Raw genomic sequence first — 57,363 nt, forward strand, 5'->3', positions numbered from 1 at the left:
GGGGGGGTGGCGGCGGGGGGGGCGCCATCGCGCGGCGATCCAGTCGGCTTGCGGTGACGGCAATCTCCTCAGCCGCATATCGGTCCATCTCGTCGGACGCGATGACCGGCGGCAGTTCCCAAAGCGGATGGGTGCTGGTGATGTCCATTGGCCAGCATTTGAGTACCAACGCGCCCGGCGCGCTGCGCGGCAGCGGCGGACTGTAAACCTTGTTCAACCGGCCCGCGATGACGTTGAGCTGCGCGCCGGGAAAGCTGGTCACGCCGCCATTGGCCACGGTGATCCAGCCGGTCAGCGCCAGCGTCTTGCCGTCGCTGCCACGGTCGGCGACATAGTTCGCCGCCCAGTCGAAACCCTCGGCCAGATAGAGCAACTGGATCTTGACGGCGCGCGCCGTACGGCTTTCGACCAGCAGCGACAGCGTGGGCCTGGCCGACAGATCTTTCGGCACCCTGGGGTACAGCATCCGTTCGGGAAGCCCCGAACAGCCGAGCGCCTCGAAGCCGCCTGCCGCGTTCTGCAACACGACCCCGCCATTGGGCCCCGCCTGAATGACCGCCTGCTGTTCGACGACCTGCCCCGTCCGCAGGTTGGTCCGGCGCAGCGTGACGCTGCGTTTCAAAAACGCATCGACCAGGCCGGCGGGGGACAGCAACCGGGCGTCGCGATTCTTTTCGGCCACCCCGTCGGGCAGTCCGCTGACCACTGCGGTTTCAGGCAACAGCCCCTCGGCCACGCCTTCGAGCCGCAGCACGCTCGTCCCGGCGGGCAGCGTGACGGTGCGCGTCTCGGTGATGAAGGCAAAGCCTTGCGGCCAGTTCGGGTTGATCGCCCCGCCACCGCGATTCGGTGCGCGATAGACGGTGACCGCGGCATCGTCGATTTTCGTCGACACCACCACCGGTGTCGGCGGCTGCGCCGGCGCCGTGCCGGATACCAGCGCGCCTATCGCCGCCAGAACCGCGATCAGGGGACGTGCCCGCACCCGCCGCGACTCAATAGCGGGTGTCGAACGTAACGGTCAGATCGACCTTGCCATTGGCGGGAACCGGCACCCGCCATTCGACGCGGTCGGCCGATTGTCTTTCGCCCTTCAGGCTTTCGTCGCTGATCCGCACGTCGCCATAGAGACCGTCCTGCGCCAGCAGCACCGTGACCGGCGACGGTCGCGCGTTGCTCACCGTATATTTCATCTTGGTCACCCAGCGCGAATCGCCCTTGCGCGTCCGCGACACGACGGTCGGCTGCACCTTCACGTCAAAGGCATCGCCGGTGCGCAGCGACATCGCCGACCCCATCGGCGTATGGTCGATCCGGTTTTCGCCGATGAACTGGGGGTCGCCGCGCGCATCGCGCATGTAAACGCGGATGGTCCCCGCCGGCAGCTGGTCGCCCAGCCCGCCCTGACGCGAGGTCGAAAAGCGCAGCACGCTCGACGTGCTGACCGGATCGTTTGTCGCCCCCAGCCAGCGATTGACATATTCATAGGTCGACTGGGCGGGCGCACCCTTGATGTCAAGAAAGCTCACCTGTTTCTGCTGGGCATTGGCGATCGTCGTGCGCTCGGCCAGCGGATAGAGATAATAATCGCCGAGGCGCTCGCGGTCGTTGCTTTCGGTCCCGGCGCTGTCGAGCGAACCCGTCATCCGGCGCAGCCCGCCGCCGCCCGCAGGATTGCCGGCCACGAGCAGCGTCCGCGCATTGGTGAAGGTCGTCCCGGTGCTGTTGGTCAGCGTTACCCAGCCCTGAATATCCATCGCCCCCTTTGCTGCATCGAACAGCGCCACATAGTCGGCGGTCCAGCCAAGGTTCGGGGTCAGGTACGACAACCGCGCGGGAACGGTCCCGGCATTTGCGGCGTCGACGGTGACCGACAGGGTGGGCCGGGCGCGCAAATTGGGGGGCAGGCGGTCGAACACCGCGCGCACCGGCAGGCCGTCGTCGCGCAGCACCTCGATCCGTTCGCCGATCTGCAGCACGATGCCGCCGTTCGCTGCCAACACCTTGGCACGCTCGCTGCGCTCCGCGCCGGTCGCGGGGTTGGTCCGCACCAGCGTGATCGACTGGCCGACGGCCTTGTCCATCAGCTTGTCGGGGGTCAGCAGGTCGAAATCGAAATTCTGCTCGACGATCGCGATGCCGGGCCCCGACAGCGTCACCGTTTCAGGACGGATGCGCGCCGACACGTCGGCAAACTCGATCCGGCTGCGTCCGGCGGCAACGCTGAGGCGGCGCTCGTCCTGCACCAGCGACTGGCCGTTATTATAGATGGTGACCGCGACGTCGCCCTGGGCGCTGCCCGGCGCGCCATCCTGCGCGGCGGCGGCGCATGCCGCGATGCCGGCCACGGCAATCGCCCCGCAAGTCTTTGCCAAAGCGCGCATAAAAAAGCCTCCCCGCCGATGATCGTGCAGGGAGGCTAAGCGATGTGCCGGTCAATGACCAGCGGGAAGATGTACCGTTATTCGGCGGCTTCGACGTCGGTCGCGCTGCGGGCCGCCAGCGTGCGGCGGGTGCGGCGCGGCTTGGCCGCGGGCGCTTCGTCACCGTTTTCGCTGTCGGCATCGGCGTTGCGGTCGGGACGGCCGATCGCCGGCGGCAGCGCCGCGGTGTCGATGCCAGTGCTGCCGTCGTCGCCCGATTCGGCGGCGCGCGGCCGGCGCGGGCCGCGGCGGCTGGCGCGCGGGGCGGGCGCGGCGTCCTCGGCGGTGTCGCCCTCATTGTCACCATCGTCATCGGGTTCGGCTTCGCGGCGCGGCCGGTCGCGATTGCGTTCGTTGCGGTCGCCGCGGCCCTGCTGCTGGCGGTTGCCGCGATTATCGTCGTCGCGGCGGTCGCGAGTGCCGCGCGCTTCGCCGTCGCCGCGGCGTTCGTCGCCCTCGCCCTCACCATCGCCGCGATCGGCTTCGGATTCAAAACCGCTGTCGTCATGGCCGTCGAAATCCTCGACGCCGCGGATTTCGCGGCCGCGGTCCTGGCCGCGATCCTGGCCGTTTGCCGCCGCCTTTTCTTCCTGGCGGGTGCGGAAATCGCTGACGACCCGGAAATAATGGTCGGCGAACTGCAAATAATATTCGGTCTGGACACGATCACCCGCCAGCTGCGCATCGCGCGCCAGATTGCGGTATTTTTCGATCATCTGGGCGCCGTTGCCGCGGGCGCGGCTGTCGATACGGTTCGCCTGGTCAACCCCGCCACGGCCGCCCGATTGGGGCCGGTTGTTGTTGCTGTTATTGTTGCGGCCGCGACGGCGACCGCTTTGCCGGTTGTTCATGTTCAAACTGAAACATCCTGTCGAAAAGCTGATAAGCTATGCCAACCCCTTTTGGCCGACCGCGCGGTTTGCGCGCCGTGCCCGCGCGCCGTGCGCGGTTCTTGCCCTTTACCGCTCGCCTGGACCGGGGTCCGGTACGAACATCGTAAGTGGGAAGCAGATCCGCCGGACCAGTATCGATGCCGTGCATCGCCAAAGGTGTCCCAGCCGGGTCTGTAACCGGCCCCTACCGTGCTTTGCGGCGAAAACCAAGCGAATTTTGCCGCGCTCACTTCCGCGTCAGGATCAGCGCGCGGTCGCGCCCGCCCAGGTCGCGGCGGCAGGCCACGGCAAATCCGGCTGCTTCGGCCAGCGCCGTGACCGCCGCCCGCTGGCGGGCGCCGATTTCCAGCACCGCGGCACCGCCCGGCGCCAGCAACCGCGGCAGGTCGGGGATAATCCGCCGGTAATCGTCCAGCCCGTCAGCGCCTGCGAACAGCGCCTCGCGCGGCTCGTGATCGGCCACGTCGGGCATCAACGGTTCGGCATCGGCGATATAGGGCGGGTTGCACAGGATCAGGTCGAACGGGCCGTCGACCCCGTTGCCCCAGTCGCCCGATCGAAAGGTCGCGCGCTCCGCCATCCCCGACGCCGCGGCATTGTCGCGCGCATAGGCCAGCGCAAATTCGGACGCATCGATCCCGAGCCCGGTTGCGGCAGGAAATTCGCTCAGCACCGCGAGCAACAAAGTCCCCGGCCCCGTCCCGAGATCGAGCACCCGCGACGGCCACCCCGCCCCGCGTTCGCGCGCGCGTTCGAGACACGCCTCGACCAGGGTTTCGCTGTCGGGGCGCGGGATGAGCACCCCCGGCCCCACTTCGATCCGCAGCGTCCAGAAATCGCGATAGCCGAGGATATAGGCCATTGGCTCATGCGCCATTCGCCGCGCGATCAGATGCGTGTAATGTTCGGGAACAACGAACCGCGCCGGATCGAGCAGCACATCCTGCCGCGCGACCCCCAGCGCGTGCGCCATCAACAGTTCGGCATCGAGCCGCGGGGTGTCGCTGATCGCGGTGAGCAGGTTGGTGGCGGTGCGCAGCGATTCGGCCACCCCCGCATAAGTCGGCCGTTCAGTCACCCAGCCCCGCCAGCCGCTGCGCCTGATCTTCGGCGATCAGCGCGTCGATCAGCTCGTCCATCGCCCCCTCGATGATTTCGGGCAGCCGGTGGAGGGTCAGGTTGATGCGGTGGTCGGTCACGCGGCCTTGCGGGAAATTATAGGTGCGGATGCGTTCGGAACGGTCGCCCGACCCGACCATCGACTTGCGCGCCGACGCCTCGGCATCGTGGATCTTGGCGCGCTCCAGATCATAGAGCCGCGCGCGCAGCACCTGCATCGCCTTCGCGCGGTTCTTGTGCTGGCTACGCTGGTCCTGCTGGATCACGACAAGGCCGCTAGGGATATGGGTGATGCGGATTGCGCTGTCGGTGGTGTTGACGTGCTGCCCTCCGGCCCCCGATGCGCGATAGATGTCGATCTTCAGGTCGCTGTCGTTGATCGCGACGTCGACCTCCTCGGCCTCGGGCAGCACCGCGACGGTCGCGGCGCTGGTATGGATGCGTCCCTGGCTTTCGGTCGCGGGAACGCGCTGGACGCGGTGGACGCCGCTTTCGAACTTCAGCTTGGCGAACACGCCCTGCCCGCTCACCGACGCGACGACTTCCTTGTAGCCGCCGACCTCGGCCTCGTTCGCCGAGATAATCTCGACCTTCCACCCCTGCCCGTCGGCATAGCGGCTGTACATGCGCAACAGGTCGCCCGCGAACAGCGCCGCCTCGTCGCCGCCGGTGCCGGCGCGGATTTCGAGCATCGCCGCGCGCGCGTCGGCAACGTCCTTGGGCAAGAGCTTGATCGCGAGGTCATGTTCGGCGGCGGGCAGCGCCGCCTCGACCGCCGCGATTTCCTCGGCCGCCATCGCCTTCATCTCGGGATCGGCGAGCATTTCGGTGAGCGAGGTGAGTTCGCCGCGCAATCGCACCACTTCGCGCGCCGCGGTCGCGACGGGTTCGAGCTCGGCAAACTCCTTCGACGCTGCAACAAAATCGGCAGGCGCCATATCGCCAGTCGCCATGCGCGCTTGCAGCGCGGCATGGCGTTCGATGATGGCGTCGATCTGGCGTTCGGATACGGAGGTCATTCAAATCCTCCCCGGAACGGGGAGGGGGACCGCCGCGAAGCGGTGGTGGAGGGGGTGCGCGGCCTCACGCGACATCAGAGACCGAAAGCCCCCTCCGTCAGCGCCACGCGCTGCCACCTCCCCGCAAGCGGGGAGGATCGTTGTCTGATTGGCGGAAACGGACGTCATCAGAGCGTGCGGATGATCTTGTTGATCGCCAATGTAAGGCCCTCGTCGCCACGGATATTTGTGTACGATTGGCCATCACGCGTTCCGATCGCAACCAAAGCGCGCGCTGGAATCTTCCCCGCCTTGTCGAAGCGCTTTCGCGGCGACCCAGTAGCAACGATCTCAGTTGCCAGCCCTTCGCTACGCATCGCGGCGAGCGTTTTCATGGCGTATGCGAGCAGGCCATCGTCCTCGACCGCAATCACTGCATCAAGCCTCGTGTCGATCACATCGTCCGCAACCAACATCGCCAACCGCTCGATCCCCGCCGCCCAGCCGACCGCCGCGGTCGGTGGCCCGCCGAGCGCTTCGATCAGTCCGTCATAACGACCACCGCCGAGCACGGTGCCCTGCGCCCCCAGCCGGTCGGTGACGAACTCGAATGCAGTATGCCGATAATAGTCGAGCCCGCGCACCAGTCGCGCATTGCGTTCCCACGCCACGCCCGCCGCGTCCAAACCCGCCGTCACCGCGCCGAAGAAGTCCTGCGCCTCGCTGGTCAGAAACGCATCGATGTCGGGCGCGCTGTCAGCGATCGGGCGGTCTTTGGGATCCTTGCTGTCCAGAATCCGCAGCGGATTCTTGTCGAGCCGCGCCAAGCTGTCCTCGGACAGGTCGCCGCGGTGCGCCTCGAAATGCTCGACCAGCGCCGTGCGCCACGCATCACGGCTCGCCGCATCGCCGAGCGTGTTGAGGGTCAAAGTCACGCCATCGCCGATCCCCAATTCCTTGAGCAACTGGTCGGCAAACACCAGCAGTTCGGCGTCGGCGAGCGGGCTTTCGCTGCCCAGCACTTCGGCGTCCAATTGGTGGAACTGGCGATAGCGCCCCTTTTGCGGGCGTTCGTAGCGGAACAAAGGCCCATGCGTCGCGACCTTCAGCGGCGCATACTGCTGCCAGCCGTTGGTGATATACGCCCGCGCGATCCCCGCGGTAAATTCGGGGCGCAAGGTGATCGATTCGCCGCCGCGATCCTCGAACGAATACATTTCCTTTGATACCACGTCGGTCGTCTCGCCCAGCGAGCGCGCGAACACTGCGGTCGGCTCGATCACCGGTACCTCGATCCGCTTGTAGCCATAGAGGCGACGAACGTGCTCGAACGTCTCGACGACATGCGCAAAACGGTCGGCGAAATCGCCCAGCATGTCCTGGGTGCCACGCACGGCCTGCGGGGTCGGGATTTTGGCGGATTTGTCCTTGCTCATGGGCGCGGCGTCTAGTCGATTTTCAGAAGAGCGCAAAGTCCCCTCTCCCCTTGTGGGAGAGGGATGCGCAGACTTGGCAGCTTGCCGCCTAGTCGAAGCTGGGTGAGGGGTCGCGAGCCAATGGCTCGCGCGCTCGCTTGGCGAGCGCAACCCCTCATCCCACTACGCCTCGTCGCTTCGCGACAAGGCTTCATATCCTTCTCCCGCAAGGGGAGAAGGAGTTGTGATTGCCGCCATTTCACGCCACAATCCGTCCATGAAAAAACAACTGCTCGTCGCAATCGCCCTCGCCGCCCTCACCCCCGCCGCCTTAGCCCAGACCGGCAACAGCCGTCCGCAGCCGGTGGTCCAGCCGCTCACCATCCCGTTGCCCGCCGACAAGCCCTATCCGGGCACGATGCAGCTCAAGGTCGACGCCACCGACGTCGCACGCGGCATTTTCCGCGTCCGCCAGACAATCCCGGTCGCCAAAGCCGGCAAGCTGACCCTGCTCTATCCCGAATGGCTGCCCGGCAAGCACGCCCCGCGCGGCGCGATTGCCGAAATGGCGGGGCTCAAACCAACCGCGGGTGGCAAGCCGCTGAGCTGGACGCGGCAACCGACCGATGTCTATGCCTTCGACGTCGATGTCCCCGCCGGCGTCAAAAGCATCGACGTGACCTTCGAATTCCTCTCGCCGACGCGCAGCAGCGAGGGCCGCGTCGTCGTCACCCCGGCGATGATGAACCTGCAATGGGAACAGGTCAGCCTGTACCCCGCGGGCTATTTCACGCGGCAGATCCCGGTGCAGCTGGAGGTCACGCTGCCCGACGGATGGACCGGCGTCGCCGCGCTCGACGGGCTGAAAATGTCGGGCAACCGCTACAGCTATGCGCCGACCAATTATGAAGTGCTGGTCGACAGCCCGATGTTCGCCGGACGCCATTTCCGCAAATGGGATCTGGGGCACAATGTCACGCTGAACGTCGTCGCCGACGAGGCGCAATATCTCGACGCGCGTCCCGATCATATCGCGCGCCACGCGGCGCTGGTGTCCGAAACCGTCGCGCTGTTCGGGTCGCGCCCCTTCGACCGGTACGAATTCCTCCTCGCGCTGACCGACGAGCTGGGCGGCATCGGGCTGGAACATCATCGCAGCAGCGAAAACAGTCGCAAGCCCGATTATTTCACCAAATGGGACGATAATGACAGCATCCGCGGGCTGCTGCCGCACGAGCTGGTCCACAGCTGGAACGGCAAATATCGCCGCCCCGACAAATTATGGACCCCCGATTTCCGCACCCCGATGCAGGGCAATCTGCTGTGGGTTTACGAAGGACAGACCAGCTATTGGGACCTGGTCCTCGCCGGCCGGTCGGGGATGCAGTCGAAAGAGATGATCCTGGGCGAATGGGCGACGCACGCGGGTTTCTACAGCGTCCAGCCCGCCCGCGAATGGCGCGCGGTCGAGGATACGACGCTCGACCCCGTCATCGCGGCGCGCAAGCCCAAACCCTTTGCCAGCTGGTCGCGCGGCGAGGATTATTACAACGAAGGATCGCTGGTCTGGCTGGAGGCCGACATGCTGATCCGCGCCGCAACCAATCACACGCGCAGCCTCGACGATTTCGCCCGCGCCTTTTTCGGCGGGCGCGACGGCGACTGGGGGCAGAACAGCTATAATTTCGACGATGTCGTCGCCGCCCTGAACGCGGTGCATCCCTATGACTGGGCGGGGTTCTTGCGCGACCGGTTCCAGAAGCCGGAACGCCCCGCCCCGCTTGGCGGCATCGAAGGTGCGGGATACCGGCTGGTGTGGCGCGACGCGCCCAATATATTCGACCGCGACCGCATGGCGCAGGCACGCAATCTCGACCTCACCCATTCGCTGGGGATGACGATCGACAAGGATGGCATCGCCAGCACCATCCTGTGGAATGGTCCGGCGTTCAGGGCCGACATTGTGAACGGCAGCAAGATCGTCGCGGTCGACGGTACCAGCTACAGCCGCGAACGGCTGGAGGCCGCGATCCGCGCCGCAACCGACGGCAAGACGCCGGTCCGCCTGCTCGTCGAACGCGGCGGGCGCTATCGCAACGTCGACATCGCCTATCACGGCGGGCTGCGCTGGCCGCATCTGGAGAAGGTCCGGACCGGCCCCGACTGGTTCGACCGGCTGCTGGCGCCGAAACGGCAACTTTAGAGCAGGGCGACGTCAACCAGGGTCGTCATTGCGAGGAGCGAAGCGACGCGGCAATCCAGAGTGTGCGTAAACCGCCCTGGATTGCTTCGCTTCGCTCGCAATGACGCGTTGGATTAACCCAAAGTCATCAATCTCTAGCGCCCTCCCTTGAACGGGAAGGGCTTAAAGCCTCGACTTTCCCCGCCACCCGGCGCTAAAGGCGCCCGCGATTCAAAAAAGCCAAAAGGACTCCACTCTCCCATGCGCATCGACCTGATCCCCGCCGGCGACAATCCGCCCGACAGCCTCAACGTCCTGATCGAAGTGCCGATCGGCGGCGAGCCGGTGAAATATGAATTCGACAAGGCGTCGGGCGCGCTGTTCGTCGACCGTTTCCTGCACACCCCGATGCGCTACCCCGCCAATTACGGCTTTATTCCGCACACGCTGGGCGACGATGGCGATCCATTGGACGCCCTCGTCGTCGCGCGCTCGCCGATCGTCGCGGGCGCGGTCGTCAAATGCCGTCCGATCGGCGTGCTGCTGATGGAAGACGACGCCGGCGGTGACGAAAAATTGCTGTGCGTCCCGGTCAACAAGACCTTCCCCTATTATTCGGACGTCGCGAGCTACAAGGATATGCCGCCGATCGTGCTGCAACAGATCGAGCATTTCTTCACCCATTACAAAGACCTCGAGCCCGGCAAATGGGCCAAGCTCAACGGCTGGGGCGACGTCGACGAAGCCAAGCGTATCATCGTCGAGGCGGTCGAGCGCGCGAAGAAGGTGGGGTTCTGACGTCGATCGCCGCTCCTGCATCGGCAGGGCGGCGGTTCAGCCCTTGGGCTTGACGGGCTTGGCTGCCTCCTCCGGCCAGTCGCGAACACGCAGGTCGCGCTGCGGATAGGGGATCTCGATCCCCGCCGCGTGAAACTTGTCCCATATCCGCAGGAACACGTCGCCCTTGATGTTGCCGATCCCGCCTTCGGGGTCGGTGATCCAGAAACGCACCTCATGGTCGACGCTGCTGTCGCCGAAACCGGTGATCCAGCATACCGGCGCGGGTTCCGCCAGCACGCGCTTCGATTCCTTCGCCGCTTCGATCATCAGCTTGTGCGCCAGCCGCAGGTCGGTGTCATAGGCGACGCCGACCGCAATCTTCACCCGCACCGTACGGCTCGAATAGCTCCAGTTCTCGACCTCCTGCGTCATCAGGATTTCGTTGGGGATCAGATGTTCCTTGCCCTCGCGGGTGATCACCGACACCGCGCGCACGCCGATCTTGTTCACCCAGCCGAAACTGTCGCCGACGACGATCACGTCGCCGGGCTTGATCGACCGGTCCATCAACAGGATGATCCCCGCGATCAGGTTGCCGACCGTCTTTTGCAGCCCGAACCCGATGGCGAGGCCCGCCGCGCCGGAAAAAACCGCCAGTGTCGTGAGATCAATACCCAGCAGGTCGATGCCGAGCAGCAAGGCAAAGGAAAACAGCGCGATCGCGAGCAGTTTTTCGGTCAGCAGCCGCTGCGCATCGTCGATCTGGCGGTTGCGGCGCAGCAGCCATTTGATCGAGCGCAGCGACAGCTTGACTGCCACATAAAGGATCAACGCGACCAGAATCGCCGAAAACAGCCCGTAAAGCGACAGGCGATAGTCGCCGACGTCGAGCCCGATCGCCTTCATCCACGCCACGGCTTCGTCGAGGCTGGCGCGCAGGCTCATAACGCCGCGAACCCGCGCTCGAGGTCGGCGATCAGGTCGGCGGGATCCTCCAGCCCGATCGACAGCCGGATCAGCGGGTCGGGGTCGGCCCTTTCGGTGGCGGTGCGAATCGGGTTGCCCGGCACGACCAGACTTTCATATCCGCCCCAGCTGAACCCGATGCCGAACAGCGACAGCGCGTCGATGAAGCGGGTGCGCGCGGCGATATCCGCCCCTTTCAGGGTGAAGCCGAACAGCCCGCTGGTGCCGCCAAAATCGCGCGACCAGATTGCATGGCCGGGATCGCCGGGGAGCGCTGGGTGCAGCACACGGCCCACCTCGGGCCGCGCCGCGAGCCAGTTCGCCACTGCCAGCCCGTTCTCGCCGTGCCGCGCCATCCGGACGTCGAGCGTGCGCAGGCCGCGCAGTATCAGCGCGCAGTCGTCGGGCGATACCGCCTGTCCCAGCTGATACGCCGCGCTGCGCAGCCGCGGCCACGCCGCCTTGGTCGCGGTCAGCGATCCCATCATCGCGTCGCTGTGGCCGCCGACATATTTGGTCAGGCTCATCATCGTCACATCGACGCCGTGCGCGAGCGCGGGGAACAGCAGCGGTGTCGCCCAGGTGTTGTCGAGCATCGTCAGCACCCCGCGCTGGCGCGCGACCGCGGTGATCGCAGGAATGTCCTGCACCTCGAAGGTCAGGCTGCCGGGCGATTCGAGGAAGATCAGCCGCGTGTCCGGCCGGATCAGATCGGCGATCGCGGCGCCGACCAGCGGGTCATAATAGGTGGTGGTCACGCCATAGCGCGCGAGCAGCCCGTCGCAAAAGGCGCGCGTCGGTTCGTACACGCTGTCGACCATCAGCAGATGGTCGCCGGGCGCGAGCAGCGCGAGCAGCCCCGCCGAATTGGCCGCAACCCCCGACGGGAACAGCAACGTCCCCGCCGCCCCCGGCTCCATATCGGTCAGCGCGTCGGCGAGCGCCCACACGGTCGGCGTGCCGCGGCGGCCGTAATAAAGCTTGTCGTGCGTCGCGTGCCCGCGCGCGTCGAGGTCGGCGACATTGTCATACAGGATCGTCGAGGCGCGCCATACCGGCGGATTGACGACCCCGCCGCCCAGCCGCGGATCGCCCGTCCACTCGGGCCGCCGCCCGCCCTGCACCAGCTTGGTCGCCGCGCGGAAGCTGTCATCGTCGCTTTTACTCATCGAGCCTTGTTAGCGACACGCAGAGCAAAATCCAGAGGTGGGCTCAGTCCCGCCCGCGCAGCGAGCCCTTCATTATCTCACACAAAGACACAAAGAGGGCAGTTCACGCGCGCACGGTATGCGCAAGAACTGCCCTCTTTGTGTCTTTGTGTGAGTCAAAATAGCGCTACGCGCGGGGAACTCAGCCGCCCCGCGCGTCACGCCATCGGTTCAAGCCGCGCCGGTCGCCTTCGGGGTTGCCGGGTCAGCGCCCCATTCGGTCCAGCTGCCGTCGTACACCGCGACATCGTCCTTGCCGAGCAGATGCGCGCCGAACGCCACGACGGTCGCGGTCATGCCGCTGCCGCACGTCGTGACCAGCGGCTTGTCGAGGTCGACCCCGGCGGCGTCGAACGCGGCCTTCAGCTCGTCGCCCTGCTTCCAGGTGCCGTCGGCATTGAACAGCGTCGAATGCGGCAGGCTGCGCGAGCCGGGAATATGGCCCGGCGCCAGGCCCGGGCGCGGGTCGCGGTCCTCGCCGGTGAAGCGCGCCGCGGGGCGCGCATCGACGACCTGTTCGGCGCCGCTGTCGACATTGGCCAGCATCTGGTCCTTGGTCCGCACCGCCTTCGCGTCGCGCCACACGGTGAAGTGACGGTGGCGCAGCGTCTGCTTGCCCATTTCGAGCGCGCGGCCCTCGGCCTTCCACTTCGCCAGCCCGCCGTCGAGCAGCGCCACGTCGTGCGCGCCGAACAATTTGAGCAGCCACCAGGCGCGCGCCGCGCTTTTCAGCGGGCTGTCGTCGTACAGCACGATGCGGCTGCCGTCGCCGAGGCCCAGCGACTGCATGCGGCTGGCGAATTTTTCCGCCTGCGGCGCCATATTGTCGATGGCGCTCGACGGATCGGTCAGTTCGGCCAGGTCCATGAACACCGCACCCGGGATGTGGCCCGCTTCATATTCGGCACGCGCGTCGCGACCCGAATCGCCCATGAATTTCGTCGCATCGACGACCCGCAGGTCCGACGCCCCCAGTTCGCGTTCCAGCCAGTCGGTAGAGACCAAGGCGTCCATGTCATGCTCCTGTTGCGACCGGCCGGGACTTTGCACTGTCCCGTTACCGGCGATCCTGCTCTGCTTTCCGGGGAAGGCAAGCCTATGCCCCGCGCCATGCTTTTTCAAGCATGGTGGCGCTCTGCCTCAGCCGATGCTGCGCTGCAACAAAAACATCGCGCCCGATCGCCGCGAAGACGGCTATTGCGAGCGCTTGATCGCGGTGGCACGCGCGCCCGGACGGTCGACCTGATGGTTCGCCCGGTCGAGCGGCAACGGCGCCAGCTTGTCGCTGCCGCTGCTACCCTGTTCGCGGCCGAGCACGAAGCTGCCCGCATTCTGGCCGAACGCATCGCCCTCGCCGTCCCAGTGATAGGTCACGTCGAACGCGATGACGGGGACCAGCATCGGCTTGCCGCCGATCATCAACGGCTCGATCGCGGCGCGCGGCAGCATGACCTCGGTCGATACCGTCTCGCCCGCCCCGGCGTCGAGTGTCATGTCGTCGCGCAGCACGCTGCCGCCCGCCCCGTCAAAGAAACGGCCCAGCACCGCCTCGGGCATCGCCGATCCCTGGTTGAGCGCGATGCGGACCATCAGGCCGGTCGCGGGCATGATGCCCTGGTTGATCAGGTGGAGCGAAAAGCCGACGACAATATGGTCGGGTACAAAGCGGATATAGGCGATGTCGAGCGCCATGCCGACCACCGCCCGGCGCTCGCCCGCGGCGCGGTTGACCAGCGGCGATGCGGCGCGTGGCGTCGGGGGAACGGGCGAGGGACGCGGCGCGGGTGGCGTGTCGGCGCGAGGGGACGGTGGCGGCGCGGCGGCGCGCGGCGCGTCGAGCACCGTATCGTCGACGCGGCCCGCCAGCGCCGGACGGCGCCGCCAATACCATAGCCCGGCACCCAGCGCGGCAAGCAGCGCGAGCCCCCACGCCCAAAGCGGCGGGCCCGCAGCCCCCGCACCGGGCGTCGCCGCGACCGGCGTATCGTCCGCATCGGGAGCGACCGTGACCGGCGGCGCCGCGACCTCGGGCGCTGTCGTTTGCATCGGCGGCAGATCGCCGCTGCCCTGTGCAGGCGAATCGGGCGCCGCATCCGGCGTAGCGGACGTCGCCTGCGATGCCCCGGCGGGCGCCGCGTCGCGGCGGGCCGGGGTCGGTGCGGGCGACGGCGTGGTGGTGGTGGTCGTCGGCTGGGTCGGCGTCACGCGCGGCGGAGTCGCCGGTGCAGCCTGGGCTGGCGCGGGGGTGGGTGTCGGTGTCGGTGTCGGGGCAGGTCCGCTCCGTTCTCCGGGCGCGACCGGCGGCAGGCCGTTGTCCGACGGCCCCTGGACGCCGGGGGTCCGGCCGTCGCCGGCGGGCGGCAGGCGAAAAATCGACGAGGGCGCCGGCGTCGGTGTTTCGGCATCCTGCGCACGGGCAGGCGCAACGCTGGTCAGTGCAAGCACCAGCGCAACCAGCGGCGATCGCGCCGCGCTGCTGCCTTGCCCCAAATTCCTGTCCGTCATTACGATTCTGCGATCCCGAATTGTTCAACTTCGGTCGGCGCCGCTGAATTGGCGCTGAACCCGGCGCCTTTCCCATCAGATCGGTGACAAAGGCAGCGCTGCGCCCTAGACGGTTTCCATGAGTGATTCCAGCCATCCGCCGCTCGCGCCCAAACATCTCGGCCAGTCGAGCGAACTGCCTGCCGCGCCCGAAGCCGCGATCCTCGACTATGTGCCGAACCCGCGCGCGGGCGAGCTTTATCTGGTCCGATTCGCGGCGCCCGAGTTCACCTCGCTCTGCCCGGTCACCGGCCAGCCCGATTTCGCCCATCTGGTCATCGACTATGCCCCCGGTGACACGATCGTCGAATCGAAAAGCCTCAAGCTGTTCCTGGCCAGTTTCCGCAACCATGCCGGGTTTCACGAGGATTGCACCGTCGGCATCGGCCGCCGCCTGTTCGACGAGATGCAGCCCCGATGGCTGCGCATCGGCGGTTACTGGTACCCGCGCGGCGGCATCCCGATCGACGTCTTCTGGCAATCGGGACCGCCGCCCGAGGGATTGTGGCTGCCCGACCAGGGCGTCGGCCCCTATCGCGGGCGGGGATGATATTTCATCTTTCCGTCACATTTTGTTGACACTAGTGTAAATGATATGACCGCAGCATCGCTCCCGCACGACCACCCCATCGCCGTCGGCGCCGACGCCATCGATTTCATGGGCCACGTCAACAACGCCCATTATCTCAGCTGGGTGCAGGACGCGGTGCTGTCGCACTGGCGCCACATCGCGCCGCCCGAAGCCGTCGCGCAGCATCTGTGGGTCGCCCTGAAGCACGAGATCACCTATCGCCGCCCCGCCTTCCTCGACGATCAGGTTATCGCCACGGTCATCCTCGAAAAGGTCCAGGGCGCGCGCGCTTTCTACGAAACGATCATCAAGCGCGGCGAGGATGTGCTGGCCGAAGTCAAATCGAGCTGGTGCTGCATCGACGCCGAAACGCTCCGTCCGGCGCGGCTGGCCAGCGACGTGATCGCGCGCTTTTTCCCGGGCGAGAAGGTTTAGGTCCGACCTTGCATTTCCGCTTTTGCGTGTGAGCGGACGCCCAATCCTCTCCCCTTGAGGGAGAGGATAGCGCAGCTTGCTCCGTCAGGAGCTAGCGAAGCTTGGTGAGGGGGTGGGACGCCAGCGGGAGCAAAAAACCCCTCACAACTGCGGCTAGGCAGCAAGCTGCCAAGCCTTCGTATCTCTCCCTCAAGGGGAGAGAGCGGCATTGTCCACAACCCATCAACCCGACCCCTAAACCGCCGCAAACCGGATCGGCAGCCGCTTCAACCCCCCGACAAACACCGACTCGACCCGCGCCGGTTCGCCCGCCAGCTCAAGCGTCCTGATCCGCGGCAGCAATTCTTCCATCAAAATCCGCATCTCCATCCGCGCCAGATGCTGGCCCAGGCACACATGCGCGCCGAACCCAAAGGCGATCTGCGGGTTCTTCGCGCGGTCGGGGTCAAAGGTTGCGGGATCGGCGAACACATGCTCGTCGCGGTTCGCCGATACATAGTTCAGCATCAACCAGTCGCCCGCGTGGATCGTCTGCCCGCCGATCTCGACATCTTCCTTGGCGCTGCGCATGAAATGCTGGACCGGGGTGGTCCAGCGGATCGCTTCCTCGATCAACCCCGCCTTGTCGGTCTCGGCGGCGCGAAACCGTTGGAACAGCGCCGGATTCCTCGCCAGTTCCATGATCGCGCCCGCGGTCGACGCGCTGGTCGTGTCGTGCCCGGCGGTGGCGATGATCATATAGTAACCGGCGAGTTCGCGGTCGGGAATCTGCTCGCCGCCGACCATGGCATTCGCGATCACCGTCGCAATATCCTCGCGCGGGTTGGCGCGGCGGTCGGCGGTCAGTTCGCGGAAATAATGTTCGAAATCGGCGATGACATAATTCAGCATCGCGATCGCCTGCTCGGCGCTGGTGATTTCCACTTTGTTGCGGTTGAGCTCGGGGTCGGTCGATCCGAACAATTGCTGCGTCAGCATCAGCATCCGCGGCTCGTCTTCGGGCGGCACCCCCAAAATGTCCATGATCACGCGCAGCGGATAATGCGCCGCGACATCGCGGGCAAAATCGCATTCGGGTCCGGCGGCGAGCATCGCGTCGACCGTTTCGCGCGCCAGAATGCGGATGCGCTCTTCGACGATCTTGAGGTTCTTCGGCATGAACCAGCTTTGGGTCAGCAGCCGGTATTTCATATGGTCGGGCGCATCCATCTGGACCAGCGAGCGGATCAGATGGCCGTCGCCTCCCGGCGTCGCGGCGCGCGCCAGCGCCTCGCCGTCGCGATTGGTCAGCACCGTCGGACGGATGCCGTTGGCGAAACGCTGCGGATCGCGGCTGATCGCCATGATGTCGGCGTGGCGGGTGACCAGCCAGAAGGGATCGTGATCGCGGTTCTCGGCGACCGCCAGCGGCGCATTGGCGCGCGCCCACGCCAGCTGTTCGTGCAGCTTGTCCCATTGGCCGTATGCGACGGGGTCGACGACGGCGGCGGCTACCTCTCCAGGCAATATCGGTTTTGTCATGTGGGCCGATGCTGCCGCGATTCTCGGTGGGAGTCGAGGGTTTAGACGTCGGCCAATCGCTATGCGACTTGCGGCGCGCCCGCGGGCATCGCGCTGGCCCATTCGGCGCGCGCCTTGCGGATCATCGCCTTCAGCGCCTCGGCATGGCGCTGCCATGCGGCGGCGGTCTCATCGCTCCACACCGCCCCCGCCGCGCGCCCCAGCTCCTCGACCGTCATATCGATAAACGCATCATATTCGGCGATCGGCAGCGCGCCATAGCTGCGGTGGGTGAACACCAGTTCGGCAACCAGCGGCCACACCCAGTCCTCGCCCTTGGCCAGCCCGAACATCATCTGAAGCGTTTCGTCGGTCATCCGCCGCGAAGCGGCATCGACCGAAATGAAGCTGGCGCGGCGCTCGGGATAGGCGGCGAAAAAGCGCTCGAACAATTTATGGCGAATATCGATACCCGCATCGGCGACGGCGATCAGCCTCGCCTCCATCAACTCGGCGTCGCGCGCACTCCTCATAGCTTTCTCTTCGTAACCCCGGCGAAAGGGAGAGAGTCACGCTTCACTTGAACAGGCCGCCCAATATGCCGCGCATCAGCTGTCCGCCGAACTTGCCCGCCACCTGACGACCCAGGCTGGTCGCCGCCGAACGCGCCGCCGATTGCGCCATCTGCTCGGCAAAGCTCGGCCGCGCCGCCTCGCGCGCCGCGGCCTTGTCCAGCCGCACCCGCTCGCGTTCTTCGGCGGCCTTGCGCTTGGCTTCTTCCTTGGCCGCGATCGCCGCCTGCTTGTCGGCTTCGGCCTGCGCCTTGGCCTCGATCGCCGCGGCCTGCGCCTGTTCGGCCTTGGCGGCGAGCAGTTCCTCGGCACTCTCGCGATTGACCGGCGTGTCATATTTGTCGTCGACCGGCGAGATCGAACGGATGATCGCGCGCTCCTTGGCGTCGAGCGGCCCGGCGCGCGAATAGGGCGGTTTGATCAACGTGCGTTCGACCGGCGACGGCGCGCCGTCGGGCATCAACAACGACACCAGCGCCTCGCCGACCTTCAGTTCGGTAATCTCGCGCGCGACATCGACCTTGGGGTTGGGGCGAAAGGTTTCGGCGGCCGCCTTGACCGCCCGCTGGTCGCGCGGGGTAAAGGCGCGCAGCGCGTGCTGGACGCGGTTGCCCAGCTGTCCCGCGACCTTGTCGGGAACATCGATCGGGTTCTGGGTCACAAAATAGACGCCGATCCCCTTCGACCGGATCAGGCGGACGACCTGTTCGATCTTGTCGGTCAGCGCGGGCGGCGCGTCATCGAACAACAGATGCGCCTCGTCGAAAAAGAACACCAGCTTCGGCTTGTCGGGGTCGCCGATCTCGGGAAGCGTCTCGAACATTTCGGACAGCAGCCACAGCAGAAAGGTCGCGTAAAGCTTGGGGCTCGCCATCAATTTGTCGGCGGCCAGAATGTTGATGTAACCGCGCCCTTGGTCGTCGCAGCGGATCATGTCCATGATATCGAGCGCGGGTTCGCCAAAGAAGTTGCGCCCGCCCTGGCTTTCGAGCGTCAACAGCTGGCGCTGGATCGTGCCGACCGTCGCTTTGGTCACATTGCCGTATTTGGTTGTCAGTTCGGCGGCATTTTCCGCGCACCAGGTCAGCATCGCCTGCAAATCGCCCATGTCGAGGAGGAGCAGATTCTGTTCGTCGGCGACCCTGAACGCGATCGCCAGCACCCCCTCCTGCACCTCGTTCAGCCCCATCAGCCGCGCCAGCAGCAGCGGCCCCATCTCCGAGATCGTCGTGCGGACGGGGTGACCCTGTTCGCCGAACAAATCCCAGAACATCACCGGATTGTCGCGATAGGCCCATTCGGTGTCGCCAATCTCGGCGGCACGAGCGCCGAAAATCTCGTGCAGTTTCGACGTCGGACTGCCCGCCATCGCCATGCCGGCGAGGTCGCCCTTCACGTCGGCAACGAACACCGGCACGCCGACCGCCGAAAACCCCTCGGCCAGCCCCTGCAAGGTCACCGTCTTCCCCGTCCCCGTCGCCCCGGCGATCAACCCGTGCCGGTTCGCGCGCTTCAGCACCAGCGACTGGCGCGGCCCGTCAGGCGCGCCGCCGCCGCCCAGCCCGATATAGATTTCGCTCGCCATGCCGCCGTCGCTCACCCGCTGTCCTCCACATTTGATCCGGCCAAAGGTCTAGAGGGGCAGGGCAAGTCAGGCAATCGGCAAACGGGTGCCGGTGAGGCGCGCCCTGTCCGCTAACGACCGGAAGTAGACATAGCCTATCCTCCCCATCGACTTGCGATGGGGAGGGGGACCGCCGCGAAGCGGTGGTGGAGGGGCCGCGAGCGTGAGCGAGCGCTACGCGCTCGACCCCTCCGTCAGCCCTGCGGGCTGCCACCTCCCCATCGCAAGTCGATGGGGAGGATCTTATGGCAGCTCCCCACCCCAAACCAGTCGCCCATCACCCCATGATGAACGCGTTCAGCTTGTTCCCGTCCGGATCGCGGAAATAGCCCGCGTAAAACCCCTCGCCGCGCGGTCCCGGCGGGCCTTCGCAGCTGCCGCCATTCGCCAGTGCAATGTCGTAGAGCCGCTGGACCTGGTCCTTGTCCTTCGCCTGCAACGCCACCATCACGCCGTTGCCGACGCTCGCCGCATGGCCATCGAACGGCTTGGTCAGCCCGATGCCCGCAGCGCCGCCGGGCTTGCCCCACGCGATGAAGGTGTCGAATTCCATCATCCGCGGCGTTTCGAGCTCGGCGGCGATCGCGTCATAAAAAACCGCGGCTTTCGCCAGGTCGTTGGTCCCCAAAGTCACATAACCGATCATGCCCGTCTCCCGATTCGCAGCCAAGAGAACATAATAGGAACATTATGCGCTTTTGTCAAGAAAAAAGGGCGCCGGACCCGCGATCCGACGCCCTGTTCTGATCGGCAGATACCCCGCTTTACTTCACGCGCACCGCGATAAATTGCGACGGGAGGCCACGACGCAGAATTTCCAGCAGCACCGCGTCGCGCCCCGCTCGCTTGGCATCCGCAACCGCCTTCGCCAGCGCGTCGGCGCTCGCCACCGGCACCCGGTTGGCGCTGAGGATCACGTCGCCGCGGCGCAGCCCCTTGCGTCCGGCATCGCTGTTCGCCGACGCGGCGGCGATGACCAGCCCCTTGGTTCCGGCATCGACCCCCACCGCACGCGCGATGTCGGGCGTCACCACCTGCACCGACAAGCCCAGCGATTCCTGGATCGCCTTGTCGGCGGCACCGCCCGATTCCTCCGGAACCGCCTGTTCGTCCTCGGGGTCGAAATTGGTGCCGGCCAGCTGTTCCTCGGGCGGACGGGTGCCGACCACCACATTCAGCGTCATCGGCTTGCCGTCGCGGATGATCTCGAGCGGGATCCGCGTGCCGGGCTTGGTGTTCGACACGATGTACGACAGCGTCTGCTGCGGCGTGACATCGCGCCCGTTGACCTTCGTCACCACGTCGCCGCGGCGCAGTCCGCCCTTTTCGCCCGCCTGTCCGGGTTCGATGCGCTGCACGAACTCGCCGCGATCCTTGGGCAGGCCCAGCGCCGCCGCCAGATCGGCGTCGACCGGTGCGATGCCGATCCCCAGATAGCCGCGCTGCGGCCGTTCGCCGGCGCGCAAGGCGTTGATGACCGGGATCGCGGCATCGGCGGGGATAGCGAAATTGACCCCGATATTGGCCCCGACGGGCGAGATCAGCATGTTGTTGATGCCGACGACATTGCCCTTGAGGTCGAACAGCGGACCGCCCGAATTGCCGCGGTTGATCGCGGTGTCGGTCTGGATATAGCGGTCATAGGCGCCGCCCTGGTTGACGCTGCGCTGCACCGCCGAGATGATCCCCGCGGTCACCGTCGAACCGAGGCCGAGCGGGTTGCCGATCGCGACCACCCAGTCGCCGACGCGGGCGGTGCTGCTGTCGGCGAATTTGACGAACGGCAGGCCGGTGGCGTTGATCTTGAGCAGCGCCAGGTCCGACGCCGCGTCGCGGCCGACGATCGTCGCCTTATATTCGCGCTGGTTGGTCAGTATGACCGTCACCTCGTTCACCGCCTCGCCGCGCGGGCCGCCCGAAACGACATGGTTGTTGGTGACGATATAGCCGTCGGCGGAAATCAGGAATCCCGATCCGCCGCCCTGCTGTTCCTGCGTGATCGGCTCGCGGGTGCCGGCAAAGGGATTGAGCCGGACGCCCAGCGTCACATTCTGGCGGGTCGAGATATTGACCACCGCGGGCTGCAACTGATCGACCAGGTCGGCAAAGCTTTCGGGCGCGCCCGACCGCGGGACGACCCGCGCCATTTCGCTGCCTTCGTTCTGCGCGACCTGCGCGCCGACGGGGGATTGGGTAACCAGCGCCAGCGCGGTGCCACCCGCCAGCAGGGCCGAAGTGATGCCATAAACATAACGCACGGTCGTTATTCCTCTTCTCGTCCGAAATTCTCTTACCCCGGCCGCTGCGATGTGCGGCGCGGCGGCTGAACGGTGATTGAACATGAACGGGCGCTGTCGGTTCCATTCACCGGCGCGCCCGCCGCCGTCAACCGCCGCTGAAACGCTTCAGATATTCATTGTCGGGCGACATGATGATCGACGTTCCGCCATTGTTGTTTTCGCCCATGAAGGTCTGTCGATAGCTTTGCATCGCGCGGTAGAAATCATAAAATTCGGGGTCCTTGCCGAAGCTGGCGGCATAGATGCGCGCCGCTTCGCCGTCGGCGCCGCCGCGGATGATCTGCGCTTCCTTCTGCCCTTCGGCGCGGATCGAGATCGCTTCCTGTTGCCGCGCCGTCCGCATCCGGTTGTACGCCGCCTCCAGCGTCGCGCCTTCGGGCAGGTCGGCGCGCTTGATCCGGACGTCGATGATCTCGGCGCCATATTTCTGCGCCTCGCGGTTCAGCGCGACCTGGATATTGTCCATCACCGCGCCGCGTTCGGGCGACAGCAATGTCGCAAAGGTCCGCTTCCCCAGTTCGTTGCGCAGCGACGACCCCAGAATCGTCGCCAGCTGCGTCTGGAGCCGTTCCTCGGTACGGATCGCGGTGTACATGCGCACCGGATTGGTGATGCGGAAACGCGCAAAGGCATCGACCTGCAACCGCTGCTGGTCGGTCGACAGCACCTGCTGGCGCTCCATGTTGATGCCCAGTATGCGCTTGTCGATATATTGGATGCCGTCGGTGAACGGAACGCGCAGGACCAGTCCGGCGCCCGAACGACCATATTGCTCGTTCGGCTTGTAGCGGTTCACCGTACGTTCGATTTCGCCAAAGCGCAGGATCAGGGCCTGCTTGTCTTCGGGAACGATCGCCAGCGACTGTGACAGGATGACCAGCAACGCGACGACCCCGACAAGCAAGCGCACCGGGTTCTGGGTGAGCGAAGAAAACATCATTCGCCTCCCTTCGTCGCTGCGGCGGGCGGCGTGGCCGATACGCGCTTCTGCACCTCGTTCAGCGGCAGATAGGGGGTTACCCCGCGCGCCTCGACGATCGTCTTGTCGACGTTCGACAACACATTCTCCATCGTTTCATAATAAAGCCGCTGGCGGGTCACGCCCGGCGCCAGCCGATATTGTTCATAGATTTTGTCGAATGCCGCGGTGTCGCCGCGTGCGCGTTCCAGCACCTGCTGTTCATAGGCGCGCGCCAGGTTGATCGCCGATTCGCGTTCCTGCCGCGCCGCGGTCACTTCCTTGAACGCTTCGTCGACCTGGCTCGGCGGATCGACCTGGCGGATCGCGATGCCCTGAATCATCACCCCGGCGCGATACTGGTTGAGCAGTTCCTGCATCCGTTGCTGGACCTGCGCCTCGATTTCGACGCGGCCGGGGCCGATCGCCTGGACAAGGTCGAAATTGGCGACCGTCGCGCGCATCGCGCTCTCGGCCACTTCGCGGATCGTCCCTTCGGGGTCGGCAAGCTGGAAAAAGAAAAATTCGGGGTCGCGCACCGACCAGCGCACTTCATAGGCGAGGTCGACGATGCTCTGGTCGCGCGTCAGCACGAAATTCTCGTCGGTAGCGTTGGGCGAACCGATCGCCATTGTGCGGATCGCCCGCACGTCCTCCAGCCGGATCCGTTCGATCGGCGCCGGCCAGGTCAGCTTCACCCCCGGGCCCACGGTGCGGGAATAGCTGCCCAGTCGCGTCACCACGCCTTCCTTTTCGGGTGGCACAATGTGGAAGGAGGAAAAGATCACCCACAGCAGCGCGACGCCCAGCACCGCCCATTTCCAGAACTTCGCCGAATCGCCCAGGTCGAACTGGCCGCCGCTGCCGCCACCCGAACCGCCGCCGCCAAAACCGCCGCGCCCCTTGCGCAGCAGCTCGTCGAGCGCCGACGGGCCGCGCGGTTTGCGGCCACGGTTGATGTCGATGGGATCGGGGGTCACCCACGGGTTGCGCGGGCCGGGCTTCTTGCCGTCGCCCGAACCGTCCCCATCACCGCCGCCTTTGGGGCCATTGCCCCACGGACTGTTCGCCATCAGGCTGATCGCCTCGAAAAATTGCCGCAATCCCCTCGGGCTGCGGCGTTCGATATTGCCGTCGATTTTCTCGTTCATAAGGCTTTTATAGGGTCGGCGCGCGCGATTAACAGGGGGTGCGCGCGAAAATGGGTGGCAATTGACCCGCGCATGCCTATCTGCCGCGGACATGACCGATCCCAGCGCCGCCCTCGCCCGCCTGTCCGACACCGCCGCCGCGCTCAGCGACGGCCGCACCTCGGGGCTGCGCCTGCTCGACGACAAGGGATTGCTGGCGGTCGTGCTCGACGTGTCCGGACTGGCGGTCGAGGACCGCAAACCGCTTGAGGACAAGCTGCGCGCCGGCCTGCTTGCCGAGCCGGGGGTCAGCGAGGTTCGCATCGCGATGACTGCCGAAAAGAAATCGATGACGATCATCGCGGTCGGCAGCGGCAAGGGCGGGGTCGGCAAATCGACCCTCGCCGCCAATTTGGCGGTTGCACTCGGGCGCCGCGGCGTCAAGGTCGGGCTGGTCGACGCCGACATCTACGGGCCTTCACAACCAAGATTGATGGACAGCGAAGGCGTCAAACCCGAAGCGCGCGGGTCGAAACTGGCCCCCGTCCCCAACGCCTATGGCGTGCCCATGCTCTCGACCGGCCAGATCGCGGAACCCGGACAGGCGATCGCCTGGCGCGGACCGATGGCCGGACGCGCGCTCGAACAGCTCGTCGATGCGAGCTGGGGCGACATCGATACGCTGGTCGTCGATCTGCCCCCCGGCACCGGCGACGTCCAGCTGACGATGATCCAGAAACACAAGCCCGCGGGCGCCGTGATCGTATCGACGCCGCAGGATCTGGCGCTGATGGACGCAACCCGCGCGATCAGCCTGTTCGAACAGGCCGATGTACCGATCATCGGCCTCGTCGAGAATATGGCGGGCTATATCTGCCCGCATTGCGGCGAGGTCAGCGATCCGTTCGGCAGCGGCGGTGCTGAGGCGGCGGCAGCGACGATGGGCCTCGACTTCCTCGGTCGCATCCCGCTATCGATGGGCATCCGCCTCGCCAGCGACGGCGGCGTACCCCCCGCCGCCGGAACCGATCCGGCAGGTGAGCCATTTCATGCGATAGCGGCAAAGGTCGCGGCATGGCTCGACGCACGAAAGGGCAAATGATGGCGATCAACGACGAAAGCGAAATCCGCGAACTGCTGGGCCAGAAACGCCGCATTGCGGTGATCGGCGCCTCGCCCAATCCGGCGCGCGCGTCGAACGGCGTCCTCGCCTTTCTGGTCGGGCAGGGTCATGATGTGATCGCGGTCAATCCCGGTCATGCGGGCACGACGATCCATGGCGCGCCGGTCGTCGCGACGCTGGCCGACGTGGAACCGCCCGCCGAGATTGTCGACATCTTTCGTAACAGCGACGACGCCGGGGCGGCGGTTGACGAAGCGATCGTCCACGGCGCGAAGGCGGTATGGATGCAGCTCGGCGTGATCAACGACGCGGCGGCACAGCGGGCCGACGCCGCGGGGCTGGTGGTCGTCATGGACCGTTGCCCGAAAATCGAAATCCCGCGGCTGGGGCTCCTGAAATGAAAAAGATCCTGACCCTCGCCGCCGCGACCGCGCTCACCGGCTGCGCGACCACCGCTGCCAGCAGCGATCCGCAGGACGCGTTCTTCGCCGCGCTGACCGCGCATTGCGGCAAGGCCTATGCGGGCAAGCTGGCCAGCGATCAGGATCTGGACGCCGACATGCGCGGCAAGGCGATGGTGATGCACGTCCGCAGCTGCACCCCCGACCGCATCGAAATCCCCTTTCACATCGATGGCCTAGGTCCCGATGGCGGCTGGGACCGTTCGCGTACCTGGGTCATCACCCGTACCGCCACCGGCCTGCGCCTGAAGCACGACCACCGCCACGCCGACGGCAGCAAGGACGAGCTGACGATGTACGGCGGCGACACCGCCGATCGCGGCACCGCCACGCGGCAGACCTTTCCGGTCGATGCCGAATCGATCGCGCTGTTCACGCGGACGGGGCGCAGCGTGTCGAACACCAACATCTGGTCGGTCGAAACGACCGGGGACAGCTTCACCTATGGCCTGAGCCGCGAAGGCCGCGATTTCCGCGTGACCTTCGACTACCGCCAGCCGGTCGCTCCGCCACCCGCTGCCTGGGGATGGTGACAATGATCCTCCCTGTCGCGCAGCGATGCGGAGGTGGCAGCGCGGAGCGCTGACGGAGGGGCCATGGCGCTGACGTCGCTGCCCCCCCCACCATTCGCTTCGCGAACGGTCCCCCTCCCCATCGCTGCGCGACAGGGAGGATTGCGTTCCACCAAAAGCCTTTGCCACGCCGACTCGCCCCGCTTATCAGCGTCCCGATGGTGGGCATTCGCGACACGGCTCTGAAAAAGAAATCGCGCCTGCCGCAGGTCAGCCGCCGCCAGATGCTGGTCGGCGCCACCGCGGCCGGCGGTCTCGCGATCGCGTGGAGCCTGTGGCCGCGCGATTATCAGCCCAACCTGACCGCCGCGCCCGACGAACATATCTTCAACGCCTTTCTGAAGATCGGCGACGACGGGCGGATCAGCGCGATCGTCCCCCAATGCGAGATGGGTCAGGGCGTCACGACCTTGCTGCCCCAGATCATGGCCGACGAACTGGGTGCCGACTGGCGCACGGTCGCGGTCGAAACCGCGCCGATCAGCCCGCTCTACGCCAATACCTTGCTGGTCAACGAAGACAGCGCGCTGTTCATGCCGCGCGCCGGCGTTCCCGATTTTGTCGCCGACGTGCGCAGCTGGGCGCGCCGCGAATGGGCGGTGCGCCACGCGGTGATGCTGACCGCGAACAGCTCGTCGGTGCGAATGTTCGAGGGACCGTGCCGCGCCGCCGCGGCGCAGGCGCGCGCGCTGTTGATGATGGCGGCGGCAAAGCGCTGGGATGCCGATTGGGCCGATTGCGATACGCAGGACGGTTTCGTCACGCTGGGCAAGCGGAAATTGCGCTTTGGCGAGGTCGCGGCCGCCGCCGCGCTGCTCGAACCGCCCGCCGAACCCGTCTATCGCGCCAGTAGTGGTGACCCGCTGTACGGGAAGGAACTGACCCGCCTCGACCTGCCGGCAAAGGTCGACGGGTCGGCCAATTATGCCGGCGACATCCGCCTGCCCGACATGGTGTTCGCCGCGATCCGCCAGGGACCGATCGGCGCGACCCGCCTGAAAAGCATCGACCGCAAGGCGGGCATGGCCTCCCCCGGTCTGCTGCACATCGTCACGCACGACCGCTGGATCGCGACCGTCGCGCGCAACTGGTGGGCGGCCAACCGCGCGCTCGACCGCTTTGCACCGGTGTTCGAGACGACCGGCACACCGGTATCGACCGACCGCATCGACGCGGCGCTGAAACAGGCCCTCAAGGACGGGGGCTACCGGATCAGCAGCACCGGCGACGTCGCCGAAGCGATGACCGGGCGCAACCGCATCACCGCCGAATATGCCGTCGCGCCCGCGCTCCACGCACCGATCGAAACGCGCACCGCCACCGCCGCCCCCGACGGTAGCAGGCTGCGCGTCTGGGTGGCGACGCAGGCGCCCGCGCAGTGCCGCGATGCGGTCGCGCGCGCGACCGGTCTGTCGTCCGAAAATGTCGTGCTGTTCCCGATGATGGCGGGCGGCTCGTTCGACGCCTGCCTCGACCATAGCGTCGCGGTGCAGGCCGCGATCATCGCGCTGCAGATCAAGCGCCCCGTCCAGCTCGCCTGGTCGCGCGCCGAGGAGATCATGCGCCTGCCGCCCCGCGCCCCGGCGCGGGCGCGGCTGAGCGCGACGCTGAACGCCGCGGGCGGGATCGACGCGCTGGTGTCGCGCATCGCCGTCCCCGCCACCAACCACGAGGTGCGCGCGCGGCTGTTCGACAATGTGCCCGCCAACGTCGCGCAGCGCGCCGCGGTCGGCAGCGCCGACGCCGCCGCGGTCGAGGGTGCCGCCAGCAGCTACGCCATCCCGCACCATGCGGTCGACCATTGCCCCGCCGACATCGGGCTGCCGACCGGGCGCTGGCGCGGCAATGCCGACAGCTACACCGCCTTTTTCACCGAATGCTTCATCGACGAACTGGCGGCGCGCGCCGGTACCGACGCACTGTCCTATCGCATGGCGATGCTCGGCGACGCGCCGCGGCTCGCGCGCTGCCTGCTCACCGCGACCAGTCTCGGCGGCTGGGAAGGCGGGATGTCGGGCGCCGCGCAGGGGCTGGCCTGTCATGCCATGCGCGGCAGCCATATCGCGCTGATGGCGACCGCGCGGCAGAGCGACCGGGGGCTGCAGGTCGAACAGCTGGTTGCGGTGGTGGACGCCGGGCGGATCGTCAACCCTGCGGTCGCGCGGCAACAGATCGAGGGCGGGCTGATATTCGGTCTCGCCGCCGCGGTCGGTGCAACAACCGATTATGACGGCGGCGTCGCAACCGCGCGCCGGCTCGGCCAGCTCGGCCTGCCGCGCCTGTCGCAGACGCCGCAAATTCTGGTCGAGCTGGTCGAAAGCGACCGCGCGCCCGGCGGGCTGGGCGAGATCGCCGTGCCGGTCGTCGCGCCCGCGATCGCCAATGCGATGTTCGCCGCGACCGGCCGCCGCATTCGCCGCCTGCCGCTTTCGGCGGACCCGCTATGACCCTGCCCCCCGATCATCCCCCCGTCGTCGCGCCGCAGATCGGCGTATTGCTCGTCAACCTCGGCACCCCCGACGCGCCCGATGCGCCGTCGGTGCGCCGCTACCTCGCGCAGTTCCTGTCCGACCGCCGCGTCGTCGAAATCCCGCCGATCCTGTGGCAACCGATCCTGCGCGGGATCATCCTGACGACGCGGCCAAAGAAGTCGGCGCACGCCTATGCGCAGGTGTGGACCGACGACGGCTCGCCGCTCGCTGCGATCACCCGCGCGCAAAGCGCGGCGTTGCAGGGCGTGTTCGGCGATGCGGTGCAGGTCGCGTACGCCATGCGCTACGGCAAACCCGCCATCGGTTCCGCAATCGATGCGCTGGTCGCGACGGGGTGTCGGCGCATCCTGATCGCGCCGCTCTACCCGCAATATTGCGCCGCGACGACGGCGACGGTGGTCGATGCGGTGGGCGAGCATCTCAAGACGCTGCGCTGGCAACCGGCGCTGCGCTATCTGCCGCCCTATCACGACGATCCGGCCTACATCGCCGCGCTGACGGCATCGGTCGAGGCGGGGCTGGCGGCGCTCGACTTCACCCCCGACGTGCTGCTCGCCAGCTTTCACGGGATGCCCGAACGCACGCTGCATCTGGGCGATCCCTATCATTGCCAGTGCCGCAAGACCGCGCGACTGCTGTCCGAAGCGCTGGACCGTCCGGTCGAGGTCGCGTTCCAGTCGCGATTCGGGCGCGCCAAATGGCTCGAACCCGCGACCGACACGCAGCTTGAAGCATTTGGCAAAGCAGGCAAAAGCGTCGCGGTCTTCGCGCCCGGCTTTTCCGCCGATTGCCTCGAAACGCTCGAGGAACTGGCCATCCGCGGCAAGGAACAGTTTGCGGCGGCGGGCGGCACTCGCTTTGCCTACCTCCCCTGCCTCAACGCCGATGCGCCGGGCATGGCGATGATCGAGGCGCTGGTCCGGCGCGAGCTCGCGGGCTGGCTTTAACGCCGCAAACGCTTCGCTTACCAACTGTTTAGGTCCGCCTGCTAGATTGCTCCGCCAAGGTGCCGAAATGGCGCCATGATGCGCGGTTTGGAGGTTGGCGATGAACCAGGTTGAAACGGCGGCGCTGATGCTGGCCGCGGTCACGCTGGCCTTCGTTGCGCTCGCGCTTGCCATCTGGTGGCGGCGCCGTCCGCGCGCCGCACCCGCGGCGCCGCGTGCGCCACGCGACGTCCGCCTGCCCAAATTATCGTTCCAGACCAGATCCAAAACCGAGGCCGCCCCGGTCGAGATCGCGCCGTCGCGACTTGCCCGGATCAGCGGCAAGGTCGTCGCCGAGCCCATGCTCGCTCCCGCCGACGAACCGCAAGACCCCCTGCCTGCCGCAGCCGAAACGCCGCACATGGTCGAGGCAGAGCTCGAGGCGCGGGCGGCGGCGGTCGAGGAACAGGCGCACCGGGCGGACGCTGTCGAAACCGTGAGTGTCCGGCTCGTGCCCCAAATTCCGCCGCGCGATGCGATCCTGACCAGCAGCTGGCTCGGTGGACGGCCGCGGCTGCCCGCCGGCATGGACTGGCCGCTGATCGACGGCGAACCCGCCGACTTTCTGGCGCAGATCGACTGTACGCAGTTGCCGCCCGACCTGTGGAACGGGCTCGGTCCGCGGCAGGGAGCACTCGCTTTTTTCATCCACCGGCGCGGATACCGGATGCGCGTACTGCATCTCCACGATGCCGATATTCCGGTGCCGCCGCCGCGCGCGCTCGACGATCCCGACGGTTGGCTCGGCCCGCACGGCGCCATGCGCTTCGGCGACCTCGACCCCTTTGCCATCCGCGCCTTTCCCGAATGGCCGGTCGATGTGGTCACCGTATCTCCGGGCGGCGTCGATCCGCGCGTTGAATCCGCCGACGATGCAGTCGCGGCGCTGTACGACCGCGGCTATGATATCGCCGACCCCGCCTTTCATCCCTTCGACTGGGGCAGTATGACGGCGATGCTGGCGGTGCTCGAAATGCGCCTCGACCGCCTGACCACCGATGCCACCCCGCCGCCGGGTGCCGCCGCCGCCGATATCGTCGCCTGCGAACAGCGCGCCGCCGCCAACCGCGAGGCCCGCGCCCGCGCCGAGGAAATTATCGCGATCGTTCGCGAAAGCGCGGTCCGCGAATCCTTTTCAGCGACCGACACGACCGCGGTGATGGCGGCGCTGCACGCGATCCGCTGGGTCAAGGCGGTCCACCGCCTCGACCCCGACACGGGTGCCGAGACGCACGAAATGGTCACCCTGCCGCTCACCACCCACCGCGCCGATGCGCCGTTGTGGGTGCATGATTATCAAACGATCCTGTTCGACCGCGCAAAACACGCCTGGTGCGCCAACCCGGACAGCCTGTCGGCGCCGATGCGCGCCTTTTACGAACCCTGGTGGCAGGAACTCGCCGCGCGCGAAATGGCGGCGATGGGTCACGAGCCGTTCCGCTATATCCACGATTTCGACGAGGATCGCGACGCGGTGCTGATCGAACTGCCGACGAGCGGGTTGATGAGCCGCTTGTTCGGCGACAACGACCATCTGGTCGTCACGATCGACAAGGCCGACCTCGCGATTGGCGACTTCACCAAATTGCGCGTGCAGGTGAGCAGCTAGTCCGCTGATTAGCCTTTCGATTGACGTTCCGGTCAACTTGCAGCGTCCCGCACCGCGCCCTAGTCTGGCGCGACAATGATGTGGGAGAGTTTGATTCATGGCACGCGTAGCAATCGTCACCGGCGGCAGCCGGGGCATCGGGGAGGCGATCAGCCTTAAATTGCAGGAACAGGGCGTCACCGTCGTCGCCAACTATGGCGGCAATGACGACAAGGCGCGCGAGTTCACCGACCGCACCGGGATCAAGACGTACAAATGGGACGTCGGCGACCATCAGGCCTGCCTCGACGGCTGCGCGCGCGTCGCGGCCGAAGTCGGCCCCGTCGACATCGTCGTCAACAACGCCGGCATCACCCGCGACGGCACCCTCGCGCGGATGAGCTATGACGACTGGCACGACGTGATGCGCATCAACCTGGGTGGCTGTTTCAACATGGCCAAAGCGTGTTTCCCCGGCATGGTCGAGCGCGGCTGGGGCCGCATCGTCAATATCGGGTCGATCAACGGGCAGGCGGGCCAATATGGTCAGGTCAATTATGCCGCCGCGAAATCGGGCATCCATGGCTTCACCAAGGCGCTGGCGCAGGAAGGCGCCAAAAAGGGCGTGACGGTCAACGCGATCGCGCCGGGCTATATCGACACCGACATGGTCGCCGCGGTGCCGCCGCAGGTGTTGGAAAAGATCGTCGCGAAGATTCCGGTCGGGCGGCTCGGTCAGGCGGACGAAATCGCGCGCGGCGTCGCGTTTTTGTGCAGCGAGGATGCCGGGTTTGTGACCGGGTCGACGATGTCGATCAATGGCGGGCAGCATATGTATTGACGGGCCGAGGGCGCTAGCGAAGGCGTTCGCGTCAGCGAACGACGAGCTGGCAACCGGTGGCGCAGCCACGGCCCGGCACGGCCAGCGGGGCGGCGATCCGAAAGGTCGCCGAACCCGTCTGACGGCAAGCGGCGGCTTTGCCGCCGCTCCCACCCCCGACGCCAGGCTGAGGGGCATCTCGACTTCGCTCGATGCGAACGGCTAAGGACAGGCATGGCGGACCACCCCCTCCATCCCCCCGTCAAGCGCTCGGTGACGATCGCGGGCCACCCGACCTCGATCAGCCTCGAACCGATGTTCTGGGACGCGCTGGAGGCCGAAGCAGCGCGCCAGGCGCTCCCCGTCAACGCGCTCGTCGCGCGCATCGATGTCGAGCGGATGGAAGCCGACGATCCGCCGAACCTGACCTCCGCGATCCGGCAGTGGTTATGGCGGGGGCGTGATTAAGTCGCCGTGAATGAACATGCCGTTGAAGAACACAAGCAGGTAGAAGACAATGATCGCTACGACGATCACGACACACCCGCGGCGATCCATGCTCCGACCCCCTAGCCGACCAAGGCCCGCGCCACCGCCACCCCGAACGCCGCGCCCTTGTCGGGGGCGTGATGCAGGAACAGCGAGGGTTCGATCAGTTCGAGCTCCATGATGTGCGGCTTCCCCGCCGCATCGCCCACCATATCGACGCGCGCATAGACCGGCGGAGCGGGGGCCGCAGCCAGAGCGGCCGCGGCCAGCGCCTGCGCGGCATCGTTCGCTTCCCAGCCCGTCTCGCGCCCGCCGAACTGCTCCTGGACGCGGAAATCGCCGCTGGCAGGACGCTTGACGATCGCGTGGCTGAATTTGCCGGCGAAGAAGAACAGCGAAAACTCGCCGTCGGTCAGGATTCCAGGCATCAGCGGTTGCACGAGGCGGCGCTGGCCGCGCGCATCGGTGGGAATTTCGTCGTCCGCGGTGAGACGGTGGGTGCCGTCAGCGCCGCCCGAAATCGCGGGCTTGATGACGACCTCTTCCGCGCCGAGTTGGTCGCGGGCCGTGGCAAGGCTGGCATCGTCCAGCGCCGAAACCTCGACCGTCGGCACCACCGCCACACCCTTGCCGCTGAGTTCGCCCAGATACGCCTTGTCGCTGTTCCAGCGCAGCACCGGCACCGGATTGGCGACCGGCAAAGCTTCGGCCTCCAGCCGGTCGAGCAGCGTATACCAGGCCGCGACATCGCGTTGATAACCCCAGGCGAACAGCGGCAGGATCAGGTCATAACCCGACAGGTCGCCGGGATCGGTCCACACCCGCTGTTCGACGATCAATCCCGCCGCGGTCAGCGCCGCCGCCTTGCGCGCAAAGGCGGGCTGCCATTTCTCGTAATAGTCGGGCGCCGGGACCAGGATCGCGACGCGGGGCTGGTAGGGCATTTCAACTCCACCTTAAAATCCGTCATTGCGAGCGAAGCGAAGCAATCCAGCGCGGTTTACGCGCACTCTGGATTGCTTCGCTTCGCTCGCAATGACGGCTATATCTATCTTCCCAGCAACCCGCGCGCTTGGCCCGCAATATGCGACAGCATCGCGCCATTGGGGTTGGGAATGGTGCGCGCGCGTTCCACGGTGGCGCGGAACTGTTCGACACGCGGGGCATGATCGGCGAGCCATTTGGTGACCGCCGTGTCGAGGTCACCTTTGGGCAGTCCCGCCAGGAAGGTCAGCCGCATCTGCTGGAAATCGCGCGCCAGGCTGTTGACCAGCAGGCGTTCCCACGGGTCGGCGGGGCTCATATGCGCCGCCAGCGTCTGCGCCCAGTCGAGCCCCAGCGCCTCGCCCAGATGGGTGAAGGCGTGGGTCACCGCGACCTCGTCGTCGCCGCGCCGTTCGGCCAGGTCGACGATGCCGATCGCGCCGTCGGTCTTGAACAATCGCACCACCGCCGCCGTCAGCGCCTCGGGGGCGCCCGCGTCGAGCAATTGCTGGCTCAGCATGTCCCACTGCCGCTTGACCGAGGCACTGAGCAGCCCGTCGACGCTGGCGTTCAGACGATCGACGCCGGGTTCGAGCCGCGCGACGACCGGCCCCGGCTGCGACAGCGACTGCGTCACGCGCAGCAGATCGGCCATCTGCGACGTCATTGCCGACGCAGCCTGAGTAAACAGCGACAGGCGGATGCCCTCGTCGATCCTGGCCGTGTCGAGCGCGGTCCAGATCGCCGGCAGGTCGAGCAACCGTTCGACCGCGACAAACGCCGCCGCGACATCGCCGAGCGCACAGCCTTCTTCCTCGACCAGTTCGAAGGGGTGGACGATGCCCATGCGGTTGACGATGCGGTTGGCGATCTTGGTCGCGATGATTTCGCGGCGCAGTTGGTGGTCGGCAATTGCCGTCGCAAAGTCGCGCTGCATCTCGGCCGGGAAAGCCGCGGCCAGGTCGCTCGCCAGCGCCGGGTCGTCGGGCAGGGCGCTGTTCTCGATCGCGTCCTGCAAAGCCAGCTTCGCGGTCGACAGCAACACCGCGAGTTCGGGCCGCGTCAGCCCGCGTCCCTCGGCCGAGCGGCGGAGCAGTTCGTCATTCGCAGCCAGCCCCTCGACCTTGCGGTCGAGCCGTCCCGACGCCTCGAACGTCTCCATAATCCGCACCAGCGACGGCACCGCCGCCGATCCGCCCTTTTCGGCGATCGACAGCGCCAGCGCCTGCAACCGGTTATCCTCGAGCACCAGGTCGGCCACATTGTCGGTCATGCGGACCAGCAACGCGTCGCGGTCTTCCTGGCTAAGGCGTCCTTCCGCCATCTCGCGATTGAGCGCGATCTTGATATTGACCTCGTTATCCGAACAATCGACGCCCGCGCTGTTGTCGATGAAGTCGGTGTTGATGCGGCCGCCCTTCGCCGCAAAGGCGATGCGCGCCGCCTGCGTAACGCCCAGGTTCGCTCCTTCGCCGACCGCGCGGACGCGCAGATCCTCGGCATCGACGCGCAACGCGTCGTTGGCGGGGTCGCCGACCTCGGCATTGTTCTGGCTTGCCGCCTTTATGTAGGTGCCGATGCCGCCGAACCACAACAGGTCGACCGGCGCCTTCAGGATCGCCGAGATCAGCGAGCCAGGGTCTATTTCGCTGACCGACAGGCCGAGCAGCGCCTGCACTTCGGGGGAGAGCGGAATGCTCTTCTGGCTGCGCGGGAAGACGCCGCCGCCCTTCGAGATCAGCTTCTTGTTATAATCGTCCCAGCTCGACCGCGGCAGATTGAACATCCGCTCGCGTTCCTTCCAGCTTTTCGCCGGAGCGGGATCGGGGTCGAGGAAGATGTGGCGGTGGTCGAAGGCGGCGCAAAGCTTGATCGCCTTGGACAGCAGCATCCCGTTGCCGAACACGTCGCCCGACATATCGCCGCACCCGACGACGCGGATCGTGTCGCTCTGCACATCGACGCCCATTTCGGCGAAATGGCGCTGGACCGAAACCCACGCGCCCTTTGCGGTGATGCCCATCGCCTTGTGGTCATAGCCCTTCGACCCGCCACTGGCGAAGGCATCGCCGAGCCAGAAGTCGCGCTCCATCGCCAGCGCGTTCGCCACGTCGGAAAAGGTCGCCGTCCCCTTGTCAGCGGCCACAACGAAATAAGGATCGTCACCGTCGCGGATCGCCACCCCTTTGGGATGCACGACCTTGCCCGCCACCAGATTGTCGGTGATCGACAGCAGGGAGCGGATGAAGATGCGATAGCATTCGGTGCCTTCGGCAAACCACGCATCGCGATCGAGCGCCGCGTCGGGCAGCGCCTTGGGATAGAAACCGCCCTTGGCGCCGGTCGGCACGATCACGGCATTCTTCACGCGCTGCGCTTTCATCAGCCCCAGGATTTCGGTGCGGAAGTCGTCGCGGCGGTCGGACCAGCGCAGCCCGCCGCGCGCCACCGGACCGGCGCGCAGGTGGACACCCTCGACCCGCGGTGAATAGACCCAAACTTCACGCCAGGGCAGCGGCTTGGGCAGGCCGGGCACGAGGCTGGAATCGATCTTGAACGCCAGCGCCTCCGCCGCGGCGGGCGCAAAGGCATTGGTGCGCAGCGTCGCGCCGATGACGGCGTGGAACAGGCGCAGGATGCGATCCTCGTCGATCGACTTGATATCGGCAAAGCCCGCCAGAATATCGGCATCGAGCGCCGCGGCGCGTTCGTCGTCGCGCTGCTTCGGATCGTGCAGCGCCTGGAACCGCTCGATCAGCGCTTTCGTCAATGCCGGCGCATGGCGCAGCGCGCTGACGACGGTGTCCATGCCATAGGCCGACCCGCCCTGCCGCAGATAGCGGAACCAGGCGCGCAACCACACGATCGCGCGCGGGTCGATCTGGTTGGTCAGCACCAGTTCGTTGAACGCGTCATTTTCCGCCCGGCCGTCGAGCACCGCGGCGATCGCGCCCTCGATCACTTCGGCATAAGGCAGCAGCGCCAGTTCGTCGACCGACGCGGGCAGGCGCAGGGTGAAGTCGTGGATGACGATCGGCGACTCGTCGCCGTCGTCGCTCCCGTGCGTCCGCGCCTGATTGAGCGCGGTCGGGATTTCCTCGAGCACCTCGAACCCGAAATGTTCGAGCGCGGGAACGACGTCCGACAAGGCGAGCGGGCCGGCGGCACTATACACCTTCAGTCGCAGGCGGTCGTCACCGTCGAGGCTCTTTTTCGCCAGCCGCACGCTGCGCGGCTTGTCGGCGTCGAGGTCGCGCAGCCGCAATATGTCGCGCGCCGCCTCTTCGGGATTGTAAAGATTGCGGTAATTGGGCGGAAACATCGGCGAAAAACGGGCCGCAAGCGCCGCGGCACGGCCCGGATCGCTGCGCTTGGCCAGCGCCGCCTCGACCTCGGGCTGCCAGCCGCGCACCATCTGTTCGAGCTGGGCGTTGAGCGCCCCGGTATCGGGAACCACCCCGCCGCTGCGCAGGTCGAGCGTGTAGCGCAGCAATGCGGCGCCGCCATCCTCGAGCACCATCGTCCAGCCGATGACCCCGGCTTTCGCTTCGCGCACCAGCATCGCCTCGACCGCGATGCGGCGGCCGGTCGATACCTCGTCGCGCGGCAGCCAGACAAAGGCGAACAAATGCCGGCCCAGCGCGCTGCGCACCGTCACAATTTTCGGCCGTGGCCGGTCGGTGATCGACATCGAGGTGAGGACAAGATCTTCGAGCGAGGCACCGTCGAACGCAATCAACAGGTCGTGCGGCAATGCGGTCAGCGCATGCGCCAGCGCCTTGCCCGCGTGACCGGCCGGATCGAAACCGAATTTGGCCATCAGCGCTTCGAGCTGCGCGCGCAGCACCGGTACCTTGGCGGGCGGGGTCGACAGCGCCGCGCTGGTCCACAGACCGGCATGGATCGACAGGCGGTCGACCTTTTTGCCCTTCAGTTCGGGGACGATCACCAGGTCGAGCAGGACGCGGCGATGCACCGCCGACAGGCGGTTCGATTTGATGAGCAACGGCGCGCGGCCACCGGCATCGAACCACGCAAAGGCGGCTTCGAGCGCTGCCGGCGACAGCAGCTGGCTATCGCTGCTCTCGCTGACCCCCAGCGGCTCGTGAAGCTTGCCGTCGCGCGAGCGCCACTCATGGCCAAGCTGCGTCATCGCGCCACCTTCGAACCAGCGCAGCAGTTCGGCGCCCTCGCCCTCGACGCGCATCGCGGCGTCGGCCAGCATCGCGGCGCGCATCGCGCGCCAGTCGCGCACCGCGGCGCGCACGTCGCCGAGCGCCGCCTCCAGCGCGTCGAGCAGACGCCGCCGCGCCCGCGCGTCGCCGCGCTCGAGTTCCATATAAATCACCGACTCGCGGGCCGGGCCGCTGCCCGCATCGGTCAGATGCCCCTCGCCATCGCGTTTCACCGCCACGACCGGGTGCAGGATACGGTGGACGGCCAGCCCTTGCGCGGTGACGACCTGCGAGGTCGAGTCGACCAAGAATGGCATGTCGTCGTTGACGATGACCAGCCGCATACGGCGGTCGGTGCCGTCGGCGGCCATCGGTTCGAGCAGCAGCGACGGGGTTTGGGGCTTCCGGTCGAGCGAGGCGCGGCCGACGAACTGGCTCGCCTCCGCCAGCGCCGCCTTGTCCATATCGTCGCCCTCGCCCGGCAGCGCGCTGCCGCGCAGGGCGGCAAGATAGGCGGCGGCGATTTTGGCGGGGATTTTTGCGGTGGTGGCGGTCGGCGTGTCCGTTTCCGGCGTGTCGGACGAATCTTGAGGCATAAGGTGCAACATCCCGAACGAAGGTGGGGATCCCTGCCGACGATCGGCGGGGGTCCGTTCGCTCTTGCTCCTATGCGCCTCTGCCGCGCGCGGCTCAACCCTCGTTCGCGCGGCCGCGTTAATTTATTTCAATTTCGGGTTTGACTGTTGCGCGGGCGTCGTTCAGCCGCCGGTGATCGGCACCGCTTTGCGCGCCAGCTTGCCGACCAGCGCCGGATCGTCGGCCGCTTTCGCCACAATACCGATGTGACCGCCGGGCATCGTCCGCGCGATCAGCACGACGAACTCGGCGTCGCCAGCATCATGCTCGAGGATGATTGCCGGATGGGCGCTACGCAGCGCGGCGAGCTTTTCGTCGCCGCGATCTGGTGCCACGCCATCGGGCTTGCGGCGCGCGCGCGCATCCTTGACCAGCCCCTTCAGCCCGCCCGGATAGCGGTCGAGATAGGCGGCAAGTTCGCCTTGGCCGACCCCCTCTTCGCGGGCATGGCCCAGCACACAGGCATATTCGGCAAGCCGCGTCTTGTCGTAACCCGCGCCGAACACCAGCTTCACAACCGGCGTCATCGGCGCCCGCGGCTGCGCCTTCAGCCCGGCATCGTCGAGCAGCGCGGCAAAGGCGTCGGGTTGCTGCTCGGCGGCAAGCGCAAAATCCCACGCCTTGGCGACCGCCTGGTACAGAGCGCCACGGCTGCGGCTGTCGGCGGCGACGGCCCGTTCCGCCGTTTCGCGCGCCAGCGCCAGCCAGTCGGCGAGTTCGGCATCGGCGGCGGGCGGGTCGAACTCCGCCTCCCCAGCCGGCTCCGGCATCGCGTCATCGCCCGCGAGCGCCGCAAAACCCGGCATCGCGTCGGCCGCCGCTTCGTCATCCAGATGTTCGCTGTCCGGACCGTCGGCCCACACCGGTACCGGCGCGGTCAACGGCGCGGCGCTGCGCAGCGCCTGTTCGACCGACAATTGCAGTTCGGCCTCCTGGTCGGCGGGCGCCGCTTCCTTCCAGTTGATCACCCCCATGATGAAGTCGATCGTGTCGTCGTCGGACGAAAAGGGCAGCAAGATGCCGCGGTACATGATCGTCAGCCCGCGGTCGTTGACGAATTCGGCCTCGAAGCCGATCGGCGCGCGGTTGGCGATGATCTGCAAATAATGGTCGGTCAGCCGCGACAGCAGCGACCGGCCCGGGATCTGGCTGATGTAATGGACGTCCTCGCCGATCTGCGATTCCTCGCGCAGCCGCTCACCCAGAAAGGCGATACCGGGATTTTCGACACCCGCGGTAAAATCGAGCAGCACCGAATGCGCGCCGAAATCGGCGCCCTCCAGATCGAGATCCTCGACCGAGGGATAGGCGCGGTCGGCCAGCAACGATGCCCAGTAATTATAGGCGCGGACCTGCATGCGCCGTTCGTCGACGCCGACCGACGCGGGCGCGTCGATCGCCGCATCGTCCTGATCGTGGCTGCCTGCCAACAGGCCGCGCATGCTGTCCATCATCTATCCCCAGCCGAATACATCGGCGGGTTTTATGCACCAGAACTGGTAAAAGCGGCGTAAACGATCGCCGAAAGCGTGGCGCGAACGTGCCGGTTGGCGCTGGGCGCGGCCCTGCGCCGATAAGGTTTCGGCCGCCCGGCGATTCATCGCCCGGCGGCCGATCGGGGGGAGAGCCCGTTTATGTACTAATTGGTATAGTAATCTGCCCTTGCCGGGTCAAGCATGTATTATACCGGTCGGTACAATTTTTTTCAGCGGCCGGGCCACAGCTTCAGGCTGGTTTCGACCAGCCGTTCGAGCTCGGCGCGCGTTGCGCCGGCACCGGCCTGGACCGCCATGCCCTGGTTCACCGCGATCAGGAACTGCGCCAGCCCGTCGGGATTGGTGTCGGCAGAAAAATCGCCCGCGTCCCGCGCGCGGGCGAAGCGCTCGCGCATCGCCTGCTGGATCGCCGCGCCGCGCGCGACGACGGCCTTGCGGACGCATTCGGCTTCGGCGCCGCAGGCCACCGAGTTGATGACTTCCAGACAACCATCGGGATTGTCGGGACAGCTGTACAGGTCGAGCGCGCCGTACATCAGCCGCTCGGCCACCCCGCGCGCGGTCGGCGCTTCGAGCGCCGCCCGCATGAAATCGGCCTTTTCGCGCTCGTACAGGTCGAGCGCCTTGTTGAACAACGCTTCCTTGTTGCCAAAGGCGGCATAAAGGCTGGGCTTGGTGATCCCCATCGCCTCGGTCAAATCGGCCATCGACGCGCCTTCATAGCCTTTCGACCAGAACACGCGCAGCGCCGCCGCGAGCGCCGCATCGACGCAAAATTCGCGGGGGCGCCCTTTCGGCGCCGTGGCAGCATCGACTTCCATAACGGCTGGTATATAAGTGAGCGGGCGTCGAAAGTCCAGCAATGCCCCGCGTATCACCCGGGGCCGGATTATTTTGGCGCGAAGTGCTGGAGGCCCGAGCCGGAATCGAACCGGCGTATACGGATTTGCAGTCCGCTGCGTCACCACTCCGCCATCGGGCCTCATGCCAATTTGCCGCATCGCGAACGACGGGCCGGGTGTTGGACGGCGCCGCTAGTGAGGGGCTTTATCGCCATTGTCAAGGATTCGCCGGTACGGGCGATTCCGCCCGCCAATCCGGGCTTGGCGCCACCCGCGATGCCCGCTATGCGCGTGTTTGCGGGTTTGGGCTGTATTATTATTGCAATACAGCACCCGTTGCTCTACAGCGGCCCTGCACGAGTTCAGGCTTTACAGAATCGGGAAATGGCGGATGGCGACCCAGTTTAGTGAAATCACGGCGGCGGACATGCGGTCCGCGATGATCGACAGCCAACTGCGCACGAACGATGTCGTCGATCCTGCGGTTATCGACGCGATGGGCTCGACCGCGCGCGAAGCGCATGTGCCCCCCGCGCTTGCCAGCGTCGCCTATATGGACCGCGCCATCGCGCTGGGCAACGGTCGCGCCCTGAACCCTCCGCTGGTGACCGGCCGGATGCTGGTGGCTGCTGACATACGCCCGGGGATGCGCCTGCTGCTGATCGGGAGCGCGACCGGCTATACCGCTGCCCTGGTCGCGCAAATGGGCGCCGAGGTTCACGCGGTCGAAGAAGATGACGAACTGATGGCGATGGCCAAAGCCGCGATCGGCGACACGAACATCCAATGGATTACCGGCCCGCTCGCCGCCGGCGCGCCCGATGCGGCACCCTTTGACCGCATTATCATCGACGGCGCGATCGAGGCTTTGCCCGACGCGCTTGCCGATCAACTCGCCGAAGGCGGCCGCCTGATCGCGGCGCTGCGTGATGGCGCGGTGACGCGGCTGGTTCAGGGGGTCAAGGCCGGCGGCGTCGTGCCGCTACGCAGCTTTGCCGACATGGACGCAGCCCCGCTCCCCGGATTCGCGACCCCGGCAGGCTTCCGTTTCTAAAGCCGTTCCCTCCTAGCTTCAGGCTGATTTGACGATGCTCGATACCGACAAGAAACGGCTTTTCCTCCGCTCGCGCTGGCTCGTCGGCCTCGCATCCGGCGCCCTGATGCTGTCGTCTGCCGCGCAGGCGGAAACGCTGCAGGGCGCCCTGTCCAAAGCCTATGAAAACAATCCGACGCTGACCGCGGCGCGCGCCGGTCAGCGCGCGAACGACGAAAATGTGCCGATCCAGAAAGCCGGCGGCCTGCCGTCGGTCGGCGCCGGGGTCGATTACCAGGAAAATCTGGTACTGCCCGGCAACAGCTTTTTCTCGCCCAAGCGCTTCGTCAGCGTCGGCGGGCAGGTGACGGTGCCGATCTATCAGGGCGGCGCGGTGCGCAACGCGGTCAAGGCGGCGAAGTATCGCGTCGAGGCCGGTCAGGCCGACCTGCGCGCGACCGAGGCGAGCATCTTTGCCCAGACGGTCGGCGCCTATATGGACGTCATTCGCGATCAGGCGATCGTCCAGCTCAACCAGAAAAATGTGTCGGTCCTGCGCACCAATTTGCAGGCGACCAGCGACCGGTTCGAAATCGGCGACCTGACGCGCACCGACGTCGCCCAGTCGGAAGCGCGACTGGCGCTGGCCGAAGGCGACCTGCGCACCGCCGAAGCCAATCTGATCGCCAGCCGCGAATCCTATGCGCGGCTGGTCGGCGAAGCGCCGGTGGACCTGCAGCCGCCGCCGCCACTGCCCAACCTGCCCGCAACGCCCGACGAGGCGGTGGCGATCGCGCTCAACAACAATCCCGACATCGAAGCGGCCAACCAGCTCGTCAACGCCAGTCGCGCCGACATCGGCGTCGCGCGCGCGACACGGATGCCGAAACTGTCGGCGACCACCAGCGCCGGATATAACAACAACCTGAACTCGATCCCGGCGGCGAACACCACCGCCGAAAACGCCACCAGCAGCGCACAGGCCGGGGTGTCGCTGACCATCCCGATCTTTCAAGGCGGGCGGCCGTCGGCGCAGGTACGCCAGGCGCAGTCGCGCAGCAGCCAGGCGATCGAAAATTATGTTGCCGTCGAACGCGGCGTGATCGCCCAGACGCGCGGCGCCTATGCCGCCTGGCAGGCGAACGAACGAATCATCGCCGCGACGCAGCAGGCGGTCAGCGCCAACGGCCTGTCGCTGGAGGGTGTGCGCGCCGAAAACAGCGTCGGCACCCGGTCGATCCTCGACATATTGAATGCCGAGCAGGAATATCTTAACACCCAGGTCCAGCTCGTGTCGGCGCAGCGCAACTCCTATGTCGCCGCTTTCTCTTTGCTCGCCGCGATGGGCAAGGCCGAGGCGCGCGATCTGGGGATCGAAGGCGGCGCGCTTTATGATCCGGAGGTCAATTACCAGCGCGTCAAGGGCCAGATCTGGGACTGGGCCGACGATCCGGCGCCGCAGCAGCAAGCGACGGACACCCGTGCGATCCCCGCCGCAACCGCCAGCGTCCCCGTCGGCCCGTCGGCGCCGCCGCGACAATAAAGCTTGGCAAAGCCCGCCGCCAACCGGTAGAAGATGGTTAACCGCCCTGTTCGTGGGGGCTGAGGGGGCTTGTGTGATGGGCGACATGTCGCGGGAACCGTCGATGGAAGATATCTTGTCGTCGATCAGGCGCGTCATCGCTCGCGACGAAGCGCCGGGCGCCGCGCGCGAGGTGCGGGTGCCGGAAGCCGACGACATTCTCGACCTGCAGGACGAAGAAGACCAGACCGTCGCCGGCGATGCCGAAACCGACGAACTGGTTTCCGAAGCCAGCGCCGATGCTGCGCGCCAGTCGCTTGAAGCCTTGTCGGCGGCGATTGCACCTGCCACCGCCTCCGCCGCGGCGGCATCCCCGCCGACCGGCGGCCGTACGATGGAGGATGTCGTGCTCGACGCGTTGCGGCCGATGCTGAAAGACTGGCTCGACACCAACCTGCCGCCGCTGGTCGAGGCGATGGTCGCAAAGGAAATCAGCCGGATTACCGGACGGCGGATCTGATCCCGCCTGCTCCCCGCGGCTGCGCCGCGGAGCGAATCGACCTACTGCGCCCAATCCTCAAGCAGATGCCGGGCGATCGCCAGCGACGGTGGCGCCAGAAACGGCGCCCCCATGTCGCCCGCGAGTGCGGCGCGCACTTCCGTCTTGTCCACCCACATCGCCGCTTCGATCTCGGTCGTATCGAGCAAAAGCGCGGGGTCGGTCGTGACGGCGCGGCAACCGATCATCAGCGATGAGGGGAAGGGCCAGGGCTGGCTCGCCACGTAAGTGACGTCGGTCACGCGGATGCCTGCTTCCTCGAACAGTTCGCGCGCCACCGCCTCTTCCAGCGATTCGCCGGGCTCGACAAATCCCGCCAGCGCGGAAAAGAAACCGGGCGGGAAACCGCCCTGGCGGCCGACCAGCACCCGCCCGTCGCATTCGGCGAGCATGATGACGACGGGGTCGACACGCGGAAAATGTTCCGCGTTGCAGTTGCCGCATTTGCGACCCCAGCCGCCGCGGAACAGGTCGGTCGGCGCCCCGCACACGGCGCAGAAACGATGCCGCGCGTGCCAGTCGACCAGACTGCGTGCGCCGCCGTAGAGCGCCGCCTCTTCCGCCGACAGCATGGGCAGCAGCCGCATCACGGTGCGCGAGCGTGCATCGACCCGCGCACCGACCGGCGCCTCGCGGACGAAATGCGGCACCCCCGCGTCGTCGATGCCGAGCAGCATCAGCGCACGGTCGTCGTCGGGGTCGATCGGTTCCCAGGACAGCCCGCCGCCCTCGCCCGGAACACAATCGATCCCGTCGAGCACCAGACAGCGGGCGCGCGGGTCGACCGCCGCCGCGGCAAAGCGCGCCGGGTCGGTGCGCAGCTGGTCGGCGCGGTCGAGCCGCGCGCCGGTAAAGCCGAGCGGCAGCGCCATCAGGTCATGACGTCCTTGAAAAAGGTTTCGCCGAACTTTTCCTGAAACGGCAGCGCAGTGGTGGGCATATATTGCGCATAGGCCGCGGCGCGATAGCCCAGCCCGCGATGAACGAAACCGATCGTCCCTGCCGCGCCGGCCCAGCCGAAAATGCCTTCGCCGCCGGGCGACCCCGGCAGCGATACCCGTCCGCCCGCGCCAAATCCCTGCCCGTCGATAAAAGTACCTTTGCGGTCGACGCGGTCATCGATCATGTTCGACATCGCAAGGCGGGCGGTCTCCGTTTTCATGACCCGCACCCCGCCCGTTTCGCCTTCGCCGAGCAGCATGGCGAGGAAACGGTCATAGTCGCGGGCGCTCGACACCAGCCCGCCGCCACCGAACGGATAGGGCGGCGGATCGAGATAGATCGAGCTGGTTGCAGGATCGAAAGGGATCAATGCGCCGCCATAAGGCGCATAATTGCTGGTAAAGCGGCCGACATCCTTTGCGGCGACCATGAAGCTGGTGCTGGCCATGCCCAGCGGATCGAACAGCCGCGCCTTCAGGAACGCGTCGAACGGCTGGCCCGATACGACCTCGATCACGCGGCCCAGCAGGTCGAGACTGATCGAATAGCTCCATTTGGTGCCAGGCTCATAGACCAGCGGCAGCGCCGCGAGCCGGTCGGCCATCGCCGCCAGACTGGGCGCCGCCGTCACCGGCGCCATGCCCGGAATCGGCAGGCGGCTTGCCTGACCGCCGACGATACCCGCATCATCATACGCCTTTTTGATCGGGCCTTTCTGGATGATGTTATAGCCAAGCCCCGCCGTATGCGTCAGCAGGTGGCGCACGGTGATCGCAGTCTTGGCGGGGCGCAGGTCGGTGATCGAACCGTCGGGTGTATTCTGGACCTTCATGTTCGCAAAGGCGGGCAGGAAATCGGCGATCGGCTGATCGAGCTTCATCTTGCCGTCTTCGATCAGCAGCATCGCGGCGATCCCGGTGACCGGCTTGGTCATCGAATAGAGCCGCCACAAGGTATCGGGACCGACTGGCACCGGATCGCCCAGCGATTGCACCCCGGCGCCGAAAAATTCCGCCGGCGCTTGCCCCTTGCCGATCGCTGCGAGGGTTCCGGCAAGTTCGCGGCGGTCGATGAAACCTTTTATGAAGGCGTGGGTCGCGGGATAAAGCTGTGCCCCGCTTTCCTTCCATGCAAAGGCCGCGCGCGGCAGCAGCGCGGCACTTCCGCCCAGCGCCAGACCGCCGAGCAGCGCGCGGCGCGAAACCATCATGTTCATGCGTGTCTCTCCAGCATCTTGTCGGTCAGTTTGCGATAGAGCGTCGGCAGCCCCGCCGCGTCAAGCTTCGAGATCGGCCACCATTCGCCTTCCGCTGCGGCAAGCGGGATTTCTCCCCGGACCAAAATCAGCGTCAGGTCGAAATGGGTAAAGCTGTGATCGACTTGCACGATGCCCGAGTCGGCGGGGGGCGCATCGGTCCAGTCGCCGCCGGGCAATGCGCGCATTCCGCCGAGCATCCCTTTGCCGGGACGGCGGACAAGCCAGACCCGGCCCTCGCGTTCGATCCAGTGCGCCAGCCCGTGACGATGCGGCTTGGCCTTCTTTGGCGGTTTGACCGGCAGCCGTTCGATGTCGGATCGTCCGCGCGACCGGCAGCCATCGGACAGCGGGCAGGTCGCGCAGGCTGGTGCTCGCGGCGTACAGATCGTCGAGCCAAGATCCATCAGTGCCTGCGCAAAATCGCCGGGGCGGCCCCGCGGCACCAGTGACGCCAGCGCCGCGCGAACTTCGCGCTTCGCCGTCGGCAGCGGGGTTTCGATCAGCCGGTGGCGCGTGACCACCCGCTCGACATTCGCGTCGACCACGACCGTCGGGCGCCCGAACGCAATCGCCGCGACCGACGCCGCCGTATAGTCGCCGATCCCCGGCAGCGCGCGCAGCGCCGCTTCGGTGTCGGGGAAGCATCCGCCATGATCGGCAACAACCGCGCGGGCGCAGGCGAGGAGGTTGCGGGCGCGGGCGTAATAGCCCAGCCCGGCCCACGCGGCCATGACATCGGCATCGTCAGCCGCCGCCAGATCGCCAACCGTCGGCCAGCGTTCGGTAAACCGCGCAAAATAGCCCGCGACCGCCGCGACCGTCGTCTGTTGCAGCATGACCTCGGCCAGCCAGATACGATAGGGATCGGGTGCCGCGTCGCTGCCCGGCGCGATCCGCCACGGCAGCACCCGCGCCGCGCGATCGTACCACGCCAGCAGGCGTGGCGCGAAGTCGCTCGCTATATCATCGTCGCTGGCAGAAGTCTGGACGCTCACCCCCCGCCTATGGCATGGCCCCCGCGATGACGAAAGACAGCGGCGACAGCGCGCCCGCCAAAAAGGCGAAGGCTAAGCCGGGGGCAAAAAAGCCCAAGCCGCCTGTGCGCACCTACGAACGGCCGCGCGGCGGCGAAGCGCGGATGATTTCCGACCTCGTTCCCGAAATCGGCCGCGCCGCCTTTCGCAAATTTGGCTTCATCCAGTCGTCGGTGGTCAGCCGCTGGCGCGAAATCGTTGGCGACCGCCTCGCCGATGTCACCCAGCCGGCGATGATCCGCTTTCCCGTCGGCGCCAAGGCTGGCGGCACGCTGCACCTGACGATCAGCGGCGCGCACGCGCCGATGCTCCAGCATGTCGCCCCCGACATCATCGCGGCGGTCAACCGCTTCTTTGGCTATGCCGCGGTGGCGCAAGTCCGCATGACGCATGGCGAGGTTACACCCGCGGCGCCCGTTCAGCCGCCGGCCATGCTGAAACCCGTACCCGCCGAGCTGGGAGACAGTTTGCGCGACATCGGCGACCCGGAACTGCGCACCGTGCTCGAACGCATGGCGGCAGGCCTGGCCGCCGCGCCCAAATTGCCCCGCATCAGTTGAAGAAAGATTGGCCGCCGATGTCCGCATTTGACGATTCCCCGCTTGACCGCCGCACCGCCGTGCTCGCGCTGTCGGGCGCCGCGCTGACCCTGATCGCCGCGACGCCGGCCAAACCGGCATTATGGTCGTCGACGGTGTCGACAAGCTCGATCGGCGCCCATGTCGTCGGCAATCCGGCGGCGAAGGTCCGCCTCGTCGAATATTTCAGCTACACTTGCGGCGTCTGTGCCGAATTCGCGAAGTTGGGCGCCCCGCCGCTGAAAACCCAATATATCGACCGCGGGCTGGTGCTGTTCGAATATCGCAACCTCGTTCGCGATCCGGTCGACATGACCGCGGCGCTGCTCGCGCGCTGCGGCGGCCCGGCCGCCTTTGCGCGCAACCATCAGGCGATTTTTGCCGCTTTTGACACCTGGATGGCCAAGGTGAAGGCGGTCACCGACGCGCAGGCAACCAGCTGGTACGAAGGCTCCACCGGGCAACGCGCCCGCAAAATCGCGACCGACACCGGGCTGGGCGCGCTGATGCGCGCGCGGGGTTACACGCAGGCGCAGCTCGACGCCGCGCTCGACAGCGAGGTCGCGCAGGCCGAACTGACCGGCATGACCAACATCGCCCGCGGCGCCGACCGGGTGACCGCAACGCCGACGTTCTTCGTCAACGGGCGCAATGCCGAAGTCACCGCCTGGCCCGCGCTCAAATCGAAACTCGACCAGGCGCTCAAGGCGGCCTAAAAGGCCCGCCATCATCTGTCCGGAGACCATCACATCATGAACGCATCGCTTCGTATCGCCCTTCTCTCCTCGCTTGGTGCGCTGGCGCTGGCCGGTTGCGGCGGCGGTGCCGGCGACCCCGCGAAGGAACAGGATGTCGTGGCCAAGGTCGCCCCGCCGGCGGGCAAAAGCTGGTCGCAGGTCGTCAGCTTCGACGGCGACGGGGTGGTGATGGGGAACCCCGAAGCCCCGATCAAGATTGAGGAGTTCGGCGCCTTCACCTGCGGTCACTGCGCGCAATTCGCCAAGGATTCGCACGAGGAGCTGAAACGCGATTTCGTCGATACCGGCCGCGTGTCGTACAAGCTGACGCCCTTCATGCTGCATCCAATCGATGCGATCGCGGGCGCCATCACCAAATGCACGGGGACCGAGCGCTTCTTCCCGCTCGCCGATGCGACCTTCATCGAGCATGAAGCCTTCATCGCCGGCGCGCAAAAGCCGCAGCCGGGGATCGAGGCGGCGATGCAATTGCCGCCCGAGCAGCGCTTTGTCGCGCTCGCCAAGGGCTGGGGCATCGATCAATTCTATCAGCAGCGCGGTGTGCCTGCCGCGACGATCCAGGCGTGCCTGAGCAAGGTCGATAATGTCGCGGCGATCGAAAAGGGGACCAACGCCGGCGTCGAAAAATACAAGATTACCGGCACACCGACCTTTGTCATCAACGGTCAGGTGGTTCAGGGCATCAACACCTGGGGCCCGCTGCGCGACCGCCTGCGCACGATGGGCGCGCGCTGACGCTAATGATCCTCCCTGCCGCGAAGCGGTGGGGAGGGGGACCGCCGCCGCAGGCGGTGGTGGAGGGGCCGGGACGATTGGGCCATGGCCCCTCCGTCAGCGCTTCGCGCTGCCACCTCCCCATGGCTTCGCCACAGGGAGGATCAATATCTGCCCCTTGCGACTCCCCCCGCCGCGCGGCATGACGGCGGACAGGGGGATATGTGACAGCAGCGTTGCAACATCCGCGATTCGATGATCTGCACGGGACGTTCCTGTGCAGATAAAACGCCTGCGCCTGACCGGTTTCAAAAGCTTCGTCGAACCCACCGAACTGCGCATCGAGCCCGGGCTGACCGGCGTCGTCGGTCCCAACGGCTGCGGCAAGTCGAACCTGCTCGAAGCGATCCGCTGGGTGATGGGCGAATCCAGCCCCAAGTCGATGCGCGGCGGCGGGATGGAAGATGTCATCTTTGCCGGCACCGCGTCGCGCCCGGCGCGCGATTTTGCCGAGGTTGCCCTGCACTGCGACACCGAAGGTGCCCTCGTCGCGGGCTTGTCGGATGGCGGCGACGGCGATGATCTGGAGGTTATCCGGCGGATCGAGCGCGGCACCGGCAGCGCCTATCGCGCCAACGGTCGGGATGTCCGCGCCAAGGACGTCGCGCTGATCTTTGCCGACGCCGCAACCGGCGCGCACAGTCCAGCGCTGGTCAGCCAGGGCAAGATCGCCAATGTCATCGCCGCCAAGCCGACTGACCGGCGCGCGATGCTGGAGGAAGCCGCGGGGATCGCCGGATTGCATGTGCGCCGCAAGGATGCCGAACAGAAATTGCGCGCGACCGAAACCAATCTGACGCGGCTGTCCGAAATCACCGCCGACATGGAGGTGCGCGCCAATGCGCTGCGGCGACAGGCGCGTGCAGCGGAGAAGTACAAGAAGCTGAGCGACGAGATCCGCATCGCCGAGGGGCGGCTGATCTACGCACGCTGGCGCGATGCCGCCGCCGCCGCCGATCAGGCGCGCCGCGACAGCGATGCCGCCGAGGCGGCGGTGAAGACCGCGCAGCACGAACTGGAAACCGTCTCCGCCGCGCAGACCGAGGTCGCCGCCCGCGTCGCCACCGCGCGGCACGATGCACAGACGCAGCGCGATGCGCTGGCCGAGGCCACGGCGACTCAGGTCCGGTTGCAGGGCGAGGAGCGCGCCGCGCGTCAACGCCTCGACGATCTCGCGGCGCAGCAGCGGCGCATCGCCGATGACCGCGCGCATGAAGGCGAACTGGCGCGTGAGGCGCATGGCGCGCTGACCGCGCTTGACGCCGAAAGCAAGACGCTAACGCAGGACATTGCCGCGCATGATGCGGGCAAGGCGGCGCTGTCTGAAGCGAACCTGGCCGCACAAGCGCGCCTCCGAGATGCAGAGGTCGCGCTGGCGCAGGCGCGCGCAAAAGCGGCGAGCGAGGCCGCCGATCGGCGGATCGCGATATCGGCCCGCGACAGCGCCGAAGCGGCCGTCCGCCGGATCGCCGCCGACAAGGCGCGCGTCGATGCGGAGATTGCGGCACTGGGCGACAGCGCCGCGCTGGCAGCGCGCTATGCCGATAGCGTAAAGGCCGCCGAAGCCGCCGAAGCGGCGATCGCCGCCGCCGAAACCGCGCTGGAAAGTGCCGAGACGGACCGCGAGGCAACCGCGGCGGATCTCGCAAGCATCGAAGCAGGACTGGCCGAAGCGCGCACCGCGCTCGCAGCGCTCGACGGCGAGGCGGCAACCCTCGAACGCGCGCTCGCCGCCGGACGCCGCGACGAAGCGCGCATCCTCGACCAGCTGCGCGTTGCGCCGGGTTATGAAGCCGCGCTCGCAGCCGCGCTGGGTGACGATCTCGACGCGGGGACCGACAGAGAGGCCGCGCGCAGCTGGGGCACCGCCGATCCCGGCAAGGATGACCCTGCGCTGCCCGCCGGCACTCAGTCGCTGGCCGGCTTCGTCACGGCGCCCGCCGCGCTGGCGCGTCGCCTTGCGCAAGTCGCAGTTGCCGACAATGACGGCGGACAGCCCCTGGCCGTCGGACAGCGGCTTGTCACGACCGATGGCGTGATGCGCCGCTGGGACGGTTTTGTCGCGCGCGGCGATGGCGCCACCGCGACCGAGCGACTGCAACGCCAGAACCGCCTTGACGCGCTGGCCGCACAGCGTCCGCAGGTCGAACTGGGCGTGCAGGAGCTACGCGACCGCCGCGACATGGCCGCCGCCAAGGCTGCGGAGCTGACCGAAACCGCCGCTGCTGCGCGGAAAGCATTGGCGCAGGCGGACGAAGATCGTCGCACCGCGCTGCGCGCCGCCGATCAGGCACAGGCGGCGCTCGACCGGCATCGCGACGCCGCGGCGCTGTTCGACCGGCGGCTCGCCGAGATTGCCGCAGCGGCCACCGAAGCCACCGAAGCGCTGGCAGCACAGGAAGCCGCGCTCGCCGCGCTGCCCGACGACGGCATCGCCCGCGCGGCGCTCGACGCCGAGGAGCAAGCCGCCGAACGCGCCCGCAGCGACGCCAATGAGGCCCGCGACGCCCTGATCGCGCACGAACGCTCGCTCGCCGCACTTAGCGAGCGGCAAGCGGTCGTGACCGCAGAGATCAAGAGCTGGAAAGCGCGCGCGGGCGAGGCGGCGCGGCGCGTGACCGAAATGGACAAGCGCGCCGACACACTCGCCGCCGAAGCCGAAAAGCTCGCCGACGCCCCTGCCCGGCTCGCCGAACAGCGCGGCGCGGCGGAAGAACAACAGGTGGCTCTGCGCGACAAAGTTGCCGACGCCGAGGCGCAGGAGCGCGCCGCCGAAGCCGCGCTGCGCGAGGCCGAAACGGCGCTGAACGCGATCCGCGAGCGCGTCGCGGCCGCGCGCGAAACCCGCGCCGGGGCGATCGCGCGCTCCGAAAATGCCGAGCTGCGGCGGGTGGAGATGGGCCGCCTGTCGGGCGAACGCTTCGAATGCCCGCCGCCGTTGCTACCGCAAAAGGCGGGGTTCGATGGTGAAAGCGTGTCCGAGGCGACCCAGGAATCGGCGCAGCACGACCGGCTGATCGCCGACCGCGAGCGGCTCGGCCCGGTCAATCTGGTCGCCGCCGACGAACTGGTCGAACTCGACACCGAACGCGAAAAAAGCGCCGCCGAGATCGAGGAACTGACGCAGGCGGTCCACCGGCTGCGCGGATCGATCGGCAATCTCAACCGCGAGGGCCGCGTCCGTCTGCTCGCGGCGTTCGAGACCGTCAACGGCCATTTCCAGCGGCTGTTCACCACCCTGTTCGACGGCGGTCAGGCGCATCTCGAGCTCGTCGATTCGGACGACCCGCTGGAGGCGGGGCTGGAGATCATGGCGCAGCCGCCGGGCAAACGGCTCGGCACGCTCACCCTGCTGTCGGGCGGCGAGCAGGCGCTGACCGCGGTCGCCCTGATCTTTGGCCTGTTCCTGACCAATCCGGCACCGATCTGCGTCCTCGACGAAGTCGACGCGCCGCTCGACGACGCCAATATCGAGCGCTTTTGCGACCTGCTCGACCGCATGACGCGCGAGACCAACACGCGCTATTTGATCGTCACCCACAATGCGGTGACGATGGCGCGCATGCACCGCCTGTTCGGGGTGACGATGATCGAAAAGGGCGTCAGCCGCCTAGTATCGGTCGATCTGGGCGGCGCGGAAGAGCTGCTGGCAGCGGAGTAAGATTGACAATTTTTGTAACTACATTAAATTGTCCGAGCCCACCCCAGCAATGTTCGAATCGTCTGCACTTGGCGAGCGAGATATAGGGTTGTGGCGATGAAAATTGCTTATGATGAGCAAAAGCGCCAATGGACGCTTCTGGAACGCGGTCTTGATTTCGCCGACGCCAGCAAGGTTTTTGAGGCAGATTATCTGGAGTTTCTCGACGACAGACACGATTATGGCGAGGATCGTTACATCGTCTACGGAGAACTTGACGGTCGGGCTGTCGCGATCGTCTGGACGCTACGCAACGATATCCGCCGCATCATTTCGATGAGACATGTCCATGACGAAGAACTCGAAGCCCGCCGAAAAGCCTTGGATTGATCCGGACGATGCTCCCGAATGGACGGAGGATCATTTTCGCCGCGCCGCCGTTTACGAGAATGGCAAGCTGGTCAAGCCCGCGGACGGCACATGGACCAAACCCGGTCGCCCCAAATCCGCCGATCCCAAGCAGCAGGTGACGCTGCGGCTCGACAGCATCGTCCTCGAAAAATTCCGTGCGATGGGACCGCGCTGGCAGAGCCGGATCAACGCCGAGTTGCGCAAAGCGCTGGGCCTCTAAGGCGCTGTCCCCACCACCAGCATCGCCGCGAACACCAGCAGGCCGGCGAAACGGTTGCTGCGGAACTTGGCGAGGGCGTCATGCCCGTCGGCCGGATCGAGCGTTGCGACCTGTCCGGTGAAATGCACCGCCGCGGGCAACAGCGCGACCAGCACCAGTGAGTCGGGACGCACCGCCCATAGCGCGCCCGCCCAAGCGGCCAGCGCGACGACATAGCAAAGGGCAACCCCGGTGCGCACCTGCCCCCCCATCGCGCGCGCGCTCGATTTGACCCCGACGAGCATATCGTCCTCGATATCCTGCAGCGCATAGATGGTGTCGTATCCGATCACCCATGCGATGCAGCCCGCATATAGCAGCGGCAGCGCCATACCCCCGACTCCGCCCACCGCGACCCAGGCCACCAGCGCGCCCCAGCTGAACACCAGCCCCAGCCACGCCTGCGGCCACCAGGTGATGCGTTTCATGAACGGATAGGCGGCGACCAGCAGCAGGCTGGCCAGCGCGACGATCTGCGCCGGTCGCGGCAATTGCAGCAGCACGAACAGCCCGACGAGCGATAGCAGAACCATCCAAAGCACAGCGCCCCGCACCGACACTGCACCGCTCGCCACGGGCCGCGAAGCGGTGCGGGCGACCTGCGCGTCGAGATCGCGGTCGACGATGTCGTTATAGACACAGCCCGCGCCGCGCATCGCGATCGCGCCGAGCAGCAGCCATAAAAACAGCGGCCAATGGCTGACCGCCCCGCCGCCGAGCGCCAGGCCGAACGCGCACGGCCAGAACAATAGCCACCAGCCGATCGGTCGGTCGAACCGCGCGAGCAGCGCATAGGGCCGCACCGCCGCGGGAAGCAGCGCCACAAAACCACGCAGCTGGGTGTCGGGAGGATGGGCGGCGGTCATCGGCAGCCGCCGTGTAGCAGCCGCGGCGGCGGCGATAAACGGCTATTGATCGGTCGCCCGCGCGATCAGCTGCAATTCGACACCGGTGCCGTCGGCGCGGGGTTATAGACCTGCGACAGGTCGCGCCCTTCGCGGATATTGAACGCGGCGGTCGACCGGATACGCGGGGTGCCGAACCAGGTGGCGCCGATCATCGGCCGGTAATCGTAAATGATCTCGACGAACATCACCGCGGTGCCGTCGGCGGCGGTCACTTCGGCGCCCGCCCGTCCCATGCCCGGAAAGCCGGTGCCGGTGGCGCCGGTTCCCTGCGGGCCATAGGCCGAAGTGATCGGCAAATTGCCATAGCAGCGCTGCCAGTGGATCCATTGGCCGCCATCGGCATTGCGCTCGAGGCTGGAAAGGATGATCCGGCCATTGTTGCGAAAATCCATGCCCTGCGCCTGTTGCTCGACGCCGACAAAAACTTCGTTGATGTCCACTTCGCGAACGCGCGGCAGCGACAGATTGCTGCCGAATGCGATGCGCGAGGCGTTGTCTGCGGCGCTGAGTCCGATCTGACTGACCCGGGTGTGCGTCAACGTCAGATTGGCGAGTTCGATCCCGGCAAATCCCACGAGGATCAGGAACGGGATGCAGAACGCCATTTCGATCATGACCACGGCGCCGCTGTCGCGCGCCAGGCGAACGATCCCGGTACGGATACGCCGGAGCCGATGTGCAATGCGCGCCGTCATGTGCAGATCACCTTCTTGGTCGACGTCGCCGCATTATAGGGCTGGTTGCGCAGCACGGTCGTCGCCTGGATCCGGCTGGTCGGCGACTGGCCCAGCATCTTCCACACCGGCAACACCCGCTCGATTTCGAGCGTCGCGGTATAGAGCACGACATCTTCGGCGCCGCCGTTGCCGGTTGCGCCGCGATCGGCGTCCCAGTTTGAATTGCCGTTGACGTCCTCGAAACATTCGCCCGCGTCATAGACACCGTTCTTGTTGGAATCGGTAAAGGCTTCCGGCTGACCGACCTCGCTGTAACTGTCGTAGGATTTGCGTTCGAACGTCACATCGCCGTTCTTGAACACGTTCAGAACCTTTTGGCGCACCTTGGTGTCGAGCGCCGCCTGGTTGACCGCATTGTTTTCCAGCGTCGCGTCGCGCGCAGCCTTGCTCACCGCGCCCTGCAGCACTTGTTTGCCATAGATCTGCCACGAGAAGTCGAAGATCCCCATCAGGATGAGCAGGAACAAGGGCGCCGTCAGCGCGAACTCGACGATCGCGTTGCCCTGTTCGCTGCGACGCAGGCGGCGGAGGAAGGAACGGCACATCATTGCGACAACCGCAGTTTCGAAATTTGCCGGGCGATCGCCTGGAAATTCTGGTTGAGCTGCGCCGCATTGCTCGCCTGATAGGCTTTGCCGGGGGTGGCGCAGGCATTGAGGTCGGCGTTGAGCGCCACGCCAAAGCTGACGACCCAGATCGTGACGTTCTTGGCCTTCACCTGTTCGCACAACTGCCGGAAGCGATTGTTGTGCCGCGGTGTCAAGGCCGCGTCGCAGGTTGCCACATTCCCCGTGCAGTTGCCGCCTACACGCTGCATAATCCACTCATAACCTTGAAAGGACAGGTTGCCGGTATTGGGCGCCATGTCGCCGTCGGTCATGAAGACAATGTGGCGGCTGATCGGGCGATTGTTCGGGGCGGTCGCATTTTCGTCCGCGAACATTCCGTCGGGCGAAATCAAGCGTCCGCCCCAGACCATGCCGGAATCATGATAGGTACCGCCGACGGGTTGCAGCGAGTTGATATAGCTGTTGAAGGTCGAACGGTCGCTGGCCGTCATCGACGTCAGCTTCAGCGCCGCCGCCGGACATACGCCCCAGCCGTTGCTCCAATATTTTGAATAACGCTGCCAGCGCCCGTTCGAGCCGCTGTCGGGCGTGACGTTGACGTTGCCCGAGCCATCCAGCGGATTTACCGTGATCGCGCCCGTACTCGACGGCTTGGTCCCCGGGTTGACCGCGCGCGGAAAGGCGATTTCCGGGATCAGCAGCCGCCATTTGGTATCATCGTTGCCCGTCGGTGCCGTATCGATATCCATATCGCGCGCCGAAGCGGGGGCTGTCTGGTTGGCGGCAAAACTTGTGGTTTGGCGTTCCATCACGCAGCCGCCCCAGGTCGCCGAGAAATTGGCGCCCGAATCGCCGGTATTGGTAACGATCGCCGACCCCGATTTGGCCGATGCAACGTCGAACACCCGGTCCTGATAGGTGTAGTTGGAGAAGGTCTGGACCGGCGGCTGGGTCAGTGTCGACGGCGTCGTTTGGGTATATTGCATCGTCCGGCTCTGCAAACGGCAGCTGCTGGACGTCCAAACGTAGCGATATTCGAAATAGCGATAGGCCTGCGTCAGGTTCGAGGTCGTGACGCGGTTGCCGTTGCCGTCGATATATTGACCCGTCTGCGTCGATCCCTGGCCGCCGCTTGTGGTCGGCGTAGAATTGGCCGGAGGCGTCGTCGCGGGACAGGTCGTGCTGTTCTTGCCCGAAATTGTCGTGCCGGTATCGGCCCAATTAACCACCTGGGACGCAGGCCCGTTGCTCGGAGTTCCGTTGGACGTCGTGCCTGTCCCCCAGGTTGTGGTATAGTTGGGCGTCCGTGACGGTAGCGTGACCGTGTCCGCCAGCCAGGACGGGTTCTTGGCATAAAGGATATGCCCGACGTTTGCCGCCGAGCTGTAGGGCACCACCCCGAAACGCAAACGTCCGTCGCCCAGTTCGGCGGCGGTCAGCGTATCGAAAAAGTCCATCGTCGCCGCCTTCAGCGCGACCATGCGGTTCACCGAATCGCCGGGGTTGACCGTGGTCATCGAGCCGGTGACGTCGAGCACCATCATCACGTCGGTGTTGGAAATTTCCAGTTTCGCGGCGCAATTTACCGCAAGGTCGAACTCGTCGAAGCCGAAAACCTGCATCAATGCGGTCGGCAGGTTGGCCGTTGCCGTCCCGACGACATTCGTCGTTCCTTCGGCGCGCGTTGTGAAGTTCACGTCCGAACTGCCATAGGCATTGCTGCTATAGTTCTGGCTGAACATCTTGGTGGCTTCTTGCTGCGCCGCCGTGGAATAGACCCCGCCCGCCATCGCGCGCCGTCCCGCGAGCACGCCCGCGTCGCACGCCTGTTGCAGACGCAGCTGCGCCATATAGGCGCGGCCGATATCCACACCCGATCCGATAAGACCGATAACGGGCAGCGCGGCGGCGGCGGTCAGGAACATCGCGTTGCCGCGTTTGTCGCGCAACAGCCTGTTGATGCCCCGCCGCAGGCGGCTGAAAATGGTCCCACGCATGGTCAAACCCCTCTTGGTCCAGACACGCGGCCCACTACAGATGCGTGGCTGGTATCCTCGCACTAGGGGGAAACTGCTTACCAAAACGCTAATCGGCAGCGG

49 protein-coding genes and 1 tRNA gene are annotated in these 57,363 nt (G+C 66.5%); 21 read left to right on the forward strand and 29 right to left on the reverse strand.

Annotation, left to right across the window (positions count from 1 at the left end; all coding sequences use genetic code 11):
- The 6 genes from IR187_RS09465 to hisS form a co-directional block, all read right to left on the reverse strand.
- The coding region (locus IR187_RS09465) for a DUF4139 domain-containing protein (RefSeq protein ID WP_407699078.1) at positions 1 to 985 on the reverse strand (985 nt) is incomplete at its 3' end.
- 10 nt (positions 986 to 995) lie between these two features.
- On the reverse strand, positions 996 to 2,384 hold the full coding sequence (locus IR187_RS09470) for a DUF4139 domain-containing protein (protein ID WP_194954367.1): 1,389 nt from the start codon (positions 2,382 to 2,384) through the stop codon (positions 996 to 998).
- 77 nt (positions 2,385 to 2,461) lie between these two features.
- Positions 2,462 to 3,274, reverse strand: a complete 813-nt coding sequence (locus tag IR187_RS09475) for a DUF4167 domain-containing protein (protein WP_194954476.1) — start codon at positions 3,272 to 3,274, stop codon at positions 2,462 to 2,464.
- Between the two features lie 268 nt (positions 3,275 to 3,542).
- The gene (gene prmC / locus IR187_RS09480; protein WP_324187677.1) at positions 3,543 to 4,394 is read right to left on the reverse strand and encodes a peptide chain release factor N(5)-glutamine methyltransferase; all 852 of its coding nucleotides are present in this window, start codon (positions 4,392 to 4,394) and stop codon (positions 3,543 to 3,545) included.
- Positions 4,387 to 5,454: a peptide chain release factor 1 gene (gene prfA / locus IR187_RS09485; protein WP_194954368.1), complete on the reverse strand. Its 1,068-nt coding sequence runs from the start codon at positions 5,452 to 5,454 to the stop codon at positions 4,387 to 4,389. Before prfA ends, prmC begins: the two co-directional genes overlap by 8 nt.
- A 167-nt stretch (positions 5,455 to 5,621) precedes the next feature.
- Positions 5,622 to 6,869: a histidine--tRNA ligase gene (gene hisS / locus IR187_RS09490; protein ID WP_194954369.1), complete on the reverse strand. Its 1,248-nt coding sequence runs from the start codon at positions 6,867 to 6,869 to the stop codon at positions 5,622 to 5,624.
- Positions 6,870 to 7,125: 256 nt separating this feature from the next.
- On the opposite strand from hisS, the gene IR187_RS09495 reads away from it, so the two are divergent.
- Both IR187_RS09495 and ppa read left to right on the forward strand, forming a co-directional pair.
- Positions 7,126 to 9,051 carry a M61 family metallopeptidase gene (locus tag IR187_RS09495; RefSeq protein ID WP_194954370.1) on the forward strand — a complete coding sequence of 642 codons (1,926 nt, stop codon included), beginning with the start codon at positions 7,126 to 7,128 and terminating at the stop codon, positions 9,049 to 9,051.
- A 240-nt stretch (positions 9,052 to 9,291) separates the two neighbouring features.
- The gene (ppa, locus tag IR187_RS09500) at positions 9,292 to 9,828 is read left to right on the forward strand and encodes an inorganic diphosphatase (protein WP_194954371.1); all 537 of its coding nucleotides are present in this window, start codon (positions 9,292 to 9,294) and stop codon (positions 9,826 to 9,828) included.
- A 36-nt stretch (positions 9,829 to 9,864) separates the two neighbouring features.
- Here ppa and IR187_RS09505 read toward each other — a convergent pair whose 3' ends face one another.
- The 4 genes from IR187_RS09505 to IR187_RS09520 all read right to left on the reverse strand — a co-directional run bounded on the left by IR187_RS09505 (position 9,865) and on the right by IR187_RS09520 (position 14,489).
- Positions 9,865 to 10,755, reverse strand: coding sequence for a mechanosensitive ion channel family protein (locus IR187_RS09505; RefSeq protein ID WP_194954372.1), 891 nt, complete (start codon positions 10,753 to 10,755; stop codon positions 9,865 to 9,867).
- Positions 10,752 to 11,945, reverse strand: a complete 1,194-nt coding sequence (gene metC, locus IR187_RS09510; RefSeq protein ID WP_194954373.1) for a cystathionine beta-lyase — start codon at positions 11,943 to 11,945, stop codon at positions 10,752 to 10,754. Before metC ends, IR187_RS09505 begins: the two co-directional genes overlap by 4 nt.
- A gap of 210 nt (positions 11,946 to 12,155) precedes the next feature.
- Positions 12,156 to 12,998: a 3-mercaptopyruvate sulfurtransferase gene (gene sseA, locus IR187_RS09515; protein WP_194954374.1), complete on the reverse strand. Its 843-nt coding sequence runs from the start codon at positions 12,996 to 12,998 to the stop codon at positions 12,156 to 12,158.
- 180 nt (positions 12,999 to 13,178) lie between these two features.
- The gene (locus IR187_RS09520) at positions 13,179 to 14,489 is read right to left on the reverse strand and encodes a hypothetical protein (protein ID WP_194954375.1); all 1,311 of its coding nucleotides are present in this window, start codon (positions 14,487 to 14,489) and stop codon (positions 13,179 to 13,181) included.
- Between the two features lie 118 nt (positions 14,490 to 14,607).
- Here IR187_RS09520 and queF point away from each other — a divergent pair, with 118 nt between their 5' ends.
- Positions 14,608 to 15,078: a preQ(1) synthase gene (gene queF / locus IR187_RS09525; protein ID WP_194954376.1), complete on the forward strand. Its 471-nt coding sequence runs from the start codon at positions 14,608 to 14,610 to the stop codon at positions 15,076 to 15,078.
- Between the two features lie 45 nt (positions 15,079 to 15,123).
- Positions 15,124 to 15,534 carry an acyl-CoA thioesterase gene (locus IR187_RS09530; protein WP_194954377.1) on the forward strand — a complete coding sequence of 137 codons (411 nt, stop codon included), beginning with the start codon at positions 15,124 to 15,126 and terminating at the stop codon, positions 15,532 to 15,534.
- A 234-nt stretch (positions 15,535 to 15,768) separates the two neighbouring features.
- On the opposite strand, the gene IR187_RS09535 is transcribed toward IR187_RS09530, so the two are convergent.
- The 7 genes from IR187_RS09535 to hflK all read right to left on the reverse strand — a co-directional run bounded on the left by IR187_RS09535 (position 15,769) and on the right by hflK (position 23,639).
- Positions 15,769 to 17,055 carry a cytochrome P450 gene (locus IR187_RS09535; protein WP_194954378.1) on the reverse strand — a complete coding sequence of 429 codons (1,287 nt, stop codon included), beginning with the start codon at positions 17,053 to 17,055 and terminating at the stop codon, positions 15,769 to 15,771.
- A gap of 59 nt (positions 17,056 to 17,114) precedes the next feature.
- Positions 17,115 to 17,567, reverse strand: coding sequence for a globin family protein (locus IR187_RS09540; RefSeq protein WP_194954379.1), 453 nt, complete (start codon positions 17,565 to 17,567; stop codon positions 17,115 to 17,117).
- A gap of 43 nt (positions 17,568 to 17,610) precedes the next feature.
- Positions 17,611 to 19,191, reverse strand: coding sequence for a helicase HerA-like domain-containing protein (locus tag IR187_RS09545; RefSeq protein WP_194954478.1), 1,581 nt, complete (start codon positions 19,189 to 19,191; stop codon positions 17,611 to 17,613).
- A 316-nt stretch (positions 19,192 to 19,507) separates the two neighbouring features.
- A complete protein-coding gene (locus IR187_RS09550) occupies positions 19,508 to 19,876 on the reverse strand; it encodes a VOC family protein (RefSeq protein WP_194954479.1) in 369 nt (122 codons plus the stop codon).
- Between the two features lie 118 nt (positions 19,877 to 19,994).
- Entirely contained in the window at positions 19,995 to 21,488 is a 1,494-nt protein-coding gene (locus IR187_RS09555) for a trypsin-like peptidase domain-containing protein (protein ID WP_194954380.1), read from the reverse strand.
- A 127-nt stretch (positions 21,489 to 21,615) separates the two neighbouring features.
- Positions 21,616 to 22,467, reverse strand: coding sequence for a protease modulator HflC (gene hflC, locus IR187_RS09560; protein WP_194954480.1), 852 nt, complete (start codon positions 22,465 to 22,467; stop codon positions 21,616 to 21,618).
- On the reverse strand, positions 22,467 to 23,639 hold the full coding sequence (gene hflK / locus IR187_RS09565; RefSeq protein ID WP_194954381.1) for a protease modulator HflK: 1,173 nt from the start codon (positions 23,637 to 23,639) through the stop codon (positions 22,467 to 22,469). The genes hflC and hflK overlap by 1 nt, the downstream gene beginning before the upstream one ends.
- Positions 23,640 to 23,730: 91 nt before the next feature.
- On the opposite strand from hflK, the gene IR187_RS09570 reads away from it, so the two are divergent.
- The 8 genes from IR187_RS09570 (at position 23,731) to IR187_RS09605 (ending at position 32,128) form a co-directional block, all read left to right on the forward strand.
- Positions 23,731 to 24,720, forward strand: coding sequence for an Mrp/NBP35 family ATP-binding protein (locus tag IR187_RS09570; RefSeq protein ID WP_194954382.1), 990 nt, complete (start codon positions 23,731 to 23,733; stop codon positions 24,718 to 24,720).
- A complete protein-coding gene (locus IR187_RS09575) occupies positions 24,720 to 25,142 on the forward strand; it encodes a CoA-binding protein (protein ID WP_194954383.1) in 423 nt (140 codons plus the stop codon). The genes IR187_RS09570 and IR187_RS09575 overlap by 1 nt, the downstream gene beginning before the upstream one ends.
- Positions 25,139 to 25,735 (forward strand): hypothetical protein, encoded by a 597-nt coding sequence (locus IR187_RS09580; protein WP_194954384.1) that lies wholly within the window; start codon positions 25,139 to 25,141, stop codon positions 25,733 to 25,735. The genes IR187_RS09575 and IR187_RS09580 overlap by 4 nt, the downstream gene beginning before the upstream one ends.
- A 197-nt stretch (positions 25,736 to 25,932) precedes the next feature.
- Complete coding sequence (locus tag IR187_RS09585; RefSeq protein WP_194954385.1) at positions 25,933 to 28,221, forward strand: xanthine dehydrogenase family protein molybdopterin-binding subunit; 2,289 nt, start codon at positions 25,933 to 25,935, stop codon at positions 28,219 to 28,221.
- A complete protein-coding gene (gene hemH / locus IR187_RS09590; protein ID WP_194954386.1) occupies positions 28,218 to 29,213 on the forward strand; it encodes a ferrochelatase in 996 nt (331 codons plus the stop codon). Before IR187_RS09585 ends, hemH begins: the two co-directional genes overlap by 4 nt.
- A gap of 100 nt (positions 29,214 to 29,313) precedes the next feature.
- A complete protein-coding gene (locus tag IR187_RS09595; protein ID WP_194954387.1) occupies positions 29,314 to 30,861 on the forward strand; it encodes a DUF1963 domain-containing protein in 1,548 nt (515 codons plus the stop codon).
- Between the two features lie 97 nt (positions 30,862 to 30,958).
- Positions 30,959 to 31,681, forward strand: a complete 723-nt coding sequence (phbB, locus tag IR187_RS09600) for an acetoacetyl-CoA reductase (RefSeq protein ID WP_194954388.1) — start codon at positions 30,959 to 30,961, stop codon at positions 31,679 to 31,681.
- Between the two features lie 213 nt (positions 31,682 to 31,894).
- Positions 31,895 to 32,128: a ribbon-helix-helix domain-containing protein gene (locus IR187_RS09605; protein ID WP_194954389.1), complete on the forward strand. Its 234-nt coding sequence runs from the start codon at positions 31,895 to 31,897 to the stop codon at positions 32,126 to 32,128.
- A 101-nt stretch (positions 32,129 to 32,229) separates the two neighbouring features.
- On the opposite strand, the gene IR187_RS09610 is transcribed toward IR187_RS09605, so the two are convergent.
- From IR187_RS09610 to IR187_RS09630, 5 genes are all read right to left on the reverse strand, one after another.
- On the reverse strand, positions 32,230 to 33,093 hold the full coding sequence (locus IR187_RS09610; protein WP_194954390.1) for an ATP-grasp domain-containing protein: 864 nt from the start codon (positions 33,091 to 33,093) through the stop codon (positions 32,230 to 32,232).
- Between the two features lie 104 nt (positions 33,094 to 33,197).
- On the reverse strand, positions 33,198 to 37,904 hold the full coding sequence (locus IR187_RS09615) for an NAD-glutamate dehydrogenase (RefSeq protein WP_194954391.1): 4,707 nt from the start codon (positions 37,902 to 37,904) through the stop codon (positions 33,198 to 33,200).
- 162 nt (positions 37,905 to 38,066) lie between these two features.
- Positions 38,067 to 39,395, reverse strand: a complete 1,329-nt coding sequence (locus IR187_RS09620; RefSeq protein ID WP_194954392.1) for a PAS domain-containing protein — start codon at positions 39,393 to 39,395, stop codon at positions 38,067 to 38,069.
- A 254-nt stretch (positions 39,396 to 39,649) separates the two neighbouring features.
- A complete protein-coding gene (locus tag IR187_RS09625) occupies positions 39,650 to 40,261 on the reverse strand; it encodes a TetR/AcrR family transcriptional regulator (RefSeq protein WP_194954393.1) in 612 nt (203 codons plus the stop codon).
- Positions 40,262 to 40,348: 87 nt separating this feature from the next.
- Positions 40,349 to 40,422, reverse strand: a tRNA-Cys gene (locus IR187_RS09630).
- Positions 40,423 to 40,673: 251 nt separating this feature from the next.
- Here IR187_RS09630 and IR187_RS09635 point away from each other — a divergent pair.
- The 3 genes from IR187_RS09635 (at position 40,674) to IR187_RS09645 (ending at position 43,357) form a co-directional block, all read left to right on the forward strand.
- Positions 40,674 to 41,336: a protein-L-isoaspartate O-methyltransferase family protein gene (locus tag IR187_RS09635; RefSeq protein ID WP_194954394.1), complete on the forward strand. Its 663-nt coding sequence runs from the start codon at positions 40,674 to 40,676 to the stop codon at positions 41,334 to 41,336.
- A 34-nt stretch (positions 41,337 to 41,370) separates the two neighbouring features.
- Positions 41,371 to 42,858 carry a TolC family outer membrane protein gene (locus IR187_RS09640; RefSeq protein ID WP_194954481.1) on the forward strand — a complete coding sequence of 496 codons (1,488 nt, stop codon included), beginning with the start codon at positions 41,371 to 41,373 and terminating at the stop codon, positions 42,856 to 42,858.
- Between the two features lie 76 nt (positions 42,859 to 42,934).
- Positions 42,935 to 43,357 carry a DUF2497 domain-containing protein gene (locus tag IR187_RS09645; protein ID WP_194954395.1) on the forward strand — a complete coding sequence of 141 codons (423 nt, stop codon included), beginning with the start codon at positions 42,935 to 42,937 and terminating at the stop codon, positions 43,355 to 43,357.
- A gap of 41 nt (positions 43,358 to 43,398) precedes the next feature.
- On the opposite strand, the gene nudC is transcribed toward IR187_RS09645, so the two are convergent.
- Genes nudC through IR187_RS09660 form a run of 3 tightly spaced genes read right to left on the reverse strand, consistent with a single transcriptional unit; the run spans position 43,399 to position 46,591 of the window.
- A complete protein-coding gene (gene nudC / locus IR187_RS09650) occupies positions 43,399 to 44,268 on the reverse strand; it encodes an NAD(+) diphosphatase (protein WP_194954396.1) in 870 nt (289 codons plus the stop codon).
- Positions 44,268 to 45,554, reverse strand: coding sequence for a serine hydrolase domain-containing protein (locus tag IR187_RS09655; protein WP_194954397.1), 1,287 nt, complete (start codon positions 45,552 to 45,554; stop codon positions 44,268 to 44,270). The genes nudC and IR187_RS09655 overlap by 1 nt, the downstream gene beginning before the upstream one ends.
- A complete protein-coding gene (locus IR187_RS09660; RefSeq protein WP_324187678.1) occupies positions 45,551 to 46,591 on the reverse strand; it encodes an A/G-specific adenine glycosylase in 1,041 nt (346 codons plus the stop codon). The genes IR187_RS09655 and IR187_RS09660 overlap by 4 nt, the downstream gene beginning before the upstream one ends.
- Positions 46,592 to 46,617: 26 nt before the next feature.
- On the opposite strand from IR187_RS09660, the gene IR187_RS09665 reads away from it, so the two are divergent.
- The 6 genes from IR187_RS09665 (at position 46,618) to IR187_RS09690 (ending at position 53,011) form a co-directional block, all read left to right on the forward strand.
- Positions 46,618 to 47,190 (forward strand): DUF721 domain-containing protein, encoded by a 573-nt coding sequence (locus IR187_RS09665; protein ID WP_228765715.1) that lies wholly within the window; start codon positions 46,618 to 46,620, stop codon positions 47,188 to 47,190.
- A gap of 17 nt (positions 47,191 to 47,207) precedes the next feature.
- Complete coding sequence (locus tag IR187_RS09670) at positions 47,208 to 47,924, forward strand: thioredoxin domain-containing protein (protein WP_194954399.1); 717 nt, start codon at positions 47,208 to 47,210, stop codon at positions 47,922 to 47,924.
- A gap of 36 nt (positions 47,925 to 47,960) precedes the next feature.
- Positions 47,961 to 48,701 (forward strand): thioredoxin domain-containing protein, encoded by a 741-nt coding sequence (locus IR187_RS09675; RefSeq protein WP_194954400.1) that lies wholly within the window; start codon positions 47,961 to 47,963, stop codon positions 48,699 to 48,701.
- A 256-nt stretch (positions 48,702 to 48,957) separates the two neighbouring features.
- Positions 48,958 to 52,401, forward strand: coding sequence for a chromosome segregation protein SMC (smc, locus tag IR187_RS09680; RefSeq protein WP_194954401.1), 3,444 nt, complete (start codon positions 48,958 to 48,960; stop codon positions 52,399 to 52,401).
- 96 nt (positions 52,402 to 52,497) lie between these two features.
- Positions 52,498 to 52,770, forward strand: coding sequence for a BrnT family toxin (locus IR187_RS09685; protein WP_194954402.1), 273 nt, complete (start codon positions 52,498 to 52,500; stop codon positions 52,768 to 52,770).
- The gene (locus tag IR187_RS09690; protein WP_194954403.1) at positions 52,730 to 53,011 is read left to right on the forward strand and encodes a BrnA antitoxin family protein; all 282 of its coding nucleotides are present in this window, start codon (positions 52,730 to 52,732) and stop codon (positions 53,009 to 53,011) included. The genes IR187_RS09685 and IR187_RS09690 overlap by 41 nt, the downstream gene beginning before the upstream one ends.
- On the opposite strand, the gene ubiA is transcribed toward IR187_RS09690, so the two are convergent.
- The 4 genes from ubiA to IR187_RS09710 all read right to left on the reverse strand — a co-directional run bounded on the left by ubiA (position 53,008) and on the right by IR187_RS09710 (position 57,261).
- Positions 53,008 to 53,916 carry a 4-hydroxybenzoate octaprenyltransferase gene (ubiA, locus tag IR187_RS09695; RefSeq protein ID WP_194954404.1) on the reverse strand — a complete coding sequence of 303 codons (909 nt, stop codon included), beginning with the start codon at positions 53,914 to 53,916 and terminating at the stop codon, positions 53,008 to 53,010. The two genes, IR187_RS09690 and ubiA, sit on opposite strands and share 4 nt — an antisense overlap.
- Positions 53,917 to 53,981: 65 nt before the next feature.
- Positions 53,982 to 54,653, reverse strand: coding sequence for a TadE/TadG family type IV pilus assembly protein (locus IR187_RS09700; RefSeq protein WP_194954405.1), 672 nt, complete (start codon positions 54,651 to 54,653; stop codon positions 53,982 to 53,984).
- Positions 54,650 to 55,243: a TadE/TadG family type IV pilus assembly protein gene (locus IR187_RS09705; RefSeq protein WP_194954406.1), complete on the reverse strand. Its 594-nt coding sequence runs from the start codon at positions 55,241 to 55,243 to the stop codon at positions 54,650 to 54,652. Before IR187_RS09705 ends, IR187_RS09700 begins: the two co-directional genes overlap by 4 nt.
- Entirely contained in the window at positions 55,240 to 57,261 is a 2,022-nt protein-coding gene (locus IR187_RS09710) for a TadE/TadG family type IV pilus assembly protein (RefSeq protein WP_194954407.1), read from the reverse strand. Before IR187_RS09710 ends, IR187_RS09705 begins: the two co-directional genes overlap by 4 nt.
- Positions 57,262 to 57,363: the final 102 nt, after the last annotated feature.

The sequence above is a fragment of the Sphingopyxis solisilvae genome, from assembly GCF_015475875.1.
In the GTDB taxonomy this organism is placed as follows: domain Bacteria; phylum Pseudomonadota; class Alphaproteobacteria; order Sphingomonadales; family Sphingomonadaceae; genus Sphingopyxis; species Sphingopyxis solisilvae.

Excerpts from the sequence above, each read along its gene's own strand:
- IR187_RS09470 (WP_194954367.1), bottom strand. The coding sequence starts at position 2,384 with ATGCGCGCTTTGGCAAAGACTTGCGGGGCGATTGCCGTGGCCGGCATC.
- IR187_RS09475 (WP_194954476.1), bottom strand. The coding sequence starts at position 3,274 with ATGAACAACCGGCAAAGCGGTCGCCGTCGCGGCCGCAACAATAACAGC.
- prfA (WP_194954368.1), bottom strand. The coding sequence starts at position 5,454 with ATGACCTCCGTATCCGAACGCCAGATCGACGCCATCATCGAACGCCAT.
- hisS (WP_194954369.1), bottom strand. The coding sequence starts at position 6,869 with ATGAGCAAGGACAAATCCGCCAAAATCCCGACCCCGCAGGCCGTGCGT.
- IR187_RS09495 (WP_194954370.1), top strand. The coding sequence starts at position 7,126 with ATGAAAAAACAACTGCTCGTCGCAATCGCCCTCGCCGCCCTCACCCCC.
- ppa (WP_194954371.1), top strand. The coding sequence starts at position 9,292 with ATGCGCATCGACCTGATCCCCGCCGGCGACAATCCGCCCGACAGCCTC.
- IR187_RS09505 (WP_194954372.1), bottom strand. The coding sequence starts at position 10,755 with ATGAGCCTGCGCGCCAGCCTCGACGAAGCCGTGGCGTGGATGAAGGCG.
- metC (WP_194954373.1), bottom strand. The coding sequence starts at position 11,945 with ATGAGTAAAAGCGACGATGACAGCTTCCGCGCGGCGACCAAGCTGGTG.
- sseA (WP_194954374.1), bottom strand. The coding sequence starts at position 12,998 with ATGGACGCCTTGGTCTCTACCGACTGGCTGGAACGCGAACTGGGGGCG.
- IR187_RS09520 (WP_194954375.1), bottom strand. The coding sequence starts at position 14,489 with ATGACGGACAGGAATTTGGGGCAAGGCAGCAGCGCGGCGCGATCGCCG.
- queF (WP_194954376.1), top strand. The coding sequence starts at position 14,608 with ATGAGTGATTCCAGCCATCCGCCGCTCGCGCCCAAACATCTCGGCCAG.
- IR187_RS09530 (WP_194954377.1), top strand. The coding sequence starts at position 15,124 with ATGACCGCAGCATCGCTCCCGCACGACCACCCCATCGCCGTCGGCGCC.
- IR187_RS09535 (WP_194954378.1), bottom strand. The coding sequence starts at position 17,055 with ATGACAAAACCGATATTGCCTGGAGAGGTAGCCGCCGCCGTCGTCGAC.
- IR187_RS09540 (WP_194954379.1), bottom strand. The coding sequence starts at position 17,567 with ATGAGGAGTGCGCGCGACGCCGAGTTGATGGAGGCGAGGCTGATCGCC.
- IR187_RS09545 (WP_194954478.1), bottom strand. The coding sequence starts at position 19,191 with ATGGCGAGCGAAATCTATATCGGGCTGGGCGGCGGCGGCGCGCCTGAC.
- IR187_RS09550 (WP_194954479.1), bottom strand. The coding sequence starts at position 19,876 with ATGATCGGTTATGTGACTTTGGGGACCAACGACCTGGCGAAAGCCGCG.
- hflC (WP_194954480.1), bottom strand. The coding sequence starts at position 22,467 with ATGTTTTCTTCGCTCACCCAGAACCCGGTGCGCTTGCTTGTCGGGGTC.
- hflK (WP_194954381.1), bottom strand. The coding sequence starts at position 23,639 with ATGAACGAGAAAATCGACGGCAATATCGAACGCCGCAGCCCGAGGGGA.
- IR187_RS09570 (WP_194954382.1), top strand. The coding sequence starts at position 23,731 with ATGACCGATCCCAGCGCCGCCCTCGCCCGCCTGTCCGACACCGCCGCC.
- IR187_RS09575 (WP_194954383.1), top strand. The coding sequence starts at position 24,720 with ATGGCGATCAACGACGAAAGCGAAATCCGCGAACTGCTGGGCCAGAAA.
- IR187_RS09580 (WP_194954384.1), top strand. The coding sequence starts at position 25,139 with ATGAAAAAGATCCTGACCCTCGCCGCCGCGACCGCGCTCACCGGCTGC.
- IR187_RS09585 (WP_194954385.1), top strand. The coding sequence starts at position 25,933 with ATGGTGGGCATTCGCGACACGGCTCTGAAAAAGAAATCGCGCCTGCCG.
- hemH (WP_194954386.1), top strand. The coding sequence starts at position 28,218 with ATGACCCTGCCCCCCGATCATCCCCCCGTCGTCGCGCCGCAGATCGGC.
- IR187_RS09595 (WP_194954387.1), top strand. The coding sequence starts at position 29,314 with ATGAACCAGGTTGAAACGGCGGCGCTGATGCTGGCCGCGGTCACGCTG.
- phbB (WP_194954388.1), top strand. The coding sequence starts at position 30,959 with ATGGCACGCGTAGCAATCGTCACCGGCGGCAGCCGGGGCATCGGGGAG.
- IR187_RS09605 (WP_194954389.1), top strand. The coding sequence starts at position 31,895 with ATGGCGGACCACCCCCTCCATCCCCCCGTCAAGCGCTCGGTGACGATC.
- IR187_RS09610 (WP_194954390.1), bottom strand. The coding sequence starts at position 33,093 with ATGCCCTACCAGCCCCGCGTCGCGATCCTGGTCCCGGCGCCCGACTAT.
- IR187_RS09615 (WP_194954391.1), bottom strand. The coding sequence starts at position 37,904 with ATGCCTCAAGATTCGTCCGACACGCCGGAAACGGACACGCCGACCGCC.
- IR187_RS09620 (WP_194954392.1), bottom strand. The coding sequence starts at position 39,395 with ATGGACAGCATGCGCGGCCTGTTGGCAGGCAGCCACGATCAGGACGAT.
- IR187_RS09625 (WP_194954393.1), bottom strand. The coding sequence starts at position 40,261 with ATGGAAGTCGATGCTGCCACGGCGCCGAAAGGGCGCCCCCGCGAATTT.
- IR187_RS09635 (WP_194954394.1), top strand. The coding sequence starts at position 40,674 with ATGGCGACCCAGTTTAGTGAAATCACGGCGGCGGACATGCGGTCCGCG.
- IR187_RS09640 (WP_194954481.1), top strand. The coding sequence starts at position 41,371 with ATGCTCGATACCGACAAGAAACGGCTTTTCCTCCGCTCGCGCTGGCTC.
- IR187_RS09645 (WP_194954395.1), top strand. The coding sequence starts at position 42,935 with ATGGGCGACATGTCGCGGGAACCGTCGATGGAAGATATCTTGTCGTCG.
- nudC (WP_194954396.1), bottom strand. The coding sequence starts at position 44,268 with ATGGCGCTGCCGCTCGGCTTTACCGGCGCGCGGCTCGACCGCGCCGAC.
- IR187_RS09655 (WP_194954397.1), bottom strand. The coding sequence starts at position 45,554 with ATGAACATGATGGTTTCGCGCCGCGCGCTGCTCGGCGGTCTGGCGCTG.
- IR187_RS09665 (WP_228765715.1), top strand. The coding sequence starts at position 46,618 with ATGACGAAAGACAGCGGCGACAGCGCGCCCGCCAAAAAGGCGAAGGCT.
- IR187_RS09670 (WP_194954399.1), top strand. The coding sequence starts at position 47,208 with ATGTCCGCATTTGACGATTCCCCGCTTGACCGCCGCACCGCCGTGCTC.
- IR187_RS09675 (WP_194954400.1), top strand. The coding sequence starts at position 47,961 with ATGAACGCATCGCTTCGTATCGCCCTTCTCTCCTCGCTTGGTGCGCTG.
- IR187_RS09685 (WP_194954402.1), top strand. The coding sequence starts at position 52,498 with ATGAAAATTGCTTATGATGAGCAAAAGCGCCAATGGACGCTTCTGGAA.
- IR187_RS09690 (WP_194954403.1), top strand. The coding sequence starts at position 52,730 with ATGACGAAGAACTCGAAGCCCGCCGAAAAGCCTTGGATTGATCCGGAC.
- ubiA (WP_194954404.1), bottom strand. The coding sequence starts at position 53,916 with ATGACCGCCGCCCATCCTCCCGACACCCAGCTGCGTGGTTTTGTGGCG.
- IR187_RS09700 (WP_194954405.1), bottom strand. The coding sequence starts at position 54,653 with ATGACGGCGCGCATTGCACATCGGCTCCGGCGTATCCGTACCGGGATC.
- IR187_RS09705 (WP_194954406.1), bottom strand. The coding sequence starts at position 55,243 with ATGATGTGCCGTTCCTTCCTCCGCCGCCTGCGTCGCAGCGAACAGGGC.
- IR187_RS09710 (WP_194954407.1), bottom strand. The coding sequence starts at position 57,261 with ATGCGTGGGACCATTTTCAGCCGCCTGCGGCGGGGCATCAACAGGCTG.